43 protein-coding genes and 1 pseudogene (2 of these 44 cut by a window edge) are annotated in these 57671 nt (G+C 43.8%); 19 read left to right on the top strand and 25 right to left on the bottom strand.

The genetic code is table 11. The annotated features are described in order from the left end of the window. The 6 genes from ATB74_RS03655 to ATB74_RS03630 form a co-directional block, all read right to left on the bottom strand. A protein-coding gene (locus tag ATB74_RS03655; RefSeq protein ID WP_061016618.1) for a trypsin-like peptidase domain-containing protein crosses the window boundary here: on the bottom strand, positions 1 to 625 show its 5' portion. 110 nt of this gene lie to the left of the window's left edge; 625 of the gene's 735 nt are visible here — the first part of the coding sequence; the start codon lies at positions 623 to 625; its stop codon lies beyond the left edge, outside the window. Between the two features lie 402 nt (positions 626 to 1027). Further along, positions 1028 to 2071, bottom strand: coding sequence for a GMP reductase (locus ATB74_RS03650; RefSeq protein WP_061016616.1), 1044 nt, complete (start codon positions 2069 to 2071; stop codon positions 1028 to 1030). Between the two features lie 864 nt (positions 2072 to 2935). Continuing rightward, positions 2936 to 3373 carry a PAS domain-containing protein gene (locus tag ATB74_RS03645; RefSeq protein WP_048606084.1) on the bottom strand — a complete coding sequence of 146 codons (438 nt, stop codon included), beginning with the start codon at positions 3371 to 3373 and terminating at the stop codon, positions 2936 to 2938. A 1-nt stretch (position 3374) separates the two neighbouring features. After that, on the bottom strand, positions 3375 to 4379 hold the full coding sequence (locus ATB74_RS03640) for a response regulator (RefSeq protein ID WP_060980458.1): 1005 nt from the start codon (positions 4377 to 4379) through the stop codon (positions 3375 to 3377). 304 nt (positions 4380 to 4683) lie between these two features. Next, on the bottom strand, positions 4684 to 4929 hold the full coding sequence (locus tag ATB74_RS03635) for a hypothetical protein (protein ID WP_017630837.1): 246 nt from the start codon (positions 4927 to 4929) through the stop codon (positions 4684 to 4686). A gap of 200 nt (positions 4930 to 5129) precedes the next feature. Continuing rightward, positions 5130 to 6482 (bottom strand): MATE family efflux transporter, encoded by a 1353-nt coding sequence (locus ATB74_RS03630; RefSeq protein WP_061016615.1) that lies wholly within the window; start codon positions 6480 to 6482, stop codon positions 5130 to 5132. A 100-nt stretch (positions 6483 to 6582) separates the two neighbouring features. On the opposite strand from ATB74_RS03630, the gene ATB74_RS03625 reads away from it, so the two are divergent. Together ATB74_RS03625 and ATB74_RS03620 are read left to right on the top strand one after the other, a co-directional pair. Beyond that, positions 6583 to 7554: a LysR family transcriptional regulator gene (locus ATB74_RS03625; protein ID WP_061016613.1), complete on the top strand. Its 972-nt coding sequence runs from the start codon at positions 6583 to 6585 to the stop codon at positions 7552 to 7554. Positions 7555 to 7687: 133 nt separating this feature from the next. After that, positions 7688 to 8809: an FAD-dependent monooxygenase gene (locus tag ATB74_RS03620; RefSeq protein WP_061016611.1), complete on the top strand. Its 1122-nt coding sequence runs from the start codon at positions 7688 to 7690 to the stop codon at positions 8807 to 8809. A gap of 116 nt (positions 8810 to 8925) precedes the next feature. On the opposite strand, the gene ATB74_RS03615 is transcribed toward ATB74_RS03620, so the two are convergent. Further along, positions 8926 to 10326 carry an alpha-amylase family protein gene (locus ATB74_RS03615; RefSeq protein ID WP_061016610.1) on the bottom strand — a complete coding sequence of 467 codons (1401 nt, stop codon included), beginning with the start codon at positions 10324 to 10326 and terminating at the stop codon, positions 8926 to 8928. Positions 10327 to 10593: 267 nt separating this feature from the next. On the opposite strand from ATB74_RS03615, the gene ATB74_RS03610 reads away from it, so the two are divergent. Continuing rightward, positions 10594 to 11493, top strand: coding sequence for a DMT family transporter (locus ATB74_RS03610; RefSeq protein WP_081090052.1), 900 nt, complete (start codon positions 10594 to 10596; stop codon positions 11491 to 11493). Positions 11494 to 11637: 144 nt separating this feature from the next. On the opposite strand, the gene ATB74_RS03605 is transcribed toward ATB74_RS03610, so the two are convergent. Continuing rightward, on the bottom strand, positions 11638 to 12057 hold the full coding sequence (locus ATB74_RS03605) for a VOC family protein (protein ID WP_061016608.1): 420 nt from the start codon (positions 12055 to 12057) through the stop codon (positions 11638 to 11640). A 398-nt stretch (positions 12058 to 12455) separates the two neighbouring features. Between ATB74_RS03605 and ATB74_RS03600 the strand changes: the two genes are divergently transcribed. Continuing rightward, positions 12456 to 13076, top strand: a complete 621-nt coding sequence (locus ATB74_RS03600; RefSeq protein WP_061016606.1) for a heme-binding beta-barrel domain-containing protein — start codon at positions 12456 to 12458, stop codon at positions 13074 to 13076. Between the two features lie 82 nt (positions 13077 to 13158). On the opposite strand, the gene fecE is transcribed toward ATB74_RS03600, so the two are convergent. From fecE to ATB74_RS03570, 6 genes are all read right to left on the bottom strand, one after another. Then, on the bottom strand, positions 13159 to 13923 hold the full coding sequence (gene fecE / locus ATB74_RS03595) for a Fe(3+) dicitrate ABC transporter ATP-binding protein FecE (RefSeq protein ID WP_061016604.1): 765 nt from the start codon (positions 13921 to 13923) through the stop codon (positions 13159 to 13161). A 2-nt stretch (positions 13924 to 13925) separates the two neighbouring features. Next, complete coding sequence (locus ATB74_RS03590) at positions 13926 to 14897, bottom strand: FecCD family ABC transporter permease (protein ID WP_060980466.1); 972 nt, start codon at positions 14895 to 14897, stop codon at positions 13926 to 13928. Continuing rightward, on the bottom strand, positions 14897 to 15931 hold the full coding sequence (locus tag ATB74_RS03585; RefSeq protein ID WP_061016602.1) for a FecCD family ABC transporter permease: 1035 nt from the start codon (positions 15929 to 15931) through the stop codon (positions 14897 to 14899). The genes ATB74_RS03590 and ATB74_RS03585 overlap by 1 nt, the downstream gene beginning before the upstream one ends. Then, positions 15928 to 16905, bottom strand: coding sequence for a Fe(3+) dicitrate ABC transporter substrate-binding protein (locus tag ATB74_RS03580; protein ID WP_061016600.1), 978 nt, complete (start codon positions 16903 to 16905; stop codon positions 15928 to 15930). Before ATB74_RS03580 ends, ATB74_RS03585 begins: the two co-directional genes overlap by 4 nt. A gap of 87 nt (positions 16906 to 16992) precedes the next feature. Continuing rightward, positions 16993 to 19122: a TonB-dependent receptor family protein gene (locus tag ATB74_RS03575; RefSeq protein ID WP_061016597.1), complete on the bottom strand. Its 2130-nt coding sequence runs from the start codon at positions 19120 to 19122 to the stop codon at positions 16993 to 16995. Between the two features lie 184 nt (positions 19123 to 19306). After that, positions 19307 to 21343 carry a TonB-dependent receptor gene (locus ATB74_RS03570; RefSeq protein WP_061016595.1) on the bottom strand — a complete coding sequence of 679 codons (2037 nt, stop codon included), beginning with the start codon at positions 21341 to 21343 and terminating at the stop codon, positions 19307 to 19309. Positions 21344 to 21582: 239 nt separating this feature from the next. On the opposite strand from ATB74_RS03570, the gene ATB74_RS03565 reads away from it, so the two are divergent. The 5 genes from ATB74_RS03565 to ATB74_RS03545 are packed head-to-tail and all read left to right on the top strand — an operon-like array spanning position 21583 to position 28858. Further along, the gene (locus tag ATB74_RS03565; RefSeq protein ID WP_060980471.1) at positions 21583 to 22794 is read left to right on the top strand and encodes an ATP-grasp domain-containing protein; all 1212 of its coding nucleotides are present in this window, start codon (positions 21583 to 21585) and stop codon (positions 22792 to 22794) included. Continuing rightward, the gene (locus ATB74_RS03560; RefSeq protein ID WP_061016593.1) at positions 22791 to 24602 is read left to right on the top strand and encodes an IucA/IucC family protein; all 1812 of its coding nucleotides are present in this window, start codon (positions 22791 to 22793) and stop codon (positions 24600 to 24602) included. Before ATB74_RS03565 ends, ATB74_RS03560 begins: the two co-directional genes overlap by 4 nt. Positions 24603 to 24608: 6 nt before the next feature. Continuing rightward, positions 24609 to 25826: an MFS transporter gene (locus ATB74_RS03555; RefSeq protein ID WP_061016591.1), complete on the top strand. Its 1218-nt coding sequence runs from the start codon at positions 24609 to 24611 to the stop codon at positions 25824 to 25826. Then, the gene (locus tag ATB74_RS03550) at positions 25798 to 27663 is read left to right on the top strand and encodes an IucA/IucC family protein (RefSeq protein ID WP_061016589.1); all 1866 of its coding nucleotides are present in this window, start codon (positions 25798 to 25800) and stop codon (positions 27661 to 27663) included. Before ATB74_RS03555 ends, ATB74_RS03550 begins: the two co-directional genes overlap by 29 nt. After that, positions 27656 to 28858: a type III PLP-dependent enzyme gene (locus ATB74_RS03545; protein ID WP_061016588.1), complete on the top strand. Its 1203-nt coding sequence runs from the start codon at positions 27656 to 27658 to the stop codon at positions 28856 to 28858. Before ATB74_RS03550 ends, ATB74_RS03545 begins: the two co-directional genes overlap by 8 nt. A 169-nt stretch (positions 28859 to 29027) precedes the next feature. Here the strand turns inward: ATB74_RS03545 and ATB74_RS03540 are convergent. Further along, positions 29028 to 30052 (bottom strand): annotated as a pseudogene (locus tag ATB74_RS03540) (zinc-binding alcohol dehydrogenase family protein). A gap of 166 nt (positions 30053 to 30218) precedes the next feature. Between ATB74_RS03540 and ATB74_RS03535 the strand changes: the two are divergent. Next, on the top strand, positions 30219 to 31151 hold the full coding sequence (locus ATB74_RS03535) for a LysR family transcriptional regulator (protein WP_061016586.1): 933 nt from the start codon (positions 30219 to 30221) through the stop codon (positions 31149 to 31151). 104 nt (positions 31152 to 31255) lie between these two features. Here the strand turns inward: ATB74_RS03535 and ATB74_RS03530 are convergent, their stop codons facing one another. Next, entirely contained in the window at positions 31256 to 31642 is a 387-nt protein-coding gene (locus ATB74_RS03530) for a hypothetical protein (protein WP_052878696.1), read from the bottom strand. Positions 31643 to 31895: 253 nt separating this feature from the next. After that, positions 31896 to 32714 carry a hypothetical protein gene (locus ATB74_RS03525; protein WP_061016584.1) on the bottom strand — a complete coding sequence of 273 codons (819 nt, stop codon included), beginning with the start codon at positions 32712 to 32714 and terminating at the stop codon, positions 31896 to 31898. Positions 32715 to 33136: 422 nt separating this feature from the next. Between ATB74_RS03525 and ATB74_RS03520 the strand changes: the two genes are divergently transcribed. The 4 genes from ATB74_RS03520 (at position 33137) to ATB74_RS03505 (ending at position 37847) form a co-directional block, all read left to right on the top strand. Then, positions 33137 to 33859, top strand: coding sequence for a winged helix-turn-helix domain-containing protein (locus ATB74_RS03520; RefSeq protein ID WP_061016582.1), 723 nt, complete (start codon positions 33137 to 33139; stop codon positions 33857 to 33859). After that, the gene (locus ATB74_RS03515) at positions 33838 to 34320 is read left to right on the top strand and encodes a hypothetical protein (RefSeq protein ID WP_061016580.1); all 483 of its coding nucleotides are present in this window, start codon (positions 33838 to 33840) and stop codon (positions 34318 to 34320) included. The genes ATB74_RS03520 and ATB74_RS03515 overlap by 22 nt, the downstream gene beginning before the upstream one ends. A gap of 169 nt (positions 34321 to 34489) precedes the next feature. Further along, positions 34490 to 36115 (top strand): MFS transporter, encoded by a 1626-nt coding sequence (locus ATB74_RS03510; protein ID WP_061016578.1) that lies wholly within the window; start codon positions 34490 to 34492, stop codon positions 36113 to 36115. 73 nt (positions 36116 to 36188) lie between these two features. Then, complete coding sequence (locus tag ATB74_RS03505; protein WP_061016575.1) at positions 36189 to 37847, top strand: MFS transporter; 1659 nt, start codon at positions 36189 to 36191, stop codon at positions 37845 to 37847. A gap of 600 nt (positions 37848 to 38447) precedes the next feature. Here the strand turns inward: ATB74_RS03505 and ATB74_RS03500 are convergent. Both ATB74_RS03500 and ATB74_RS03495 read right to left on the bottom strand, forming a co-directional pair. Beyond that, the gene (locus ATB74_RS03500; protein WP_061016573.1) at positions 38448 to 40184 is read right to left on the bottom strand and encodes an amidohydrolase; all 1737 of its coding nucleotides are present in this window, start codon (positions 40182 to 40184) and stop codon (positions 38448 to 38450) included. 573 nt (positions 40185 to 40757) lie between these two features. Beyond that, entirely contained in the window at positions 40758 to 42755 is a 1998-nt protein-coding gene (locus ATB74_RS03495; protein ID WP_061016571.1) for an alkyl/aryl-sulfatase, read from the bottom strand. 181 nt (positions 42756 to 42936) lie between these two features. Here ATB74_RS03495 and ATB74_RS03490 point away from each other — a divergent pair, with 181 nt between their 5' ends. Next, on the top strand, positions 42937 to 43839 hold the full coding sequence (locus ATB74_RS03490) for a LysR family transcriptional regulator (RefSeq protein WP_061016569.1): 903 nt from the start codon (positions 42937 to 42939) through the stop codon (positions 43837 to 43839). A 280-nt stretch (positions 43840 to 44119) separates the two neighbouring features. On the opposite strand, the gene ATB74_RS03485 is transcribed toward ATB74_RS03490, so the two are convergent. The 3 genes from ATB74_RS03485 to ATB74_RS03475 form a co-directional block, all read right to left on the bottom strand. Beyond that, on the bottom strand, positions 44120 to 44839 hold the full coding sequence (locus ATB74_RS03485; RefSeq protein ID WP_061016567.1) for a hypothetical protein: 720 nt from the start codon (positions 44837 to 44839) through the stop codon (positions 44120 to 44122). An 87-nt stretch (positions 44840 to 44926) separates the two neighbouring features. After that, positions 44927 to 46372, bottom strand: coding sequence for an arylsulfatase (locus ATB74_RS03480; protein ID WP_061016565.1), 1446 nt, complete (start codon positions 46370 to 46372; stop codon positions 44927 to 44929). A gap of 19 nt (positions 46373 to 46391) precedes the next feature. Next, positions 46392 to 47657: an anaerobic sulfatase maturase gene (locus ATB74_RS03475; RefSeq protein WP_061016563.1), complete on the bottom strand. Its 1266-nt coding sequence runs from the start codon at positions 47655 to 47657 to the stop codon at positions 46392 to 46394. A 165-nt stretch (positions 47658 to 47822) separates the two neighbouring features. Between ATB74_RS03475 and ATB74_RS03470 the strand changes: the two genes are divergently transcribed. The 3 genes from ATB74_RS03470 to ATB74_RS03460 all read left to right on the top strand — a co-directional run bounded on the left by ATB74_RS03470 (position 47823) and on the right by ATB74_RS03460 (position 50931). After that, positions 47823 to 48212: a DUF4345 family protein gene (locus ATB74_RS03470; protein ID WP_061016562.1), complete on the top strand. Its 390-nt coding sequence runs from the start codon at positions 47823 to 47825 to the stop codon at positions 48210 to 48212. A 52-nt stretch (positions 48213 to 48264) separates the two neighbouring features. After that, positions 48265 to 49797 (top strand): cytochrome ubiquinol oxidase subunit I, encoded by a 1533-nt coding sequence (locus ATB74_RS03465; protein ID WP_061016561.1) that lies wholly within the window; start codon positions 48265 to 48267, stop codon positions 49795 to 49797. A 234-nt stretch (positions 49798 to 50031) separates the two neighbouring features. Next, positions 50032 to 50931, top strand: coding sequence for a LysR family transcriptional regulator (locus ATB74_RS03460; protein WP_061016558.1), 900 nt, complete (start codon positions 50032 to 50034; stop codon positions 50929 to 50931). A gap of 203 nt (positions 50932 to 51134) precedes the next feature. Here ATB74_RS03460 and ATB74_RS03455 read toward each other — a convergent pair whose 3' ends face one another. The 3 genes from ATB74_RS03455 to ATB74_RS03445 form a co-directional block, all read right to left on the bottom strand. Then, positions 51135 to 52559, bottom strand: coding sequence for an arylsulfatase (locus ATB74_RS03455; protein ID WP_061016555.1), 1425 nt, complete (start codon positions 52557 to 52559; stop codon positions 51135 to 51137). Positions 52560 to 52779: 220 nt separating this feature from the next. Continuing rightward, positions 52780 to 53973, bottom strand: a complete 1194-nt coding sequence (locus ATB74_RS03450; protein ID WP_061016554.1) for an acetate/propionate family kinase — start codon at positions 53971 to 53973, stop codon at positions 52780 to 52782. A gap of 685 nt (positions 53974 to 54658) precedes the next feature. After that, positions 54659 to 56725 carry a DEAD/DEAH box helicase gene (locus ATB74_RS03445; protein ID WP_081090051.1) on the bottom strand — a complete coding sequence of 689 codons (2067 nt, stop codon included), beginning with the start codon at positions 56723 to 56725 and terminating at the stop codon, positions 54659 to 54661. A gap of 308 nt (positions 56726 to 57033) precedes the next feature. Between ATB74_RS03445 and rnb the strand changes: the two genes are divergently transcribed. Continuing rightward, positions 57034 to 57671: the 5' end (the start) of an exoribonuclease II gene (gene rnb / locus ATB74_RS03440; protein WP_060980483.1), read on the top strand. The gene runs 1369 nt beyond the window's last position; 638 of the gene's 2007 nt are visible here — the first part of the coding sequence; the start codon lies at positions 57034 to 57036; the stop codon falls past the right edge of the window.

Here is a 57671-nt window from a genome sequence, read left to right as displayed (position 1 = left end):
GCTCAAAACCAATACCATGAATAACACCTACAAGCTCACCTGAACTATTTACAGCAGGCCCCCCCGACATTCCTGATTTTTGAGGTGCTGTGTTTAAACTATAATGACATCCAGGATATTCCTCTATCATTACATCCATAATATATACACCTTCACCTTTAACTATTTCTCCATTAAATTCATAGCCATAATTAATTAAACTCTCTCCGCTATAAATCACTCCCATCTTCAACTTATTTTTATTTCGATTATTCGCTTCGATTAGCGCAACGTCACAAACGGGATGATATGCAATCACAGTACTGTAATCATATCTAGCTACGTGAGCGGAAGTTATACTTATAGTGTCGGTGATAGGAATTGCAGACCCATGCCCCCCCAATAGAAAAGGGATAAGGACAGGTAAATAGTTTAAATCAGGTGGGGTATCATCAACCTCTAAAACCCCATTCCCGACATGCATACAACCGTGTAAAAAAACTAAAGTAACAAAAAGCAAAAATACATTACTCGTTTTAAGTATCCAATTAATAAAGTATTTTTTAAAAAACACAGTTACAAAAACTATAATCTTGACTTTTATCAGGAATTTTAAAAAACACAAGGAATTATTAAACCTAGTCATAAATCACCTATTAAATAAAAATCACTATTTATAATAGGTCGTATGATTTTAATATTCCATTATCGATCGGATAATATTATTTTTATGGTTAAAAATCAGAATTAAATTAATATGAAACTTTGCTTATATTAACTTGGATTAATAAACCATATTTAAAATGATTATAATTAATATATTTCAATAACCTACAAAACTTAATTTAGAGTCAATTTACAATAATAGAAATTAGATCAGAATAAATTTAAATTGAGAAAATAGGCAATTAATTACATATTAAATCGCTAATGAAACTCTCCAATTTGATGTTGGAAATGTGTCACCATATTTAGGACGGTACACACCTAAATAAAGAGCCGCTAAAAAGCGGCTCAATTCTTAAAATTCAAACAATCACGTTAAACGTTACTCTTTACCGAATACGTTGTTCTCTTGCTCTTGTACACGGATGAAAGTTGTACGCTTAGTTAGCTCTTTAAGCTTCGCTGCGCCTACGTATGTACAAGTTGAACGTACACCACCAAGGATGTCAGAAATTGTGTTGTGAACAGAACCACGGTATGGAAGTAAAACAGTTTTACCTTCTGCAGCGCGGTACTTAGCAACACCACCAGAGTGCTTGTCCATAGCCGACTGTGAAGACATGCCGTAGAACTTCATGAATTGCTTACCGTCTTGCTCTACTACTTCACCGCCTGACTCAGAGTGACCAGCTAGCATGCCGCCTAGCATTACGAAGTCAGCACCGCCGCCGAACGCTTTAGATACGTCACCCGCACATGAACAGCCACCGTCACCGATGATCATGCCGCCAAGGCCGTGTGCTGCGTCGCCACACTCGATGATTGCAGAAAGTTGAGGGTAACCTACGCCTGTTTTAACACGTGTAGTACAAACAGAACCAGGGCCGATACCAACCTTAACGATGTCTGCGCCAGCTAGGATTAGCTCTTCAACCATGTCACCTGTTACAACGTTACCCGCAGAGATAACTTTGTCCGGGAATTCAGCACGTACTTTTTGTACGTATTCAACTAGGTGCTCTGAGTAGCCGTTAGCGATATCAATACAGATAAATACGAAGTCTTCGCTAAGCGCCATGATTTGCTTAGTTTTCTCAAACTCAGCTTCAGATGTACCTGTTGATACAAATACGTTGTTCAGTGTTTTCTTGTCTGCTGTTTTAGCGAACTCAGCCCACTGCTCTACTGTGTAGTGCTTGTGTACTGCAGTCATAACACCGTGCTCTGCTAGAGCAGCTGCCATTTCAAAGCTTGCTACCGAATCCATGTTAGCTGCAATTACTGGAGTACCAGACCATTGACGACCGCTATGCTTGAATGTAAAATCGCGGGTTAATTCAACTTGAGAACGGCTTTTAAGGGTAGAACGCTTCGGACGGAAGAGTACATCTTTGAAACCTAACTTAAGTTCTTGTTCGATACGCATGGTGTTTTCCTTGATTCATAAAATTATGTGTCTCTCGCGAAATGCGTAGTAAAACCGTTGGCAGACGAGTTTACTTTTCTTCGGACACAAAAAAACCGGAGCGTTGGCAGACGCTCCGGTTTTCAGCATTATAGGTCGTGATTTAGTAACAGCAAGTCTGATATTTCATTTTTTTTTATGCTATCCTCTCAAAGATTCCATATCTGCTAAAACTCCCCTTGCTACACTTCCCAACTAAATTCTTACTAATTAATAACTTAGCTAACCAATCACGCAAACGCTGTCGGTTTATTGCGCAATCGTTTTCCTCCCCTTTTCACACAATATCGCCTTCAATAAGCAAATATGTGAAGAAAGTGCCTTGAATTCAAATAAAAATCACACTTTTCTCCAACAAAAAAATGCCTTTTTTCTTAAATAAATTCGATTTTTTTCCTAATTTTTTCTTTTTTCGACCAAATTAGACAAACTCATGGTGCTGTTGGTTAGCATCAACTAAGAAAAGTAGAGTGATAAAGACTCAATCTAGAGACCAATATTCACTTGGGTTTGATAATTCGACCTTCACACTCCATTAAATACCCCTTTCCAGCCTGTACTTTATAAATCCAACTTCTTTTAACCCGTAGCATTACGATTCCAAAAGCACGTTTCGTCCCAGCCCTTTCGTTCATTTAACCTAGAAGACTCTGCAAAGCGCACAGAAAAAGAGGATTGGTTGACGTTAAAAACTGGGGAAAAGATAAGATTTGAAGAATAGAAAACAAAAAAATGGCTAAGGTGGTTAACCTTAGCCATTTTATTCGCTGATTAAACTGATGCTAATACGCGTATAGGAAAGCGTTGTTTGGCGAATAGAACTATCTAGTTCTTTTGAGAGACTAACGCTTCTGCAGTCGCATCTTGAATTGACAGGAACAATGAGGTCACTTGCCCTGTTGGTGAGCGCATCGGATTTAGCGTCACGTTCTGATACATGAAATCAGCTTGTTGGGTCACAGGCCTAACGTTACGACACTTAAACAGATAAGGCCTTTGTTGCCATGTAATGAAGCTGCGGCAGCCTAAGTCATAGACTGGCTTGGTTTTCAGCCTAAACCACTCTTCTGGGATTTCAGGGAACAGTTCAAAGATAGACTTACCAATCGCATCATGCGATTGCTTACCGCTATGGTGCGTCATGAAACCGTTCCAGACTTGTACCTGAAAATCACGGTTAATAACCACCAGCCCCATATCAACGTTTTGAACCATATCCACCATCCAGTGGAACTGTTCAAATTCAGCAGGAAGATTCAGCATATTAAAACTCCTCCATTAGGTAGGCCAATTTGTTGTCTAGAAGAGGCAGAGACTCATCAACAAACATAAACAGAAGGTCACAACGGATGGAAGTGCCGTCTATGTTGTAGCTGACTTCGAAAGTCATGGTCTTTTTGAACGAGCCACTGGTATTTTCGATGACCGAATCAATCGAGATGTGTTGCCCAAGCAGCACTGGCGAGCTTTGGAAGAAACGAACTTCCGATTGCTCCCCTAACCCATTCAAGAATGAGCCTACTAAAATATTCGATACATCCATCAGCAGCTCTAATTCTTCTAGCTGCTCGCTTTCTGTTGGCACCTTCATGAGCTTCTTAAGATCGCTCACACTGGAATCACTCAGCAAAACTAGCGCTTCACCTGCGATACCTTCTCCGCTGAAGCCTTGGCAAACACCCGACACTTGGTCGTTGTCGGCTAGGTCACGAAGTGCCATGTGCAATTCACTCACTTCGAAGATGTTGACGTTCGGCAGCGGTAGATGAACAAACACATTAAAGTGACGAGCCAGTGCATCAGCTGCACGGCCTATCGCCACGTTCGCGACTTCCATATAGATATCGCGCCTGCGAAGTATCGGCAGCTCTAAAGCGGTTGGAGTAATAATTTGAGGTTGTTTTGGCGGCTCAACATGCTCACGTAAAATCGCTTTTAACGCTTCTTTATCGATCGGCTTTTGCAAAAATGCTTTGGCGCCGAGATCCATCACTCTCTGTTGTGCTTTTGGTTGTATATCACCAGAAACAACCACAACAGGTGTGGTATCGCCTAAACGTTGCATCTCTTCCAATGTGCCATAACCATCTAATTCCGGCATGGTGAGGTCGAGGAACATCAGTTTGAACTGGTTTTGAGCTAACTCTTCAAGTGCATTAAGCCCATGAACAGCAAAAGTTATATCTGCATTTAGAGAACTAGGCAGTGATCGAGCCATCTGCTTCCTTGCTAACGCAGAATCATCACATATAAGAACTGGGAATGACATAAATGCACCACTGACAAATTAAAGCTAATTCGAACGAGTGTAACAGAACATTATGGTATCAGGTACGGGGTGAATGGATTTATGTGCAGATTATTAGTAAGAATGATGAAACAAGTGGGTAAGCTATTATTTCGTATTATTCTTCATGAAAAACAATATGCTACAAAGGCAATAGCCACTCCTTATTATTGAGTAATAGCACTATTTTATTTAATAGTAGCCTTAATAAGCGGGTTTATTAAGGCTTGGTTTACTCATTCATTTTGGCTTTATATACCCATAATAAGAGAGATAGTGTGAAGAGCTAGAACTGATATGTAGGCCATAAAATCAACAATGCGAAGCGGATGATCACGGCAAAAACCAACAACGCGATACCCAGACGGTACCATTTGTATTCCGCAATATTCATTGGGATACGCTTGTAGAACATAGTAATCACGCCTTTCCAATCGCTACTGCGTCTTCCGTACTGCATCATGCTCGTCAAAACAAACAGTGCGCCAAGCACCAACATCCCTTTTTCAGCCCAGAACAATCCAACTTCCATTTGTGTATTCCTTGATAAAACGGTGAGCAACTTAAGTCATTCTAGTCACCTTTTAGCTCGGTTTCTGTAAGACCAAGGTCTAAATTACGAAGTACGCAATTCAGGGCTTATAGGTCATTGTTGGTAATTAATAGTTCTCGGTCAGCAATACAAAGTTTATCGTTCAAGGTTCCATGGTAAAGGCGAGCATCACAAGCAAATCACGTATAAGCATGATTCGACAAATCTGGAGATTGGTTGTTCTTTTGAATAACACGCATCAATTGGATAAGTAGCAAAATACCTGTCACGCCTAAACCAACGCCGATTCCACCCCAGATCCCTGCCAATTCGAATTTTGGCATCAAATACCAAGCTGCAGGTAGACCAAATACCCAGTAACCGATGGCAGTCATCACGGTTGGCATAGAGACAATCTTCATACCTCTTAGCAGGTTAATCGCCAGTAGTTGCCAAGCATCCACAATAAAGCACAACGCCACTACCCAGATAACTGAAGCCAATAGTGAAGTCATTGCACCCGTACCATCGTCTAGCTTGAAAATAGAAGCGATCATCTCAGGCCATATGATAAACACGGCCGACAAGGCGACACTCAACACCGACACCAATATAAAGCTTTGAATCGAGGTTCTCTTGATACCTTCGTAGTTACCCGCACCAAAATCACGGCCAACTAAAATCGCCGCAGCTTGTGAGAAACCAAAATTGAAGTTCCAAGTAAAACTTAAACATTGCAGCAGAATTTGGTGCAGAGCTAACGAAGCGATACTGATCGTACCCGCCATTAAGGTGCCGCCGTAAATTAAGCCATGCTCAAGTAAAGCCGCGAGTCCAATAGGTAACCCCATTAACAATAAAGGGCTCATCAGCTTGATGGAGTACTCTTCGGTATTTAGCCAAGGGGCAAACTGCTTGAATTCGTCACGTTTGAATACCCACACTGTGTATCCAATCATTACGATGAATGCCGCGATAGCCGTGCCTAACCCTAGACCAGTTAAGCCCATGTCTAATTGGAAGGTTAGGAAGTAGCTCACCGGCACATTCAAAATTACGGTGATTATCGACATCACCAGAATAGAACGCACATTACCAAACGCACTGGTTAAGCCACGCAGTACCAACAAGATAAGCGAAGGCAGCATCACCCATTTCAAGGCATGGACATATTCCATCGCTAAAGTGATCACTTCTGGCGGCTGTTTGGCTGCTTCTAATACCAGCGGAGCAAACCAGAAGCCCGCCATTAAAGTCACACTGAGCACGAACGCCAACATGGTTGCGCCTTTCACTGCCAATCTGATTTGTGTATTACCAAACTCTGGGCGAGCGACGCGCTGACCATAAGCAATCGCGATCAAGTTTGCGACACAACCCACAGTGCTGCTCGCAATAATGAAGATGAAAAAGTAGATAGAAGCGCCTAAGCCACCAGCCGCAAGGGCTGACACACTGATACGCGACATCATCCAAACATCAGTAAGGACTAAAGCCATGGAGATCAGCTGTGAAATGATCAAAGGGAATGCAAGAATGAGTATTTTTTTCATGAGCGCCTCAGTTAATTTCGCCCAAAATACGATCGATGAGGCTGGCGTTCAATTGATAAATTTGCGACTCTAACATTCCATAAACTCATGCTAACGAATTATGACCCCATATCCTAGCTTGCCATCATCACATAATGGCTTAAAAGCCTTTGAAGCAGCTGCAAGGCTGATGAGCTTTACTCTGGCTGCCGAAGAGCTGCATGTGACACAAAGTGCGATCAGCCGACAGATCAAACAGCTTGAAGATGAGTTAAACGCATCACTGGTTATTCGTAAGCATCGAGCCATTGAATTAACGGTACAAGGTCATGATTTGTATGTGGCTTTACGAGAAAGCTACGGCAATATCGAATCTGTTATCGCCTCTTGGAGTGAGCCCAAGCAAAAGCGTATCGTGATCAAAGCGACCTTAAGTTTCGCGACGCGAGTATTGATATCCAAAGTGCGAGAATTAAACGAGCGTTATCAAGATTATGAGATCGTCATAGTTCCTGTAATTGAGGAAGACGAATCAATTAATAGTAGTGAATATGACCTACTTATCTTCCACACGCGCTTCAAAAAACGCTATGACAAAGCACCAGATATCACCTTCTTGCGTGAAGAGTTTATGGCGCCGGTCTGTTCTACTAGCTTAATGAATTCTACCAGTTTAATCACCAAAGACACCAACCTCGATTCGATCTTAACCTTACCAAGGCTCCATCCAACCTTAGATCATCACGACTGGAAAGTGTGGTTAGCCGATGTTGAATCGCCACCGACAAAGCCCGTTAGAAATACCAGCTTCTTATCGTTAGATATGGCACTCAGTGCTTGTTTATCCGGTGAAGGGGTGACGGTCACGGATCTATTGTTAGTTCAACAAGATCTCCAACGAGGCTTCTTGTACTGCCCTAAGAATGCCAAGATCCAACACAGTGCTTGGACTTACTTCATTCACCAGCGTAGTCACACGCCTATCATCAATGACCTTATTGAATGGCTTAAAGAAGAGACCACAAAAGAGATCGAGTTACTGAAAGCACTATCTCAACAGAACCACTGGTTTGGTGTCATCCAAGATCATTAGGGGATAGGTGCCTCATTTTTCAAAACCGAATTAACCTTATAATTTATAACGTTTATTTATCGATTCGAATGACCTATCTTACGCCCTATGAACCAGTACACAGATATTGGCATCTTATTCTTAGGAGAAAGTCATGGGACAACAACCTCTAAAAGTCGCAATTATTGGTGCGGGGCTGAATGGTTTGGCACTCGCATTATCACTGCGTAAATTTGGTATTAAAGCTCGAATATATGAGAAGGCAGCACAACCACGTGCTGACGGTACTGGCATAATTATGTGGCCAGAGGGCATGCAAGTACTTGCGGCACTGGTTGGTGTCGATAAAGTCAAAGCTGCATGCAACCAAGTCGATACCATCTCGACATTAACGGCGACAGGGTTGCCTATCAACACACTCCATATGAGTGACTCTCCGAGTAAAGCCAACGCACCAATTGGTTTGTTTCATCGCAGCCGTTTATACCAACTGCTATTAAATGAGCTAGGGGATGATTGTATCGTCACTAACCAAACCTGCACCGTTGTTCAAAACGACGATGAGCCGCAGATTCTTATCAATGGCGAACCCATTGATGCGGATATTATTGTCGGTGCCGACGGCGTGTTCTCTCAAGTGAGAAAGTTTGTCGCGCCTGATGTGTCACTAAGACAACCGAACGTCTATTGCTGCCGTGGTGAGATTGACTTCAAAGCATCAGAAATCAGCGATGATGAGTGTTATGTTTTTGCGGGTGATAAATCTCGTATCGTAACCTACACCTACGATCGAGAAACCCAAGGCAAATACTGGTTTGCTGCGTGTGCCGTTAAGGAAGGTGAAACGCTGTCTAAACAAACCGTGTTAGACCAGTTCTCTCACTATCCGAGCTATTTACTGGATATGATTCGAGATACGCCTGAATCGAAGATCTTGCCTTCTCCACTCACCGATGTTGCCCCATTTGATACTTGGTATCGCGGCAATGCTGTTCTACTGGGAGATTCCTGTTGCGCTGTACTGCCGACCATGGGGATCGGATTCAGCTTGGGTATTGAGAATGCTTACGTGTTGGCACAAAGCATTGCCTCTAACTTTGAAGGTACAGAGCAAGCATTCAAACGCTATCAGCAGCGTGCTCAGCAACGGTCGCATGAACTGCAAAACATCACACACCGACTCAGTGAGTTGACTTACAAAGACGAGTTCAACCCGGTCGAAGTGGCGGAGCTTTACCAACAGTTCGCTATCGCGAATAGCCGCTCGCCTTTCTAAACAATAGGCTCGTAAAAACGCGCCGTTCGCTAAACTACTTGTTTAAAAACAATAAGCCGCAGCACTTGCTGCGGCTTATGCTTTCTACCGGTGGTGTTCGCACTATTAAATAAGCATTAAAGCTTAAACATACGCGCACTGCGTGGTGGTAAGTTGAAGGTGTGATAGCGAGAAGAAATGGTTTCTGTCGCGCTGCTTAATACGTCTTTGTATTGAACATGCCAATTGAACTCATGCTGGTAAGTATCAACCGTCACGCCACGCGTTTCGCCACACTTGTTAATACCAACCACACCTTCTTTGCCACGCTTAAACAGCAAAGTACATTGGTCACTTAAAATCATGGTCATTGTTTTGCCTTGCATCGCGTTATGAAAGCTCAACATGTTTTTCATTATCGAACTGTTCCACACATTACCCCAACGACCATTATCCTTATCTTCAGAATCAGGAAGATCATCACTATAGATCAACGGCGTACCGCCATCTTTGCCAAGGATATAAGCGTAAGCGAGTTGCTCGTCTTGTGGATCCATAATTTGGTAACGGAAGCCGTCATTGGTTGGAATATCATGTGTGATCGCGAAGGTGATCGAACGATTATCATCGAGTGCTTGGCCGTACGCTTTTGGATCATGCAGTTGGTTCAAGCCACCGCCCATTGAGAATGCCGAGCGAATCGATGCAAACAGCGGGAAATCGTACGCTGCATGATTGGTATTGTTTAAGTAAGGTGCAAGGAACGACTCATAGCCGCTGTTCCCTGCTCCACCGCTGGTAATCACTTCACCGAATACATGCATGTTCGCTGTAATTTCAGGCGTGAACACTTGGTCGATTTGGTACTGGCTCATGTGTTTGACGGCATCAATTCGGAAACCTTTGATACCCATATCCTTTAATGCCTTCAGATATAAGCGCTGCTGTGAAACCACCCAATTATTCGGATCAAGGTCAGGTAAACCTACATCACCCTCAGCCCCACACAAGCGCCAATATTGAACATGACCAGGATCGTTCCAATCTGAAATACAGCCCGCGGCATGGAAATCATTTGCGGATACAAAACCTTGCGCTAAATTACCAAACAGAGTCTGGTCAGCATAGTAGCTTGAACGGCTCGCATAATCGTTTAGCACTTCAGTACCAGGGTAATCCAGGTCACTTCGCTTCCAGCTTTCATTCGCCATATGATTCAGAACCACATCGGCATAGACATCAACACCCACACCTTTGAGTGCGGCAATCATTGCGGTCAAATCTTGTTTGTTGCCGAGAGGAGAATCAATGGTTCGAAGGTCTTGAGGCTGGTAACGCGCCCACCATTGGCTGCCGCTCGATTTCATTGCCGGAGCAACCAGTACTTTTTTATAACCGGCTTGCGCAATCTGATTGGCGTTGGCTGTCACATCTGAATACTTCCAATTGAAAGCATGTAAAATGGTGTCTGCATAAGTAGCTGAACTGAAAGAGCAAAGCGCGAGCGTGGATATGAGTAGGGTGTTTATTGGTTTCATAGAACATATCTCTTATTATAAATTCACGAGAATGATATGACTAAGAAAGATAATTAAAACGACCGATAAATCAGAGTTGAATTAGCGTCACCTTCTGTTGATGTTGATTTTATAAAATTGTGTTATAGCCGATATTATGTGGGATAAAAACGAATCGTTAGGAAATGAGAATTAATTGAATCAAGTTGACTAGAACAAGACAAAGACTTTGGTCGGCTCTTCTAAACTAAGTTATGATTCCTGTTCCCTCAACCGATTGATATTTTTATGCCCTCTTTCTCTTTTTCAATGATCCCTGTTGGGGTTCGATTCATGATCCTCTCCGCTTTTGGATTCGCACTGATGTCTGCGTGTGTGAAATACATCAGCAACTACGGCATACCTGTATTCGAAATTGTTGCAGCAAGGGCTTTGGTGTCTTTGATCATCAGTTATATCGACGTTAAGCGAAAAGGCATTTCGATCTGGGGAAATAACAAACCTTTGTTGTTTGTTCGAGGCGCAGTTGGCACAGCAGCCTTAATGTGTGTTTACTACGCTGTGACCACCTTGCCATTAGCAGAAGCGACCATTCTACAATACGTTCACCCTGTATTTACCGCCCTACTTGGCGTGTTATTTCTGAAAGAGCGCGTCCAAAAATCGACCATGATCTGCATTGCGTTCTGCCTAGCGGGACTATTAGTAATGGTACAGCCAAGCATGAACAGTGGCGCGAGCAGCGAGTTACCGCTATTTAGCATAATGGTGGCGTTATGTGGCGCATTTGGTAGCTCAATTGCTTATGTAATTGTGAGAAAGCTTAGCCAAACGGAAGACAGTTCAGTCATCATCTTCTACTTCCCACTGGTTGCTCTACCAATCTCAACCGCCCTTATCTGGAACGACTTTGTGTGGCCAAGTCTATTCCTTACCGTGATGCTCGTGTTAGTCGGTATTTTCACTCAGATAGGCCAATACGGTTTGACCAAAGCGATGCAAACCCAAGCTGCTGGCAAGGCTTCGGCTTACTCATACGTTCAAATCGTATTCTCAGCGCTATTAGGTGTGTGGATCTTCAATGAGATCCCATCAGTTTGGACTTACCTAGGTGGTGGCCTAATCGTAACAGGCGCGCTAATCAATGTGTTTGGTAAACAACTGTTGGTGCCGTTTAAAGCTAAGTAAACACCAGCTAAAAGAGCTCAATATCAGTTAGCCAATCAGCGATCAAATAGATCTAAAAAGGGCATTGCGGATGATTCCACAATGCCCTTGTCTATAAATGTTCTCTAGCGCGTTTTCATGCCACTAACTGGCAGTATTACGTGATTAACTCGTGGCATTTCGTAACTTGGGATCATCACTCAGATACTCAACAAACTCGATTTCAAAGCCCGCCGGATCCACAAAGTAGACGTTTTTTCGATAAGGTTCTTCGACGCCGGGTTTGGCAATTGGGAAACCCGCATCAACAAGCCGTTGAGTGACACTTTCGATATTATTGGTCACATAAGCGAAGTGCGCGAGGCCAACAGAATGCCCAGCCAAATCTCTATTTTCACCTTCGCCGTGATCACTTATTGCTATGTATTGGTACTCATCACCAAAATGCAGCCAGTTACGTGGCTTACCTGACCACTCCCCTTTTCCCTCATCACGGACATACCAATGAGGGAACGCCGCTTTATAGAAAACCAGCATTTCTGGGATGTCTTTTACCACTAAATTCACATGTTCAAGTTGGATCATTCTTCTCTCCTTAAAGTATTCTCGTAAGCAACGTTGCATATCCTAATACCTCAAGTTAAGTTGAGGTAAAGCACTAATTTGCATTTATTTCGAGAACGTCTTTAGAGCCCAAATTGTCGTATTTGCCGCGATACCAACTTTAAGTTTAGACGACCTAATCTAATGTGACTGAACTCAACCTCAAGAGTCAGCAAACCCTTGATGTATGACAGAGATTAGACGAACCAACCACTGCTTCTTGCTCAATATATACACATATTAATATCCCCTTATTGACTGATACATCAAGTTACAATTCGATTTCATATTAGCCAACAACACTGATCTGGGTTAATAAACGAGTCTCACAATAACCTTACTTTCATTGCGGTCAGATAATTAATAAAAAGGAAGTTAAAGTGAAAAAATTATTAGCACTTGGTATAGCAGCAGCAATCTCGGCTCCAGCAATAGCCGATCACAGCACAATCAATGGTATGGATTTTGGTCCATTAGCAAAGTTAGTCGGCACATGGAAATCAGTCGAAACTGGTGGCGTTGATATTTCTCCAGGTCAAGAAGGCACAGAAGTGGGTGCAGGTGGCCCCGCGGTCACACCATTTTATGAAGTGATGACGTTTGAGGTTGCGGCAGATGCAACCAATGCCAGCGATCAATATCTGGTTGCTCTGTACTATAAGCAAGAAGTATTCAGAAAGGCCGACGACTCTAAATTCCACGATCAACGTGGTTACTTCATCTACGACCAAAAAAATCAGATCGTCTACAACTCTTATTGCGTACCACGCACCACATGTGTCACAGCAGAAGGCCCTGCTGGCGATACAATGACGTTAGTTTCCTCTAAACGTGGTATCGCTGAGTCTGAATACATGACGGACAACGCAACCACCACAGGCTTCACGATGAACATTAGCATTTCAGACGATACGCTAACGTACTCTCAAACAACAGGCTTAGAGATCTACGACAACGCATTTGCTCATACAGATTCGAGCACTCTAGTTAAAGTGAAGTAAAACTAAAAAACGCCTTTCGCAGCTCTGTGAAAGGCGTTGTTGATTAAGTCAATCTCAAGAAAATGACAATCAGTATATTCTCCTAAACCGCAACACACATTGGTGTATTTGAAATGGGGTCTCGAAACACGCTCGCTTTGAGATCAAACACGTTACTGAGCATGGTTTCGGTCATCACTTCATCAGGCGAGCCCTCTGCGATTAAGCACCCTTTTTCCAAAACCACTAAATGGTCGCAATAACGGCTGGCTTGGTTCAGATCATGCAACACAACAACCACCGTTTTTCCTTTGGCATTCATCTGTTGCATCAGGTTCATTAATTCCACCTGGTGAGACATATCAAGGTATGTGGTCGGTTCATCCAACATCACTACGTCCGTATCCTGCGCAATTACCATCGCAATCCATGCTCTTTGACGCTGGCCACCAGACAATGACTCAACAGGCTTATCAGCAAACTCGAGTACACCTGTATCTCGCATTGCTTGCTCGACAATCCTTTGATCGTCCTGTCCTAACCTTCCCCAATGGGATACATAAGGCGAACGGCCATATTCGACCAATTTTCTTACCGTAATGCCTTCCGGGCTGACCAAGATTTGCGGAAGAAGTGACAACGAACGAGCGAGCGCTTTATCGCCATAGCTTGATAGCGGTTTGTCTTCAAACAACACCTCTCCAGCTACTGGCTTGTTAATTCTGACTAACGTCTTTAACAAGGTAGATTTACCGCATCCGTTAGGTCCTATCAATGCGGTAATTTTTCCCTTAGGGATAGAAACCGACAGGTTCGGTATGATCGTTTGTTTGCCGTACGCGACGGAAAGATTCTGCGTTTTAAGCATGGTTACCAACCTCGATAACGATAGAGAAGAAAGATGAAATATGGCGCGCCAATTACGGAAGTTAGAACGCCTGCTGGCAATTCAATCGGTGGTTGTAAACCTCTAGCTAACCCATCAGCGCTGGTAACCAGAATTGCCCCTACCAGTGCAGATGCAGGGATTAACAACTTATGATTATGCCCAAACAACAAGCGTGCTAAGTGAGGTGCCAATAAACCCACAAAACTGATCGTTCCAGCAACAGAAACGCTAACACTGGCAAGCAATACAGCGGCCAATAACGCGAGAGCCTGAATCTGTTTTGGCTTAGTACCCAATGTGGTCGCACTTTCCTCGCCAAGTCCCATCACATCTAATCGCCAAGCAAGCCATAATGCCATAGGCAACAACAAGAGCAGTACACTCCAAATAAACGGGACTTGCTGCCAATTTCTGCCCCAAAGACTGCCTGTTAGCCACACCATAGCCGTGTTGATCTCTATCGGATTGGTGACCAACAAGAAGTCGATACAACTGGCCAGAAACGTACTCACCGCAATACCAATCAGCGCCAATTTGGCGGGTGTTGGCCTTGACCACCAGGCCAATACAGCTATCAGTCCAGCAGCCAATACCCCACCTAACATCGCCACCATAGGAAGCGCACTGACTGGTGCATTGGGAAACCAAACTAAACTCGCTGTCGCAGCAAGTCCTGCCCCAGCACTAATACCCATAAGATCAGGCGATGCTAACGGATTACGTATCACGCCTTGCACTAATACCCCTGAAAGCCCTAACCCTGCGCCCACGCTTATCGCGAGCAACATACGTGGTAGCCGATACTGATGGATAACAAAATCGTCACTGGAAAACGCGACCAAATGTTCGATGACTTGAGGAATAGAAAGTGACGCTGCACCGACAAACAAACCTGCAGATGCCACTAATATGAGAATTCCGGATAACAAAACTATCTTAGTGTGATGATGCATTAAGACCTCCTCGTCGCAATCAAAATAAAACAAGGTGTCCCTAGCAAAGCAGTAATAACACCAACGGGTGTTTCAGTCGGGAAAGCAATCGCTCGCGACAGCGCATCTGACCAAGACACTAATGCTGCGCCTGCCAATGCTGAAATAGGAATCAGTAAATGGTAATTGTGCCCAACCATAGGTCGAACCAAATGAGGCACTAACAATCCAACAAAGCCAATGGGCCCCGCGATAGCGACGCTTGCTCCAGCAAGCAACACGATCGTCAGTCCACTCACGAGGCGAGTAAGCCTGATATTGCTGCCCAACCCCACTGCAACTTCTTCGCCAAGTGCCAGTAAGTTGAGGTTACGAGCAAGGCTCATTGCCAGCACCAAACCAATCACTACAGGCGGCCAAAGCTGTTGCCATTGCCCATCATCCACACTAGACAGTGAGCCCGTAAGCCAATGCAAGACGCTATAAGCCATATCGTCAGCAAGAATCAGCGCCGCACGTGTCAGTCCGAGCAATAACGCCGTAATGGCGATACCCGCGAGAACCAAACGTAACGGATGAGAACGTGCGGAGAAAAAGCCGCCCAGAAGCATCACAGCACCGCCACTTAGCAACGCACCAAGAACCGCATTGAGGATTGGGTTTAGCTCACTGAGCACAGGTATACCTATCGCAGCTAACGCCATGAAACAGGCTGCGCCTGCGTTAATACCAAGAATCGACGGAGACGCCAGTGGGTTGCGCGTTAATCCCTGCATCAATAACCCAGCGACGGCCAAACTCGCACCAATCAATAGCCCCGCATAAGCTCTTGGTGCTCTTAATGTCGCCAATATTTGATGAGTCATGCTGCTTTCATCAAACGCAAACCAGTAGTCAATCAAGTCACTCAATGCTAATGAGAAATTAGACCACCCGGTCATAGAGGCCGCGTAACCAGACAGTGCCAAACACGACACGAATGCCGTAAATAACGTGACTCGCCACGACAGTATTGGCCAGAATCGCTTACTTTTAGAGAACGACATCGTACTCATGATCGGTCCAAGATCTGCTCAAGATTTTTCGCCATTTGTTCTGCCGCTAACATGCCTCGATTCAATGACCAAAGCGCCGGTGACACTTCTACAACTTGCTGTTTTTTTGCAGAGGTTAGTACATTGAATAACGGATTTTTCTGCCAATCATCAACAATATTTGGATGGGAGTAAGCGCCAAGGAGTAACCAATCCGGGTTGGTTTTCAACAACAACTCAAAGCTGGTTGGCAAATATGCCTTCTCTGTTGGTTTCACTATTGGGCTCGCAATGCCTAATGTGGTCAGCACGCCTCCTGCGTAAGACGCTGGGCTATGTAACCACATACCTTTATCCGACACGACAGCAAACTGGACGGTATGTTTGAGCGAGAAATGACTTTTGAATTCGGCCATGGCGTGTTGATGTTGTTGAATTCGTTGTTCCATTGACGATTGCTTGTCGAGAGCGATGCCAATCTTGAGCGCAGACTCCAAATTCTCTTGATACGTCTCGCCGCGGCTTTTCAGCAGCAGAGTTGGTGCGATGCGTTGTAGATCTTGATAGACAGTACGATGACGCTCTGCATCTGCAATGATCAGGTCGGGCTTTAATACCGCAATGGCTTCTAGGCTAGGCTGAGAACGCATGCCAACCGATTCCCATGGTTGAACCAATTCACGCACCGCCGGAATCACTCGCGAAGCATCATTGTCATCAGCAACACCAACAGGAGAAACACCCACCGCAGCTAACGCATCTACAAATGAGAACTCCAACACCACAATACGTTGCGGAGTAGTCGCTATCTCAAACTGACCCTGCTCATCTTGTATGACCCTGGTTTGTGCTGAACTGGATAATGAGAACAAGCTTAAAACCAGCAAAGCTAAGGTTACTGCTACCCTGTTGAATAAAAACGGCCTATTAAATGACAGCAGTCCGTTCGACAGCTGAAATTGATTCGAAAACAAAAGGCGAGAGCTGTTTTCCATATTTAATTTTCCTTAAACGCTAGAACCGTGAAAGCCGCCAAGAGTATTGGCGACTTTTATTCGTTATTACTTTCAATAAATTACGTATTAGAACTGATAATTCAGATCCAAAGTGTAAGAACGTCCCGGTGCTGGATAACGACCGACCGGGCTGGTATCAATACCGCGGAAGTAATAGTCCTCATCAAACAAGTTGTTCACCGCAAGGTTCATGCGCAGCTTACTGTTTTCATCCTTATACAAATCCGAACCTAGGTTGAAGTTCCAGACCATATAGGCAGGTACTTTACCTGTCGCGCCCGTTGAATCTTCGGCACTTGTGTTCGCATTGTCAGAGTAAGACTCGCTGAAGTAGTAACCAGACAAAGTCGTATCTACCTTGCTAAAGGCGTAAGTCGCATCCCAACTAAATTGATGTTTAGACGTATAAGGAAGTTGATTACCTTTGTTTGCACCCTCTTCCTCTATCGTCGCATCCAAATAGTTATAACCAGCGCCGAGGCTTAGAGCTTGCATCGCTTGAGGAATATAACGACCAGAGAGCTCAACACCTTGATGAAGGGTTTTACCAATGTTATCGAAAGTTTGGGTAGCACTTTGCCATTGCAGCTGATCTTCAAAATCAATGCGGTAAAGTGCAATGTTAAAGCTGGTTGAATCTTGGTTGTAGCGAGCACCCAACTCGTAGTTCCACGCTAGCTCACTGCCCTCTTCACCTTTACCACGGATGTAAGCGATTTGTGGTGCACGCAAAGATTTCTGTGCATTGGTGTAACCAACCCATTGCTCAGTCAGATGATATGCCACGGTTAAGCCCGGCAGCCATTCCGTCACTTTATTGTCTGTGCTCTGTGCTGTACCCAGATCATCAAACGTCATATCAATCGATTCGTAACGAATACCCGGCGTGACTTTCAATACGTCATTGAACAAGCCGATTTCATTGCTGATGTAACCAGCAAAAGCGTCAGTATCTAAGTGCCAGTCACGTGGGGTTGTTGTAGCACCACCAGCAATTGGCGTTTGAGTCAGCTTGTAATCAATGTCTTCGTTAACGTAGCGTGCACCCACAATGACGTTTTGCGTTACGGTATTTCCGTCAAAGTACATCGCGAGTTTAGGTTCAACACCATAAACAGCAAATTCACGTGGTGACGTACGAATATCGGTTGATGGTAATGCAGGATCCGCCCAGTGGCCGCCAGCGCTATTAAAGCCCCATTGGAAGAAACGCTCAGAACGGTGGCCAAACGTCAGTATTTCCAATTCAGCACTATCTGCAAGATTCAAGTCATGCAGATACTTCAGGCTCCAACGCGTTGAAGTTCCCTGATATTCATCGTATGGACGCTTCGACTGAGTACGATCTTTTTCGTAATCATCCGGCGATAAAGCACCGGGCATTTGGGTGTCAGCATCATAACGCTGCACGAAGGCTTGTAGCTCTTGAGTATCACTCAATAACCATTGCAATTTCGCCTGGAAGTTTTTTACATCTGTGTCGGAGTGTTCACGGAAGCTTTCACCTTTTAAGAAGTTACCTTCCACTTGAAGTGCTAGCGTATCGGTTAACCAACCACCTGTGCGCAGGTAAAAATCATTGAGCGGCGTATCGCCATCCTCGAATACAGTAAAGCGATTACTGATTTCCGTTTGCCACTCATGTGGAATAGGCTTAGTCACCAAGTTGATCACACCACCGACGTTGTTTGGTCCGTACTGAACCGCCGCACCGCCTCGCACAATATCAATACGATCAAGCATCGACAGCGTTGCTGGGAAAATTGATTGTCCTGTGTGACCATACGGCGCCAGTGTGAGAGGAACACCATCCATGAGGAATTGAGCGTGCCCACTGCGACTCGCTTTCAAACCACGCACCGAGATGTTAGGCAAAACACCGGTGCCTGTTTCATCTTGAACCTTAATGCCCGGTACACTTTGGAAGGCCGAATCAATCGAAAGTGCGCCAGTCTTTTTAATTTGTTCATTAGTCAGAACGGTACGAGCTCCCGGATACTCTTTCACATCCTCAAGTTCTGAATTACCGATCAAGCTGCCCGTCACGACAATCGTTTCCATGGTCGTCGTTTGCGGATCAGACGCGGCAAATGCGCCCATGGAAGTCACTGAAGCGATGGCCATTGCAAGGGCACTTAGACGCAACTTTTGATGTGATTGAGTACAGGGTTTACCATCCAAATTCTGGTAAGGCATGAAAATCTCCTAAATAGGCAAGTTAGGATCAAAGGCCGTGTTTACGATTCGGCGCTTTGATCCTATGGGCTCAACGGCCTCAAAATGAGGCCAACTGTTCACTCATTCGTAGCGAACAAATCAATCGGTTTTAGAGTAGAAAGAGCTCTTAGAAATGAACTAACTCTTAAAACTGAACTAGCTTTTAAAACTGATAGCCGTAGCTGAGCATGAATTCGGCTGGTGCTCCGTAGCCAATCTGGTTAGTACCAGACGTGCCGTTGGTTGCACCCAGAATGTATTCCTCATTAAGTACGTTGTAAGCGTTCGCTTGAACTTTGTGACGACCCGCGGTGTACGCTGCCATCAAGTCAACCGTGGTGTAGTCACCTAGCGCTACCGCTTCATCATTACCCGCGTAACGGTCGCCTACGTATTTCACGCCACCACCTAAACGCCAGTTGTCATCTAACTGATAAGTGCTCCAAAGCGAAAACAGGTGATCAGACACATCGTTTGGCTTTTTGCCTGTATCTTTGTTCTCCGCGTCTAAATAGCTGTAGCCCACCGAAATGTCCCACTGCTCTGTAAACTGACCTCGAGCTTCTAGCTCAATACCTTGGTGACGAGCTTCGATCTTGTAAACAACATCCCCGTCTATATTGGTTTCAGGTTGTTCTTGATCGATTTGGAAGACCGCGGCATTCAGCATCAAAGCGTTATCTAATAGGTAAGCTTTTGCGCCAATTTCTTTTAGATCGGTATGGAAGAATTCTGCTAATTTAGGGTTGATGTATATACCTGAGTAAGGCAATTGCCATGAACGAGCTAAGCTTGCGTACACTGACATATCATTGTTGAGACGGTAGACCAAACCACCACGGTAGCTCACTTTGTCATCGTCTAGATTCTCTTTTGCTGAGCCCGCTTTTTTCTGTTCAAGCTCCATCGAGTCGTAACGCACATTACCGATCACTGAAAGATCACCAAAGGTGTAAACGTCTTGAATGTAGACACCGGTGGTCGTTGTCGTGTTATCACGGAAAGGTTTGAAACCCGGATTCGGTGTTGGACCTGCTACAGGGTTATAGATGTCTTTCGGAGGTAAGGTTTTATCGCTTGCGAGCGTTAAATCGATATTGATCTGATTATAATCCGCGCCGATCATCATTTGATTGGAATCGGTTTCCCAAACTAGCTCAGATTGAAGAGTCGTCGTGGTACGAGGGTCGTAACCGAAGTTATTTACAGTCTGAGATACTTCATTCCCAGTTACCGTTCCTTGGCGCGTACCCTTTTGCTCAAGCTCGATATGGTTGTATGCTGCGCGGTTTGTCCATACCCATTCACTATTCAAAAGCCATTCATAATTAACGCCAACACGAATGCTGTCTGACTCTTGATAGTCGTTCGTGCCACCATAAAACGTGCTTTCAGAGACGTCGACAGGCTTACCATTCTTTGATGGAACACCACGATATGGCACCAGTTCTTGGTGAGAATATTCAACATCGAGATCAATAATGTGTCCATCAGAAGGCATCACTCGAATTGTTGGGGCAATAAAGAAATCATTCGAGTCGACGTGGTCTACATAGGAATCAGACTGTCGACTTTCCACGTTGATACGACCACTGACTTTGTCAGTAAACGCCATCGAGCTGTCAACCTGACCAACAAACAGATTGTTGCTGCCAACACTGCCATTAACGTGAGTAAAGTTGTCTCCGTTAGCACGCTTGGTGACCAAGTTAATGATACCACCCGCAGAACCACGGCCATAAAGTGCGCCCGCAGGGCCTTTTACCACTTCGACTCGTTCAATATTCGCTAAACTTCGGTACGATTGAAGGGTTCCATCATCACGCATCCCGTCACGATACATGTCGTTGAGAGCATCAAAACCACGAATCACAAATTGGTCTCGGCTTCCCTCCCCCAAAGTGTTGTTAACCCCGGCAACACCGTCAAGTGCGTCCACCAAACGTACAGCACCACGGTCTTGCATTTCCGTCTTAGTGACTACTGATACTGCCTGTGGTACATCCAACCATTCAACATCCGTTTTAGTACCCGATTGCGGCATATGCTCCGCGTAACCTTCGTACTGATGCCCAATAACTTGCAGAGTTTCATCTACCGCGACGTCTTCTGCTGCCATTACATTTGACATAGTGGTCATTGCGGTTAATGCACCTCCAATTGCCAAAGCGAGCGGGGACAAGGCCAATCTAATGTTCATTTTCTAATTCCGTTTTAGTTTATAAAATTACAACAGTGCGAATGAAAACAAATATCATTTGTGTTTGCAATATAAATTTTATGATCTATATTTGTTTCCCTTATGCAACAAGCGTAGTGACACAATAGTCAATAAAAACAAAGTGATAACAAAACACTCTTTCCTTAAACCTTGAAAGAGACCGCTTGGAAGTCATGTGTGAGTAGGTAACAACAACGTTAGAAAATTAGGAAAAGCCCATGAAATCTACGATTATTATCGTGAGTCATGTCGTGAATGACGCAGTCACTCATGGCTTCGTACCGACAGCAAAAGCGATGGGTCTCCACGTCGTTTTAGTCACTGATCAAAAACTCAACCACTTAAAACTGGCGAATGAAGATGACCGCTTTAATCCAGATGAAATTCTAGAGTGCGATGTGTTCAACCCTCTTGAACTCATCGAAATCATCACAGAGCAAGATCTAGAACCTCATGCTGTTTTCAGCAACAGCGACCACCTACAAACCTCAACCGCAATCTGTGCACAGTTCTTTGGCCTACCTGCTAAAGATTGGAATGTGACGCTCAAGGCGAAAAACAAATACTTAACTCGTCAGGTTCTCAACGAAAAATCGTTACCTAATACTCAAAGTGTTTTGTTAAGTCGAGAGAGCGCTCCTGTATTCGATTTCGATTTTCCTGTCGTTGCGAAGCCCAAAGAGGGTGTGGCTAGTTTAGACGTGCAGCGCTGCGATTCTGCGGCTGAGCTGGATAACTATTGCGATATGTTTTGGCAAAAGCACCCTACGACTCCCATTTTAGTTGAGGCGTTTTTACAAGGTCCGCTTATCACTGTCGAAACCATTGGCGACGGGGAAAATTTGATCGCACTTGGTGGGTTCGATGTAGAACTCTCTGCGCCACCTTACTTCATCGAAACTGCTGCGAGTTGGAATGGTATTAACAGCGTTCACTACCGTGATGAATGTATACGTCAGCTTCAAGAGTTCGGGGTGGGGTTTGGTGTCTGTCATAGCGAGTTCATCATCACAGATTCGGGGCCGGTAATGGTCGAGATCAACTATCGAAGTATTGGTGATGGCCGGGAATTTTTGCTTGATAACCTCAGTGGCGGGAATTGGTTCAGTTCCATCTTAAACCTTCACTTGGGTTACAAAATCGATCCCACATTTCGTATTGATGGCAATGCCCATGTGCACTATGTAGTGGCCCAACAAAGCGGTTTGATTGAAGGATCATCAACCTCTTTCATCCACCAAGAGGGCGATATTGTCATTCAACAGCAAGTGCTTAAAAAGGTTGGCGAGACGTTCCAACAAAGTTATTCCAACAAGGATTACTTAGCGAGAATTTCGGTCGTTTCTCCTTCAGGCCAAACTCTAGAACCCGCACTACAACAGGCAATCTCTCGCTTCAATCTAACATCAAAAAACGAGGTAACAGCATGAATGAAAACGCGTTATACCTCACTCAACGGTTAGTCGATACTTGCTTACGTGAAGATTTGTTCGGATTAGTTTCTCAAAGCCAATTTAAATCTCAGCTCCCGAGTTCACTCAAGCTATCTTCTTATCCTCGCAATCAAATTTGGGCCATTTTTTCAGGTTCAGACTTTACGCTCTACCTGCCAGTTACTCCGAGCTATTACATGCAGCGTTGGGTATACGGTCAACCAGATGGTTCGAAAGGTGATGGTTGGCTCATCGAGAGAAATGGTGTCGTTGAAACCCAGCAGCACTATCAAGATTGGATCGAATTATTGAAAGCAGGCGCTCACGAAAGCTCGCATTCGTTATTAGATGGTTATTTGCAAGAACTCGAATGCGCAGAAAAACATAAGGGATTGTGTGATAGCGCCTTCAGTCAGCAATCCGAATCACTCATGCTGCCGATTTCTCAACTAGAGCGTTGGGAGCAAAAGCTATTGCGTGCCGATCAAATCGCATCCTATCTTGACCACCCTTACTACCCGACAGCACGTGCTAAGTTCGGCTTAAGCGATCACGATCTAGAACAATTTGCGCCAGAATTTGCACAAAGCTTTGAACTTCGTTGGCTCGCAATCGAAAAGTCTCTGGTTACATTGACCAGTCCACAACCTGAATGTTGGCCAACGATGGTGCAAGTGGGTCTGCCCGCCGACTTTACTCTTAGCCATGAGTTATTCCCCGCACATCCATTGACACTAAGGAGTCTTGATGGACTTCCTGACGGTATTATCAAAGCTCCGCTTGCCTATCTAGAGGTGACTCCAACTTTATCAGTACGTACTGTGGTCGTGAATCAAGCACCACAGATCCACATCAAGGTGCCGCTGATCATGCGATCTTTAGGTACTAAAAACATTCGCCTAATCAAACCATCCACACTCTATGATGGGCATTGGTTTGAACGTTTATTGACGCACTTAGAGCAAACAGATCAAGATTTACACGGCACGCTTTTCCATTGTAATGAGAAGCATGGCGGCCATGTTGGAGACGATAAAACCTTTGCTTACATTGTGCGTGAATACCCGCGGAGCTACTTCCAAGACAAAGCACTGGTGCCTGTGGCTGCCCTTGCTAGTCCAATGCCTGACGGACGTTTGTTCTTGGAACATCTCGCCGAACAGTATTATCAGCAAGATACGCTGACTTGGTTTAAAGATTACGTTGATCTGCTATGCAAAGTGCACCTTACATTGTGGATTCGTTACGGTATCGCTTTAGAGTCTAACCAACAGAACGCCATCATCGCATTCGATGAGCAAGGCAAGATGACCTTAGCCATGAAAGACAACGATGCAGCGCGTATTTGGCCAGAGCGTTTCCAAACGTTTGAGCAACAATCGCCCGTAAAATGCGATCATCTTTTAGACCAGCGCATCACAGTAGACAGCGAGCTTGCTCTTGGTCAGATGTTTACCACCATTACTTTGCAGTTAGACATTGCCGCGATTGTGGAAGCAATGGCGACGAAAGGAATCGCCACATCAGCTTATCTGTATGAAATGGTCGCCAATAGCCTCTCACAACAGCTTAGCCAATTGGGCAAACAAGGACACAACACCAAGCTCGCAAACGAGATGTTGTTTGAGTCACCCAGCCTATATGCTAAGTATCTATTGAGCTCGGGGAGCTTGTTGTCTAAAGAGGCGTCTGGCGCAAGCGATATCAATAAGTTCTATGGCTTGTCGGCACCAAACTTTTTATTGCTAACCAGCGAAGAAGCACAACACGCTTACCTTGAAAACATCAAGCAGAGCGTGAGTTAGCCCATCATGACCAAACTCATCTATTGCGTGCTTTTAAGCCACTTTATCGCCGCGTTTGCAGCTTTAGGAATGCCGTTGTTTTTGCCAATGGTATTGCCGACATTGGATGCAAACATTACTTCGGACTGGGCGGGGGTACTGTTCATTTTACCCACCTTTTGCACTGCCGTTGCGGCGCGTTTTTGGGGGCAGTTTGCTGATAAATATGGCAGACGTCGCTCTCTATTACGTGCTCAACTCGGGCTTGCAGCAGGCTTCGCGCTGTGCGGTTTAGCCGATAATCTCTCAATGTTTGTGTTTGGTCTTATCATTCAAGGAACCTTTGGTGGCACCATGGCCGCCTCAAACAGCTACTTATCCAGTCAAATCAACGATGCGAAAGCACTCGGTAAATCACTCAATAAAACTCAGCTTTCTGCCCGTCTGGCGCTAATTATTGCTCCAATTGGGCTTGGCTGGAGTTTATCAGAAACAAACCCGTTGAACGCGTATCTGTGGCTGTCTGCTTTGCCGCTATTCGCGCTATTGATCACCTTAACATTACCCATTGATGACTTAACGAAATCTAAGGGGATTGTAAAAGATCAGGCATCGAATAAAGCTCAATGCAGCCAAGTCAATTCGTTAAATACGCTTTATTGGGTGTTTGGCGCGCAGTTCAGTTTTGCTTTCGCCATGGTCGTCACGTTCCCTTATTTCTCACCTTATGTGCAGCAATATGGCGTGACCAGCCAAGCGTGGATTGGATTTTTGTATGCCCTCCCACATGGTGTTTATCTCCTCTTTGCAGGGAAAGTTCATCTGTTCTCAGAATGGATTGATCGCCACCAGCTTGAACGCAATCAAGCGCAACGTACTTTATGGCTGGGCTTTGGTTTGCTTTCACTCAGTGCCGTAATGCACCTCACTCCTTATCAAGAAGTGTTGATTATTGCTCGTGTTGTTTTCGGACTTGGCATGGTTTGCTGTTATCACGGCTTGCATCAAGCGTTAGCAAACCAAATTGATCGACGACAAAGCGGCAAAGTATTTTCGCGCTTTGATGCTATGTCTAAATGGGGGGGCGTTGCGGCTGGGTTAAGCGCGTCTTTCATATCAAGCCTGGGCTGGCTTGAGGTTCCTTTCATACTTTCTATGTTGGTCAGTGGCATTACAGCTATCGCGCTGATCATCCATTCAAAATTTGGACATCAACATGTTACAGACTCAATTATCTCAAAGTGAATATTTCGCTGAAGACCAAGTTCTTCAAAATCATAAAAAAGTACTGCTAAACCGAGAAAAAGCCCAACTCAATACCATCATGGGTGTGGTGAACTGTTACTTACGTGAATACGCGATACCCAATGAACAGGTTGATTGGTGCTACAGTTCTGCCTCTCTGCCTCAAACTTTGAAAAGAAACTACAACGCTCACCAGCGCGTGGCCATTCACCTACCTCACCAAAGTCAGCCTCAGAAAAATGGCTTGATGGTTTTACCTGTTGAGTACACCAGCAAACTGGGAAAAGTGAAGCTCTGCGATACACCTTGGGCCAAAATGCCCGGCTCAGCTTGGTGTAAGCTGGACGCGACGCAAACCCTGACGCTTCTACTCAGTTACCTAAAACAAGTGCTGACGATTCCATTCAATCACGAGTTGATCGAGCAAATGGAAAACAGTTTGTTGATCACCGAGCAGTTCCTAAACTCAGACAGATCACCTCAGCATCACAATGCGTTTATCGCATCAGAGCAATCGTTACTTTGGGGACATACTTTTCACCCAACGCCAAAGAGTCGATCAGGTGTCAGTATCGATGATCTGCTAGCGTGCTCCCCTGAGGTTGGAGCGAAAGTTCCTTTGTATTGGTTTAAGGTGGATACTGCGTTGCTCGACGTCTTGAGTTCAGATGACCGAACCTCACCAACGACCATGCTTGAACAACTTGCACCTGACGAAGACAAACCAGCAACTACCATGCTTTACCCTTGTCACCCTTGGGAAAGTTACACACTTTTGCAAAACCCAGTGGTCAAAACGGCCATTGAACGAGGCAAAATCATCCCGCTTGGATTAGGTGGTGAAACACTCTTACCCACCTCATCAGTGCGCACTCTGTATCACCCAGATATGGATTGGTTTGCTAAGTTCTCTATCAATGTACGTTTAACCAACTGTGTACGTAAGAACGCATGGTATGAGCTCGATAGTGCCGTTCAATTAACCTCAATTCTGCACCCCATCAAAGAGAGTGAGCAGTTACGTAATCCTGTCTTCAAGGTAATGACAGAACCTTACGCAACCACATTGAATCTAGAATCTGTGGCTGAACAAGAACATGCTGATGTTATTAAGGCTCGAGAGTCATTTGGTATTTTATATCGAGAGAATTTCACTTTAAGCGAAACCGATATTTTGCAGCCAACGTTAGCGGGTGCGCTCTTTGCTTACGACACAGACGGGAACAGTTGCATTGCCACTCAACTCAAACAAAAAGCCCAAACAACACAAAGCCAATATGAAAATGTCGCCACTCTATGGTTTGAGCGCTATCTGCATTGTTTGATTCCAGGCGTCTTTAACTACTACTTCAAGCATGGAGTTGCATTTGAACCTCATTTACAAAATACGTTGATTGGATTTGAAAAAGACATGCCATGCTGTGTATGGATTCGAGACTTAGAAGGCACTAAGCTGCTACCCGAGTTTTGGCCATCAGCGACTCTTCAGCAACTTTCAGAGCGTGCTCGTCAATCGGTGTACTACAGCCGTGAGCAAGGTTGGAACCGTATCGGCTATTGCACCTTCATTAACAATATCAGTGAAGCGATTTTCTTTATTGCTGAGGGGGACTCAGCACTTGAAAATACGTTATGGGGAACTTTAAAAGACGCCATCGTCCGCTGGCAGTCGATCAATGGTCAGCAACCCGAACTAATGGTATTGCTTAACGATGGTCATTTCCCTAGCAAAAACAACTTCACAACACGTTTGATGAAAAATGCCGATAAAGAGTCTGGGTACACTCAAGTAGCAGCACCTTGGCCTACTCATAAAAGAGGAGCTCACCATGCTTAATTCGCCTCAACTTCCTGAGAACATCCACCAAGAAATACACCAATTGGCCAAGCAACAAACTCAACCATTATGTGCTTATCTTTATGATCTCGATGCATTGGAGCAGCACATTAAGCAGATGCGCCATGTATTGCCAAAAAACGTAGAGCTCTTTTACGCCGCGAAAGCGAACCCTTCAGCGCCAATACTGCGTACTTTAGCCCCTTATGTTGATGGTTTCGAAGCGGCATCAGGCGGAGAGCTTACACACCTTCACCAGCAACAACTCAATCAACCACTGATCTTTGGTGGCCCAGGGAAAATGCCAAGTGAACTAGAGCAAGCAATTGAACTCGATGTTGATGCGATTCATGTAGAGAGCCTCACTGAGTTACAACGCATTGGTACTTTAACTCAGAAGTTGAATCGACCGGCTTCGATCTTCTTACGTATGAACATAGACATTGGTGACATCACGCTTAGCAAGTTAGCCATGGGGGGGAAACCCACACCATTTGGACTCGACGAGGGTGAACTCAATAACGCCTTGATGTATCTGCGCGACTTTCCTTTGATAAAGCTAAAGGGCTTCCACTTCCACTTAATGTCACATCAACTTGAAGTCGATCGCCACCTCGCCTTGATGCAACGTTATTTCCAAGTCGTCAAAGAGTGGCAAAAGGCATTCTCACTCGATGAGCTGAGCATCAATCTAGGTGGCGGTATGGGAATCAATTACCAAAACCCGAAGCAACACTTTCCTTGGATGGAGTTCTGCGACAAATTGGAGTTCTTGATTGCTAAAGAACATATACAAGACTGGAAGCTACGTTTTGAATGTGGTCGCTACATCTCCGCACCGTGCGGTTATTACGTGATGGAGGTACTGGATATTAAGCAAAACCTTGGTGAGAACTTCGTGATTGCTCGTGGTGGAACACATCATTTCCGTACGCCAGCTGCACAAAACCATGACCATCCTTTTGCTATCGTGAAAAGTAGTCAACAACCCACCATTTCACATCCGATAAACCATGCTAAAGCCACGTTGGTTGGACAGCTTTGTACTCCAAAAGATGTTCTGGCACGAAATCAACATATCGAGCAAATCGATATCGGTGACTATGTGGTGTTCACCCTAGCAGGCGCTTATGCTTGGAACATCTCACATCAAAACTTCTTAATGCATGAACCTCCGGTGTTTCATTATTTCTAAGCACTCCGTCGTGCTCTATGGTTTCTAACTGACGGTTTGATTTGAAACTCCATGGAGCTAGCTAAGACCACAAAATAAAAAAGGCGTTAGCAAACTCAAGTCTACTAACGCCTTTCTTATGTTTATCGTAGCCCTTTTTCCAAACAACTACAGACTCAAACATCAAAGACTAGTATTTGATGGCTGTTTTACCAATCGAGGCACTGCTTTCAATACGTTGGTGAGCATCTTTCAGTGTATCCACACCAAAGCCATTTAGGGTCGTGGTAAGCGTCGTTTTAATACGACCAGCATCAATCAGGTTCGCAGCTTGGAATAGGATGTCTTGCTGCTTCTGGATATCGTCGGTGTTAAACAGTGAACGCGTGAACATCAGTTCCCAAATAAAGCCCGCAGATTTACCTTGCAGCGCTGATAAGTCAATTCCGCCATCGAATTCTACAATCGAACGATCATGCCTTGTGGTGCGATCAACTCAACCATCGCGTCCCAGTGCCCTTTTGTATCAGCAACATTGAAGATGTAGTCAACATGTTGAATGCCTTGCTCTCGCACTGACTCGACAAGATTACGGTGGTTCACCACATAATCCGCTCCCATATCCCTTACCCACTGTTCCGTTTCAGGTCTTGAAGCTGTTGCGATAACTTTTAGGTTGGTCAGCTGCTTAGCCAGTTGAATAGTGATCGAACCTACACCGCCCGCTCCACCAATAATCAGAATAGACTTTTTCTCTTCAGGACGAACACGTAGGCGGTCAAACAATGCTTCCCATGCCGTAAGTGTTGCTAGTGGCATAACCGCTGCAGCTTCATCAGAAAGACTCTTAGGCGCTTTAGCGGTAATACGGTAGTCCACAGCTTGGTATTCTGCGTTAGCCCCTATACGTGTTACGTCACCCGCATAGTACACACGGTCACCGACTTCGAAGCCTTCAACGTCTGTGCCTTTGCCAACAACTTCACCAACTGCGTCATAGCCCAGTACTTTTGGCTGCTCAAGTGTTTTGTCTTTGGCATTACGAATGCGAATTTTGGCGTCAGCAGGGTTGATAGAAGTCGCGCTCACTTTTACCAGCAAGTCATTATTTTTTAGTTCTGGCAGACTCGTTTCAAACTCAAATAGGCTTTCTTGTTCTGCAATCGCTAGTGACTGAGTAAATCCGATTGCTTTCATTGTTAATGGTAATGACATGATACTTCTCCTTAAATTCGATAATTGAATCTTAGAGACTTCTCGCTTTAGATAAACAGCCTAATATTTGAATTATTATCAAATAATTTTTGATAATGAGATGTGTATGCGCAGGCAAAATACTAAGATTAGCAATTAGAAAATGCCTAATTTATGGGGAAACGAAATGCTTCTTGAAGACCTACAAGTGATTTTAAAGGTAGCGGAGTTTCGCAGTATCACTGGAGCAGCCACCAACCTTGATATGCGCACTGCCACCGCAAGCGCGGCCGTGAAACGTGTTGAAGCGGCACTGGGAGCAGAGTTATTTGTAAGAACCACGCGCCACCTAAGACTTTCTTCAGCAGGCGAGCGTTATTTACCTGAGTGCGAACAAGCCTTGAAATTGTTAGAGCAAGCGAAGCTCAACATGCGCGACGAACTCGGTATTCTTGACGGTGAAATTCGTATAGCGCTTTCATCGGACCTAGGGCGCAACCTAGTTACACCTTGGCTTGATGAGTTCTTACTTGAATATCCCAAGGCGACGCTTCGTACTAGCATCAGCGATAGCAATATCGATTTCTACCGAGATTCCGTCGATATGGCGCTACGTTACGGATCCCCGACCGATGCCAACATGTATGGTTTTAAGATATGCGACGTGCCGAGGGTATTGTGTGCGGCTCCTGAATACTTGGCTGAAATGGGATCACCAAAACACCCGAGAGACTTAGCTCAGTACAATGGTTTGCTTTACCAACTCCATGACATGTTGCAAGACGAGTGGGTATTTAACGACGGCACCCAAGACCACAAAATGAAGCTAAAAGGAAATCGCGCTTCGAACGACGCAGACCTTGTTAGACAGTGGTGTATCGCAGGTAAAGGAGTGGCAATAAAATCTTGTCTAGACATGTCGCGTCATCTGCTTTCAGGTGAAGTGGTTAAAGTCATGCCTGAGTTTAAGCCGACACCTACCGAGCTGTGGTTAGTGTGTCCAAGTCGTCAGTCCATCACCCCGACTGTGCGACTACTGAGAGATTTATTCAGAGAGAAGACCGCAGAGATCCTTTCGCAACTGAGCGAGCAAGGCATTATAGATACTCAAAAGTCTTAGCGACCTAGAGATAAAAAAGGCGTTAGTGAACTTTTAAGCCACTAACGCCTTTAATCATTTGAACATCACACCATATTGATGGATGTATCGTCTAATACGAGTGCTTAGTTTGACTCGTCTTCAACATCACAGTCAGCACAGCACTGAAGAGCAATCTCATGTTCGAAGGTGATGGTGTCTTTACCTTCTTCTACTAGCTCTGCGATTTCGTCTGCCACTTCTTTTTCATCATCCGCTTCGATTCCGCTTGCCAGCTCTTCCTCTGAATAGCCGAAGAAGTTAAGCAGTAAGTACTCGCGAGCTTCATCTTTCGTACAAACCACGTCTGCTGAAAGATCTGGTGTAACCTCGCCTTGTGCAAGTGTCGCTGTCACTTGTGCGATAGCATCATCTTTCATCGCAGGCGTTAACCAACCAAGATCAGTACTTACTGTCGTTTTTTTACAGTCGAAGCAAGGCAGTTGGTGAAAGTAGTATTGAAAGGTAGTCATAGGTAAATTCTTCTTTAAATGTTGTATAGCGAGATTATGCGCGTTTTGTAGCAAAATACTATCTCAATCAACGTTGGACGTTAATTCTTGCTTATTATTTGCACTGAGAGTGAGGCAAGATGATGATATGACCTCGGAGTTGCAATATACCTATCTAGAATTTACTTACGAAAAATTAAATGCTCTAGCGATTAAAGTCGCAAGAGCATTTTCTTAGTGTATTTGAAATACTGAAGGGAGGAGATCAACCAAGTTAGAAGTAGTAACTGTAGGTAAACTTCAGCTCAGTTCCCTGTCTGTTGTGACCAAAGCTTTGCTCTGCATCATCGAAGAATTCAGTGTAGGTAACTTTACCCCAGTGCTTACGGTTGTCAGCAAGTGGCCCTTGGAAAGCGAGATCAAGTTGTAGTTGGTTTATTGTTCCAACACTGCCACCGAAATCAAGGGAGCTGTATTGAGGGTTTATTTGTACATGAGTGCCGTTTTCATGCAAATAAATCGAGTTCAAGAAATTAAATTGAACTCCATAGGTATAGTCATCGGTAAGACCTAAGCGGCTAAAGTCGCTATTGTTTTGCCCTACTGCACCTGCCAAAATCGGAAAAGATAACCAATTATCAAAAGGGGTATTTACACGAATCAATCCGCCGATTGCGAACAAGCGGTCTGATATAGCATCAGTAAAACTGGTTTCTATATAATCTAGTGACACACCAACCATTGGCGCATGTTGCCAATCAGTTCGACTGACTTCGAAATAGCGAGCTCTAACTTGAGATAAGTTAAAATCTTCACTTCCCACTTTTCCGTTATCTTGACCTTGTATCGTTAGCTGTCCTAAGAACAAATTTTCATTACTCTTCTGTCCGGACATCTGGCCTTGAATTTGTACAAAGTCATTGTCTTGCTCTCTAAAGCTTTGTTTGCCATATGTAATGTTGAGCACGGAAGAAACTTTTGTGTGATCACCAGGGTCAGGGGCATCTTCAGGTGTGATGTGATCATCTGATACTGCAAAAGAGGAGAAAAGAATAAGGGCGCTACTGAGTGTTATTTTTTTATAGTTAGCCATGGTCAAAAACCTATAGTACGTTATTGGGCTCTTAGCCTAAGTAGGCCAAGTTCCAAAACACTCTAGAGAAATTAAACCCAGCGAGATAACAAAATAAAAAAACAAAAAATAAAAAAAAGTATGTCCTTATTATTCTTAGTGTCTAAGTATGGGATAACGTTAATCTTATCACTTTTTCGAATAGATAATTTCTATCCTGACCATAACTAAAATTGAAGGCTTTGATACATAAAGCTATATGTATATTTAACAGACGTAATATCGAACATATTTATTTACACATTGATACTTTCACTTGTGCTTAGTTTCTCATTTTTTAAAATTCGATTTTTGATGCGATGCATTTATTGCTGTGGATCAAAATGAGAAACAACGAATCCCAGTTAGCATATTTAGAGACGTTATGTAAATGAGAACACTCAATGGTCAAACTATACTTGGAGCCACCCATATACAAAGTCGGTGAACTCTATTACTCACCAACTTCTGCCGTAATCGACAACCAAGGAGAACGAAGTCGCCTACGAGCCAGAGAAGCTAACCTGCTCCATGAGTTAATCAAAACATTTCCTGAAGTACTCTCCCGCTCATCGATTGAAGAAACACTATGGAAAGACTCATATGCTACGAACGCGACCATCAATCAAACAGTCAAAGCGCTCAGGTTTTCTCTCGAAGATGTAGAGAGAACCCTGATCAGAACGATTCCAAAACAAGGCTATGTGCTCGCTGTTGCCCCGCAGCTTGAGGAAAGTATCGCTCAACAGACACCTGACGAATCTAACACTAGTGAATCTCAAGCAGACAAACAACAGACGACAGAGAAGGCCAAGGTTGACGAAGAGAACACGGAACAGCAAAAGGCCAGTATTCCACAAAACATCATTCCTTCGGTCTCCGCCCTTCTAGTTGTTGCGATAGCCACTTTCGCCCTAGCGGCTTCTGGAGTTTTTACTGCATCAAACGAACGTATCAGCCACCAATATGGAAATCACTGGATACTGTTCAATGCAACAAAACAAGAGCTCAAATCACTACCGCTTAAGGGCGAAGGCCCTGCAATGTATGTCATTAAGCACGAGTCTTCCTACAGAACCTGTACCGAGGTAAAAGGAGTATTAGAATGCAAAAAAATCGAATTTTAATCTTTTTTTCTCTGACTGTTATCATATTGATTTCTGCCGTACTAGGTACCTACGTTTACCAATACTTGAATAACCCCTTGCGTCTCAATGAAGGAGCATGGCAAGGCAAAGGTTCTATCTATATTGATAATGCAAAAATCGATAGCAACGCACTGATGCTAATTGAGAATAATAAAGTTCGACTTTCAATAAACAATCAATACAACGAATTTAACTTCACCTATGATGTCACTTTAATACTAAGACGCTTCGAACATGTGAGTTCTGACTTCGATGTAGAGAAGAGAGTGGTTCGTGGATTAGATGCCTTTATTGAAAATACTAATATTGATATACCAACAGGCGGTAATCTGATTCGAGTACACGCTTGGCACCTAGATGAAGGTCGAATATTTATTGACGTAGAACAAAGTACAGGCTTAGGTGTTTCTTATATTTTAAATATTAAATCAGATAGTTAGTCGGGATTTACTTTTTTTTACACCTCAATTTACAAATACAATTTTTTTTCTTCTAAAGATACTTTTTTTGGTTGGAGAGTAAGTGCACTCACAGGGTTAAATGGTGATGAAGATTATTTCATAACTATAACGACTTGAGCTTTCGCTCTTCAACTTAAAGGTATCTACAATGACGGTATCCGCATCTACACTCCCTACTCCGGAAGAAAAATCAGGGTTAGCCAAATGGTTTCCTTTGATTGTCCTTCTTGCAGCTCAGTTCTCAACGATGGCTGACAACTCTGGGTTAGCTATCTCTACTGAGGCACTTATTGCACTTCACGGTGCAAGTATGCCACAAATTCAAATGGCCAATGCAATGTACCCGCTTATTGCTGGCGCAGGCATGATCGCTGGTGGTCTCATCGGTCTGATTATTGGTTGGAAACGCCAGATGGTCATCGGGGCAGGTATGCTTGCTGTTGGTTCATTTGCTGCAGCATTCGCTCCAAACATGGAAGTCTTAAACTATGGTGCTCGTGTGGGTTCAGGTTTAGGCGCTTGTTTACTTATCCCAGCGGTACTCGCAAACGTTGCAGGTATCTATAAAGGCAAAGATCAAGCGATCGCATTCTCTGCGATTGCAGCCCTAGTAGGTCTAGCAAGTGCTGTTACTCCTTTGCTATTTGGTTTTATTTTGGATGTCGCTAGTTTCCAGGTCGCTTTTTGTGGTCTAGGTATCTACTGTCTATTCGTAATGTTCGGTAGCATGAAATTGCCAACCCTTGAGTCAAGCCCTTTTAAAGGTAAGCTAGATACTTTGGGTATCGTACTTGCGGGTATTGGCCTTCTTTGTTTTGTGACTGGTTTACTTAAAATTTCTGAATGGGGTTTAATCAAACCTCTAACTGACTTCAGTATTCTGGGTATCTCTCCAGCGATTCCAACAGTACTAGTAGGTGCAGCACTTCTTAAAATACTTATGGTTTGGGAACGTCGTTTTGAAGAACAAGGCGGTACCCCACTACTTCCTTCTTCTTATGTTAAGAATCCACAAGTTGTTGTTGGCCTAGTGCTTTGTGCGACGATTTTCCTACTGTTCGGTGCAACTGGATTTATCAATGTTTCTTACATGCAGCTCGTTGCCGGTATGAGTGCATTTTCTTCTGGTATGGCTCTATGTGCCTTCGCACTTGGTATGATGATTGGTTCGCTTGGCGCTCCTGCGAAGCTATCTCACCTAACCTGCCAACGTATCTGCCAGCTTGGCTTTGTTATTGCAGCTACGGGCACAGCTCTAATGTTCTTGGGCTTCACCGCTGATGGTATTACTTTCTGGCAATACATTTCTTTAACTATCTTTGGTACAGGTGCTGGCCTGTTGGCTTCTCAAGCATCTATCGTTGTGACCTCAGCACTAAGTGAACGTGAAGCTCAGCAATCTGGGGGGATTCAAGCAACGTCTCGTAATGTTGGACAAGCATTTGGAGTGGCTATTCTAGGTTCAGTAATGCTGTTCTCTTTGACTGGTGCAATTAAATCAAATGTCGCTGAACATGAAGCATTATCAGCACAGACGAAACAAATCATTATTGAGCAACCTTCATTACCATTTGTATCAAATGCCATGGCTATTGACCTTATGGAAAATTTGATTGCAGACAAAGAAGAGCAACGAATTGTGATTGAGGTAATGGCGGAGTCTCGCTTACAGTCAGTTCATTACGCGCTATTTACTTTGATTGGATTGATGCTTGGTGGATTGGCACTGTGTTCTAAACTTCCCCAACGCTCATTGATGAAGAGCGAAGAGTAACGTTTCAAGCCTCGGCACTGCCGGGGCTTTATTCGTTTCACAACACCCAATTTCCACCACCTAGTGAGTTTTTATGGATAAGACGAATGACAGTAAAACAACTTGGTTACTCATCGCGCTCTGCTTAGCTCAGTTTACGCTATCTGCCGATGTGGCTAACCTTTCTATTTCCACTTCGGCTCTAGTTAATGTCTTCCAAACCGACATTTCCAACATCCAACTTCTAAGCAGTGTTCAGCCTCTTGTTGGCGCTGCATTCATGCTCTCGGCCAGTATTTTCGGTTTAATTATCGGTTGGCGAAGATTGCTCATTCTTGGTACAAGCCTTGGTTTTATATCCACGATGGGATTTATCGCCATTGATGACATAACCACCATTTCCCTTGTCGTCCGTCCACTTACAGGTATTGCTTCAGCTTTAATACTTCCAGCCGTTCTCGCGCTTGTGGTCGCGCACTTCCCAGGCAAAAATCGTGCTATAGGCTTCGGACTAATGGCGGCAGCAACGGGACTCGCAGCAGCTATTATCCCGCTACTAAGTGGCTGGCTACACGATAATACAGATTGGTATTGGCCTTTTATTATTATCGCAACTTGTTACCTGTCTAGCTTAGTGACTGCAATTTTTGGCATACGTCCAATTCATACTAACAGACCAACCAAGTTTGATTTTGTCGGTGCATTGCTTGGCGCAGTGAGCACTGTCGCTATTTTTCTAGGGCTAATTAAAATGCCTTATTGGGGTGTTCTTACTATTTTAAATGGTGCAGATTTCCCGAGCTGGTTGAGTTTCGTTCTTCCTATGAGCCCTGCGTTATTTCTATTAGGCGTTGGTGGTTTCCTATTTACACTGTTTGTAGTGCAACAAATTCGGTTTGAAAAACAACACGGCTTTGCTTTATTGCCATTAAGCTGGTTTAAAAATAGTGCTTCTAGAATAGGATTCATCATCCTTTCATTAATGTACATTGCGTTGGGGGGCAGCAGCTTTGTCATTGTCACTTATTTGCAAGTAGCAATATCACTCTCTTCAGCTCACTCTGGCAGTATCATTCTTCTATTCTCGGCCTGCATGATTGTTTTCTCAGTGGCAACCCCAATCATTTTTAAAACACAATCACCCAAAAAGCTCTGTCAGTTCGCCTTCACAACGATGTTTATCGCAGGTTTAACGCTCATCCTATCTAGCCAAAATCAGCAAATATTGATGTCATTTTATTTTGGGATGGCGTTACTAGGCGCTGCAATGGGCATATTGGCTTCCCAATGCCCAGTTATCATTACGAGCGCTTTGGGAGAAAGAGACGCAGAACAGTCAGGCGGCTTGCAAGCTACGGTTCGAAACATCGGCTTGGTGTTGGGTATCAGCTTGTTTGGTGGCTTAAATCAGGGGGCAATGGACCACACTATTCGTTCTAACAATGAGATCATTACTTATTATCCGAGCGCCTTTGTCTCTGATTTAAAGCAATTGTCTCATGTTCCTTATATTGACGACAGCAGGGTAAAAAACCTTATTGAGCGCTATCAACTCGATAAGCATCAAACTAACTATCTACTCAAAGAAAATGCTAAAGCACGGGCTTTTGGGTTTAACTTGGCGATGATAATTTTGGTGTTCATTGCACTTCTGGGAGGGTATGTCAGCTCCCGAATAGACAATCCTCAACAAAGGCTTATTCCCGAGTCTGGAGAAGCTAGGCGCTCTAAGAGTCCCTTAGTAGAAGGTTAACCATAATGCGTTGGCCTTCTTCACACTATTCAGTGATTCCGGAAAACAAATACAAAACCTGATATTTTTAGTTAGCCACTTCTTTCCTATTTTTTCCACCAAACTAGCACTACCAAACCTATCATACTGAATCGCGATAATGGCATATCATTATCGCGGTCACTGTCGCTCCCGACTATCACCAACACTATACATGACAACGCCTACTCGAAAATATTCCGGTCTCACTTTCGTGGTCAACAAATTCCGTACACTTCCAGGCCTTTTTCGAGAGCCTAACTTAATCGCTATCTAGCGTGACCTCTACCGACTTAAGTTTTAGAAATAATTCACTTCAGCCGTAACCATCGTTAGTGAGTTATAGGTTATAGGTTATAGGTTATAGGTTATAGGTAGCAATTATGGGGATACTTGATCTCTGAACACTTACTCCAGAATATATTGAATCTAGTCAGCTCGCGGGCATAGAGAAACAACGCTCGCAGCGCTCTTGAATATGCCAACTACCCTATTGGGTTCTGATGAATTATGACTTTCTACATATACAAAAAAAGAGCACTTACGTGCTCTTTGAGTTGGTGTGAAAGTCTATTTTTATGATTAAGCCATTTCTGGTTCTTTCACTGACGTTGTTGCATTCTGGTGTACGGTGACATCACCACCTAGCATTGTTGCATGCACACGAATGTCTTTAATTTCTAGCTTAGGCACCTCTAGAGGATTGGCATCCAGAACTGCAAAATCAGCTAGCTTTCCTGCACATATAGAGCCCTTGCTGTCTTCATGCCCCATAAGGTAAGCAGCCCCTAGTGTAACCGCATGAAGAGCTTGTTCCGCAGTTAAACACTCCTCTTCACCGTATACATTGCCAGAGAAAATACACTTACGGTTCATAGCGCCCCACATCATAAACAACGGATTAACCTGAGTTACGCCATCGTCACAGTGAATAGAGAACGGAATACCTTTCTTTGCAGAAGTTTGGAATGGGTTCAATCGTTTAACGAACTCAGGCCCTACAGTTTGTGTAGCGTGTACATCTCCCCAGACTGGAATGTGAGTACCAAACAGGTTGTGACAAACACCTAATTCAACCATTCTATCCATTTGATCGTCTGTCACCATTTGGTTGTGCTCTAGACAGTGACGAGCCTCTGGCATTGGCGTATCTTTCTGCATACGCTCAATAAGATTCAGTAACGTTTCTGTTGTTCCGTTGCCATTACAGTGGAAAGAGATGTTGTAACCTGCTTTATGAAACGGTAATACCGATTCGTAGATTTCTTCAACATCACGCGTTAGTGAAGTACTTGGTTTACCATTGTAGTAGCTTTGACCTTCTAATAAATTAGCCGTAAAGCCCTGAATAGAGCCGTCTGTGTTCACATACTTGACGCTACCAATGCAAAGTCTGTCGGTATCGTCTTGCTTCATCGTATGTACATCTTCCAAGTTAAACGGACCAATCAAAGGGTAAGCCGTAATACGCAATTTAAACGCAGGGTTTTTGCTCAATGCTTGATACAGTGGGTATGGATTTGAAGGCAAACCCATTCCGCAATCTGATACGGTCGTTACACCCAGCGAATGCGCAATATTCGCGTAATCTACTAACGTCTTTCCGATAACCGCAGGGTCTGAACCATAGTTAAATGCACCAACATTGAGTGCACGGTAGATGTCTTTCATTTCCGCAATATCACCCGTTAAGCGACCATTTTCACGCAATACAAATTCAGGGTTGTCGTCCAAGCTAAAACCCGACTTTTCAAGTGCTAATGTATTTAGCCCTGCAAGGTGACAGCTTGCGTGCATGAAGAATACTGGAGAGTCATCAATCACTGAATCTAAGAAATCACGGTTCACAACAGTGCCATCTGTCATCAATAATGGATCTAGCCCCCACAGATTGATCCACTCTCCCGTTTTTCCTGCCTTGTCGTGTTCTTGTTTAAGCTCTTTTAGGTGCGCTTTTAATGTTTCACCCGTTGCACAACCCTTTAGTAACTTACCTTCTACACCGAGACGGTCGTATTGTCCGCCATATTCGAACATACCAGTAAACAGTGCAGCAAGCAGTGGATGCATATGCGCTTCAATGAAGCCTGGAACAATTGTTTTACCTTCGAACTGCGAATCTAAACGATATTCTAAGTTCTTATCGGTTAAAAATGTTTCAGCCTGATCTTTGGTACCTGTGAATAGTATCTTTCCATCTTGTACAACGGTAGCCGCTGCCTTTGGAAGCTCTTCATTCATAGTAATAAAGTTGCCCGTGTAAAGTACGGTTTCTGCGTTGTATTGAATACCAGGCTTAAGAGCTGTTTTAATTGTCATAGTTAAACTCCAAATGTGTAGGGTTCATTGTAATTTTTGTTCCTCTTCAACTTGCCTTAACCTGCATTTCGTTTCGAGAATTTTAAAATGAAATAAAATGATGAAATAAAATAGCGATATAAAAAAAGATAAAGATGATGATTTATATGGATTTTTAACTATAAGGAATGCCAATGCTGATCAAAAAATGCTTGGACTTCAAAACTACCGATGGGGTACTCATGCTCCATCTCCGGTGCAAAAACAAAGGTAGATAACTCTAGGAAAACAAAAAAACTTAATAGTGATCCAATTATTGCGACAACGAACAACTTAAGATAAAAACTCATCACTGCATTCCTTATTTATTAGTAATGCAGCCTTTATAAGGCTTTTTTAGCCACCGTTTATTGACAATCCACGCTATAAAACAATTTCTCACCTTTTGTCATTTTAATTGGTTTTACTCGATATCATGAATAGAGATATTTAGTAAAAAAGCGAACCATATAGGTTCGCTTTTGAATAGTATTTCACTCAATTAAAACTAATCTTTACAAGCTATCACAGCACCATAAACATCTACTTATAGAGCTACTTGTTCATTGGCATTGGCATTGGCATTGGCACAATATCAAAGTCTGGTGTGAACTTGTCGATTGATGTTGCCATCTTCTGGAACGACTCTACGTCTCCTTTGATACCTGCTTGGCCAGATTCAAATAGAGCCTGCAGCGTTGTCTCTCCAGATATAATTCGAGTCATGTCTGCTTTGTGTAGGTATAAACTAGTGTCCGCTTTTTCTATTGAATCTGTTTGAATAGCCGTTAAGTTACCGTTGCTTACTTCCGCGTAGAAGTTCTCTTTCACATCTGGGTGAACAATGGTTAGGCTGAAATCAAGGCCAAGTTCAATCGCTTTAGGACCGTTCATCGATACAGACAGGAAGTCTAAGAAACCTGTCGTTGGTGTATTGGCAATGATATCAACTGATGCCATCTTAATTGTCTCACCAATAATGCCAGTACGAAGCTCATACGCACCTTGTAGGTACGAGTTACGCCATGCCATTGTCTCAGACTGGTAACCTTGCTGCTCCCATGTATCTGCTAGCATTTCACGAACAGGTTCATTGCTATGGTCACATTGAAGAACATCATTCAACAGTTGTGATGCCTCTTGGTAACGGCCCGCTTCGAAGTGCGCCTTACCGGCTTGGGTTAATGTCTCAGCACCTGCAGCTTCAACATAAACACAAGACTTGTCGATCGTTTGCAGCGGATTGATCGTTGTTGGGTTTAAGTCTAAGTAACCTAAATATAGGTTCATGATTGCGCGAGCGTTATGGCTATATGAGCCATGGTAACCACGTGAATACCAAGTTTGCTGCTGAACTTCTGGAATGATCTTCTCGATTTCACGTCCCATATCGTTAACTGTTACACCTTGGTTTGCAAGACGCATTGTCTGGTTATGTAGGAAACCGTAGTTATCACGTTGAAGTGTTAGGTACTCAGAAATCTCAGTACCGTTGTCATTCCATACTGGCGCACTGTGTGCTTGGTGTAGAACTTCGGCTTCATCAGCAAAGCGCATTTTCATTTCATGTAGGTACTTAGACCATACCAAAGCATCACGTATCTTAGCGCCACGGAACGTGTAGATATTATGTTGGCCGTCGTACGTTAGCTCTGCCGTGTGCAGCGCTTTGTACTCTGGGATCCAGTGGATGTGCTCAGAGGGTGCTTCCGCATCAGGCATGTTGATGAACAAAATATCAAGGCCATCAACATTGTGCCACTCTTCACGTTCATTGATCTCAACAGTATGAGGAACTAACGTTACCGCACCGTGCGAGTGAGAAAGACCCAGTGCGTTATCAACAATACCTGTCTCAGATGCTGGTAGTGTCGAACCGTATTGATATTGCGCTCGTCGACTCATTGCATTCCCGCCAACCATCGCTTCAGCAGCAATCGCTTCCATGAAACCATCTGGGGCGATGATTGGGCCGTCAAATGACTCATCAATAATTCCGCGAGATCCACCAAAATGATCTTGGTGTGAGTGCGAGTATATGACACCGGTAATTTTATGTTCACCGTTGACTTTTGGTAAGTTCGCTTTTGCAAATTCCCATGCCGCCGCACCCGCTGCTTCTGTTAACAGAGGGTCATGAATTAAGTAACCATTATCAGTGCGGTAGATAGTCATGTTAGTGATGTCTGCACCACGTACTTGCCAGATACCATCACGAACTTTGTATAAACCATTGGCTTCATAGTTAACCATACCTTGGCGGAACAAAGACGGGTTAACCGTATTTGGAATCTCATCTACAGACATATCTGCGTAATGTGGAAATTCGTCACGAACAATTGCAGCATCACCAGTGAGTTCAGCGATCAAACCACGAGTTTGACGATCAAATGCCGTTGTATCGTTCCAAGGTAGGTTCTCAGCAAACGCTTTATTAGCTTCAATCGTATGCGGCGTTGCTGGCTTTCCTTGGTAGTTGTTAATCGAGTCATAATCAGCCAGTGCAATATGTGGAACAAGTCCAATAGCGATAGCCAGTACTGTTTTATTCATAACGTTTCCTCGGGAGTACAAGTAGATAATAAGTGAGAAGCTCTGCCAAACCTTCTAGCGAATTTTTCGTCTTCAAGGTGAGCATCCTGTTGATGAAGAAACTCTATCAACTTGCCGAGATAATCAAAATTAACTAAAGTATATCTCTGAGATAAATTTTACTTATCTAAAGGGAGGTGTGATGGACTTTTCAAAGTTTGATCTTAACTTGTTTAAGGTCTTCATTAAGGTGATGGAAACGGGTAGCTACGCACAAGCAAGTGAAGCATTAGATGTGTCTCCACCTGCCATTAGCTTGGCTATGAGCCGTTTACAGAAGGCGTTACAACAAGAACTGTTCACCCGCAGTAATGGAAAGGTACAGCCAACCTCCGCAGCATTGGCACTATACGAGAATGTACGCGGTGAGTTACTCACCTTTGAGGCAGTACTCAGTTCATTCGATGATTTTGACCCTCTATCTTCTACCAAGCAGTTTTTCATCGCACTACCGGAGGAGTTCCATACTCAATTTTTACAAAAATCACCCAATGAAGAGAACCAGAATATTACCTACTCATTGTGTGAACAGATCTATGATGAAGAGTTAGGGATTGCGGAGCTTAGAAATAGGAAGCTCGACTTAATCGTTGATAGCTACTTACTCGCAGACAAAAGCCTGGATCACGAGCTACTTTTTGAAGATGAGATAGTACTGATTGTGGCAAATTCCCACCCTCACAGTTGCATTGGAATCAACCTTGATGACTATCAGACCCTGCCGCAATCAGTGCTAAATTTACGTCGTAATAATAAATTGGCACTGGACCTGTTTTTCGAGAAAGAAATAAACATCAAACGCCACATTGTCAATCAAGCCAGTTCAATGCTAGCAAACATGTTAGTTGTCAGTGAAACCAATCTATTCTGCCATGTGACCAAAAGCCTCGCTATGCAGTACAAAGATAAACTCGGTCTTACCATTATCGCGCCTCCTATCCGCCTCAAATCCATTCCATTCTACTTACAGTGGCACAAGGCAAACTCTTCCTCCTCTGCACATCAATGGCTAAGAAAAAAAATAAAGTTTCTCATTGAGAAGTAAATTTAGCATTGAAGCTCTTACGTTTTGAGTCTCTATTGCACACATAAACAAAAAAGCGAGCCACTTGGGCTCGCCTCTGAACAATCAGTATTATCGCTAAGATTACAGAAGTTCGATTTGCTGTAAAGCAATCACGAGCCCTCTATATGTTGGCTAAATATAACCAAAAGCGCTTATCGTACATTCCACGCGATACTCCAAATAATACGAGGTTATCTCCCTGATAATTCCAATGGATATCCGACTAGCGTTGATACCTTGAATTAAAAAACAAATGGCGCTAATCAAAACGATAATAGAAACCAAGGATCACATCATAACTTGCGTCATTTTCCATATCTTTAAGCATTAGGTAAGGCTCTAAACCTGATTCCCCCATGTATCCAACATAAAACTCGTGGCTCACAAGATAGTTATCTGACACTAAATGACCGGCTTTAACGACATCTCTCGTTATATCATTTTGAGCGTAATTTAGACCGGTGCGGTACACCAAATTGAGGTTTTTAATAGGTTGATAAACAAACTTCGCTCGCGCACGGTACATGCCGATAATGGTCTCGTTGACCACGTCTTGCGTTGCCATTAAATCAAAGGTGGTCATAAAGTTTGGTAGAACAAGATAGTTAAGAGTTGCGCCACCCCAAATTGCGCCAGCCTCCGTCTTAAAATCATCTGAAATGCCCAACTGCTTCGCAATAGCAGCGTAGTTGTCACCCATAGATTCATACGCTAGACCGAAATCAAACTCTGCGCTCATTTTCTCAGACAAAGGCATACGATACTTACCATAAGCCGTTGCTAGGTTGTACTCCAACCCTGCGGTCTCTTTGTTGCCTTCAACACTAAAGATACTAGCGACAGAATCCGTCACTTTCACTTCAGTCTCTAACTTGTAAATGTCTCGGTTAACGCCACTTTCAAGTCGAATGTAATCCGCTGCTGCCGCTTGAAAAGAAAGTCCTAGTGCTGCGCACATCAAGGTTTTTGTTAGTTTCATCTGCTTTATTCTTAATATTTGAATGTCATCATGGACATGACCGCTATCCACTAGCGGTCATGGAAGTTAAAAAGGTGGTCAGCATCGTTACTTCTTGGCGTTATAGCCTTTGAAGTCAGCGCCAGTTGGGATGTTCGGGTACTGGTGCATTGAGCGAGCAGTTTCAGCGATGATCTTGCCAATAGGCTGTACTAGCCATGAGTGTTGGTAACCTTCATTGGCCCAGATTTCGTATTGTTCACCCGGATCACGCTCAAGATCGTAAATCAAAGGAAAGGTAAGCGTTTCAAATCGGCCATGGGTCTCATAGGCAACTTTGAAATGCATCTTGTAGTTGTTCCATTTCACCGCAAACAGCTCATCGTTCACGTACGTCAGCACATAGTTACGATTAGATTTATCACTGCTACCTAAAATGAAGTCACTCTGGTCAATCGAGTCGATAGGACGATCGGTTGGGATTTTGTCTTCATTACCAGTCAAATGCGCTAAGGTACTGAACCAATCCAGATCAGACATGATTTCATCAGTCACTTGCCCTACCGGTACTTTGTTGCCGTAACGCACCACAGCTGGAGTACGCATCCCCCCTTCAAAAGCGGTACTTAAACCGCCTCGCCATGGGCCATTGCTGCCTAAAGGCTCTTCACCTGGTTTCAAGATATTTCCGTCAACAATGTTGCCTGAGCCGTTGTCTCCCGCGATGATGACGATGGTGTTATCAAGCTGCCCACTTTGCTTCAAAGCAGCCATCAAACGTCCGATATTATGATCGAGCTCAAGTTGGGTATCAGCATACGTCCCCTGCTTAGACTTTCCTTTAAACTCATCAGACACCGTGTATGGAGAGTGGAATGTAGTAAAGCCAACATAAGTATAAAAAGGTTTGTCTTGGCTGACGCTTTGGTTGATGAACTCGATGGTTTTATCCACCAGCTCTGCATCCATACCTTTTTTGGTGTCTAGGTTGAACTCTTTTACTTTCTCCGGAGTACCGCCTCTTGCGCCATGCCAGATGTATGGAACCTCAGCAACGCTAGGGTCGAAGTCTTTGCTGCTTGTATAGCCCGCCTCATCAGAACCACCTCGGTAGCCATACCAATCGTCATAACCTTGGTCGATAGGCAGACGTCCATCAACCGAACCAATATGCCATTTGCCATATAAAGCGGTTTTGTAACCGTCATCACTGAGCATTTCTGCAATGGTGTATTCCCAAGGAGCCAACCCATCTGCCGCACCTTTTAGAATGGGAACCTTATATGTGCCTGAACGAATCGGAAGGCGTCCTGTGTGCATCGCCGAACGGCTAGGGGTACATTGGTTTTGAACGTTGTAGTTAAGAAAACGTATTCCCTCCTCAGCCACTTTATCGATCTCTGGTGTTGGGATTTGACCACCTTGGCTAGAAATATCCCCCCAGCCCCAGTTATCCACCATTAAAAACAGGACATTGGGCTTTTCAGCAGCTTGGGCGGAATGAGCGACACCAAGCGCCCCCGCAACAGAGAGTGCGACTAATTTTTTATGCATAGAGTTCTACCTTTCTAATTTAAGATTTATTTGTTTTAAATTGTCCGTGTTTCACAGGAAGCGCGTTAATTCGTAGAAGATGAGCAAATTTTTCATCAATATGATGGAAGAATTGATACCACCCTTCACATAAGTAGTTGTGACCACTCTCGCCTGATGATGACGAAATAATGCGATTTTTGGGGCACTCACCAAAACATGCAAATTGATAAGGGCATGCACGGCACTGAGCCGTTAAAGACTGACTTTTGGCATAACCAAAGGCTTGCTGAACCGCACCAAACGCCATCTCATCCAATGACGATTGATGGATATTTCCTGCCAAATAGTCGGGATAAACAAAGTGGTCACAGCGATATACATCACCGTTTGGCTCAATTGCTAAGCCTTTGCCACAAAGCGCACCTAACGTACACAATGAATTTTGCTCTCCCATCCAAGTGGCGAAAAGCGCCTCGAAATACTGAACATGGACGCGGCCTACATCATGTCGATACCACTCATCAAATACCGTTTTGAGGAAAATTCCCCAGTCTTTGGCTTCAACAGACCAAGGTTCGACAATCGAGTCTGGGTGAGATGGTGATAAGCGAGGGTCCCCTTGAATACAGTGACTTGCTTGTGGGGAATGTGTACGAAACGTTTTTGGTTCCACAATCGGAATAAACTGAATCAGTGGCGATTGAACTACGTCACGTAGAAAGCGATAGACTTCCAGCGGATTTTGACTCGTCAGGCGATTCACACAGGTTAGAGTACAAAATGAAACTTGATGTTTTTTAAGGAGTTCAATTGCTCCCATGACTTGCTGCCAAGTACCTCGGCCAGCACGGTTGGTACGGTAAGTGTTGTGAAGCATCTCATCACCATCAATACTGATGCCAACAAGAAACTGGTGTTTTTCTAAAAATAAACACCACTCATCATTAAGTAGCGTGCCATTAGTTTGTAAGTCGTTAAGAACTTCTACACCGTCAGGACAATACTTTTTCTGCAATCGAACAACATTACGGAAGTAGTCCAAACCCAGCATTGTTGGCTCACCGCCCTGCCATGAAAAATTAACTTGAGAAGCATTATGAGCTGCAAAATATTGCTTGATGTACGCTTCTAGGCTTTCCTCATTCATTCGTTCGCAATCACCTGGGCGGTCGGCTAACAGATCCTCTTTACTAAGGTAATAACAGTATTTGCAATCGAGATTGCACTTTGATCCAATAGGTTTCGCCATAACATGCATGGTTTTTTTTACTTTTTTATTAAAACACTGAGTAGTTAAAAGCATATTTTCGCCTTAGCTATATTTCTACAGCCCAATATATTTCTTGAAGAAAGAAGTACGAATAGATATATCTTGGCTGAAATAACGCATGTATATAAGGAAAAACTGATTTTCCCCTCAGGCAAATCACCTCTGATAATATTCCATTAAATTCGTTGGAGTATATTTATGAAAAAAACGCTCTTAATAGCAGGAATAGTCGTTACGTATGTAGGAATGGGAATGCTGGTCTGCCCGTTTGAATTTTTTGACTTTAATTCAGACGTACCTTTCACGTACTCAGTAGATAGAGCTAGTGAGTTTAGAGGAGTAGGCGCATTCATCTTGCTTTGCGGCCTATTTATCACTATTGGAGCCATACTTAACAAACAATTAAACAATATATATTTATTGTCCCTAGCAATTTACGCCAGTTTTTCGTCAGGTCGAATTACAAGTTTAATTATTGATGGTACTCCAAACCAAACCATCTCCCTTATTTTAGGCATCGAAGTCTTTATCTTTATAGCATGCTTAATTAGCTTTTTTAAACACCAAACAACCAATAAATCTATTTAATTACTTTCTAATTAAATAAGACCCCAATAATTATCTCTTATAGGTATTGAAGATGGACTATATTGATCTTGTCGATAATGCTCGTTTAGAATTTGCATTTAGTATGACGTCCCACCATGTGTGGGTACCCATTTACCTAGGTGCAGCTTTGATCGCAGCAATCCTTGAAACGCTTTATGTAACAACAGGCCGTATCGACTACAAAACATCCTCTATGTACATCAGTAAAATGCTGTTGCCGACTTTTATCGTAATTATATTTTTGGGTATTGCCACTCCCCCCTTTTCTGATGATTGGACAGTATGGTGGAGTTACGTCAAGGTACTTGACCCTGAAGATCTCACAGGTCGCATTCCTTCGACTTTAATTGTTGTCACTCTGATTGCGTTTATTACCAGCCAAGCAGGGTGGAAGCGACTACCACCTAAAATTCATGTTATTGCAACTTGGATCTTACCTTTAATGCCTGCAATAGCGGAATCTTCTGCTATTGCAGTTAATGGTTGGATGCACGCACCTCATACCACATCATCATTTGATTTGGACACCTTGATGTATGTTCGTGACAGCTTCTCCGCTTACTTCTTCCAACCAATGACTGCCTTACGCTTTGCACATAACTTTGCCGCCACTTACATTGTCGGTATCGCTGCCGTCCTGAGTATGAGTTGCTACTTTCTACTGCGTAACAAGCATGCGTTCTTCGTACAAAAAACGGTACTTATCGCCTCTGTCAGCGGTTTGCTCCTTTCTCTGTTTTTAGCCGTAGCCGGGGATGAACAAGGTAGAGCAGTAGCTGAAACTCAACCGATGAAGCTGGCACAACTTGAAGCACTTTGGGAGACAGATGCAGATCCACACTTGGTACTCTTTGCTATTCCTGATATGGAAGAGATGACCAACAAATACGAGATTTCAGTACCTTACATTCTTGGCTTTCTACTTGGTAGCGACACTGATAACCCGATAAAAGGGATCAAACAGCTACTTAACGAAAACGAGCAACGTGTACGCAACGGTATGATCGCGTACCAAGCGATGCTCGATTACCAACAAGACCGAACCAATCAAGAAGCAGAGCAACGTTTACTTGCTCATCATAAAGATCTTGGCTTTGCCTACCTATTGGGTAAATACACTAACGATATCTTGTTAGCGAGTGATACCGATATTCAAAACGCCGCCAAAGACACTATGACGAACGTAACTTTCTTGTTCTTTAGTTTCCGCATTATGGTAGGTTTGGGAATATTACTTACTGGCGTATTTGCTTACTGGTCAGTGAAAAGTTATAAAAACTCGCTTGATACCGCTTCACCTTGGATGATTAAATTTTCGATACTTGCTCTTCCAATGGCATTGGTTGCCTACTTAGTTGGCTGGGCACTTTCAGAAGTTGGACGTCAACCCTGGATCATCTATGAAGTTCTTCCAACCTTTACTGGTGGGGGCGACTATCAAAACGGGGAATCTGCTGGCTTCCCGATCACTACGCTCATCATGATCACTACGGTATTGTTCTCAAGCCTTAGTCTTTATATTGCGTGGCTTATTCGCCGCGGCCCTCAACTCGATAGCAAGTAAGGATTTATTATGATTTGGTATATTGCATTCTACGCAACACTCGTCCTCTCTGTCTTGCTGATCGCAAAGATGGATAAGCGCCAGAAAGACGCGGATTAATAATAAAAATAAGGCCAAGCGCGCACCTCATCGCTTGGTCTTACTGATCAAGGCTACATATATTGATATGCGATAAGCTCCAAGATTAAGGATAGCAGTACAATACCAATCATAGATTTCTCGTCTTGAGACAACATGCTAAGTACCAATTTTGATCTAAACCTGATTAGAGTCTTTCTCACCATCGCAGAAACTCAAAACATCAGTGTTGCTGCGAAACGGTTAGGGAAAACACCCAGTGCCTTATCAAAAAGCTTACAAAAGCTACGCGATGAAACTGGCGATCAACTGTTTATCCGCAAATCCTCCGGCCTCTCACCAACACCGTATGCGGTAATGCTAGAACGAAAGCTCAAAGCGGTACGAAGTGATATTCAAATAGCCTTTGCCAATGAGAAATTTGAGCCTAAAAATTTTCAGGGTGAGATCGTGATTGCTATCAATGCGGCTCTACAAGACATTTTTCAACCACACTTAATGCAAATGTTGGCATCTCACGCCCCTAAAGCAACCTTCAGTTTCATTAATCGCCAAGCGTCAACTTATCAAGACTTACTTGCCGAAAAAGTGCACGTTGCAGTTGGTTTTTGGAGTGATATTTGCTCAAAAGAAATCAAACAAAAGGTGATCGGTGAGAACCGATTCTCTTTGTACGCAAGAAAAGCTCACCCTGCGACCACCCTTGAAGAAGCGTTACGTTCCCCATTAGCCATACTACGTGTCAATGGCTGGAACTCGGAATACATTAACTTCTCTCAGCACTTAACGCGTGAAGGTCTTGCCCATCATATTCAATATAAGTTTGAAGATCTTAACGCTTTCTTAAGCTGCATAGAAAATACCGATTGTGTAACTCCACTTCCATACTTTCCGAAATTAGAAGAGTTTAAGCACTTCGCTCTTGATAAGTTCGAATGCGACATCAAACTCGTTGCTTGCCACCCATCAAGTCACCGCGATGCAGCACTTAATCAATGGTTAGTCAAAACCATTGAGCAAGCATACAAAAAATACGATAACCACAAGCATAAATAAGCGACTCGTTCAGAGACATCAACCATTTACCTTACCCAACCTAACCATCGCATGTAACTAATTTTAAAACAATTAGTTACATGCGACATTCATACTCCTCTATAGTTACCCCCAAAGACTTCCATTCGTTCCACGATGAAACACTCTATCGTAAACCTCAGACAGAAAAGGGAGCAAGCTCCCTTAAATCAACTGGTTATTCGCTATTCGTAGCCCTTGAATTCTTCACCTGGCTGAATGTTTCGATATTGATGCATGCTGCTCTTCAAATCTGCAATTCTTTTCATAACCGGATCAAATATCCACGTATGTGAGTAACCCTCGTTACCTAGTAATTCATAGGCTTCTTTAGGGTCGTTTTTAATATCAAAGACTTGTGGGAAAGTGAACTTCTCTATTCGAGAGTGTGTCGACTCTGCCGTCATAAAGTGCATTTTGAAGTTTCGCCACTTAACAGCAAACAACTCATCACCGACAAAAACAATAAAGTGATCACGATTAGATTCTGGCTTACCAAGGAAGAAGTCCTTCTGGTCAACACCATCAATTGGTCGATCGCTTGGTACAAGACTTTCAGCCCCGGCAAAGCTTGCAATCGTTGTGTACATGTCAATATCACCAACGATCTCATCAGAGACACGGCCAGCTTCAATTTTGCCAGGGAATCGAATCATAGCCGGAGTTCGCAACCCTCCTTCATAAGCCGTACTTAAACCACCTCGCCATGGGCCATTTGAACCGCCTCCACCACTTTCACCTGCGGCAAGTGCAGATCCCTGCGGGAAGTTACCAGCACCATTGTCTCCACTCAAAATAACAAGGGTATTCTCTTCAACACCAGCTTTTCTTATTGCTTCTAAAATTAGGCCTATGTTGTGGTCAACCTCCATCTGAGTATCAGCATAGATGCCCGCTTTAGATTTGTTCTTAAAGTCATCATGTACTGTCAATGGGGGATGGAAATGTGTGAAACCCACGTAGGTAAAAAATGGCTTACCTGACTTCGCCTTCTCTTGAATATGGGCAATAGATCGTTCAGTGATCTCTCTATCTAATATCACCTTAGCTGGGATATCAAAAAGCTTAACCTTCTTAGCGGGCTTTCCTTTTACCCCCTCCCAAATATAAGGCGTTTCAGCCACTTCAGGATCCCATTGCGGGGTTGAGGTATAAGAAGCTGCGTTGGTCCCTTCATTTGTTCCCCAGAAGTAGTCATAACCTTGATAGTTCGGGAGCTTTTCAATACTTGCACCTACGTGCCACTTGCCAAATAAAGCCGTGCTGTAGCCAGCGTCAGAAAGAAGCTCCGGTAGCGTATATTCCCATTGTGCAAGGCCGTCAGGTTCCCCTGGAGCAGGCACTTTTTGATTACCCGTCCGGATCGGCAATCGACCTGTATGCAGCGCAGAGCGAGTTGGAGTACATTGATTCTGCACATTAAAGTTGGTTAGTCTAAGACCTTCTTGAGCAAAGTCATCTATGTTTGGCGTCTGTATTGTACTTCCCTGCACACTTAAATCACCCCATCCCCAGTTATCAACTAGTAGATAAACAATATTCGGCTTTTCCGCTGCCATAGTGGCGTTAGATAGCGATATCGCACTTGCTAACAAAACTTGTTTAAGCATTTTCCCTCTCCATTTAAGTCCATTTAAATCAGAAGTTTGGGCAATATCCAATTACCTATAAACGCCCTTATTTATATATACACGCAATATCATAAACTGGCCACTTTCGATGCACTGGTTGATCGCTGCAACATCACCACGGTTGCCATACCTAAATCATAGCAACAAAAAAGCGAGCCACTTGGGCTCGCTTTTCGTTATCTGATTTTCTTAGAATCTATTACAGAAGTTCTACCGACTGCTGTGCAATCACAAACTCTTCGTTAGTTGGGATAACCATAGCTACTGCGTCTAGCATTTCAGACTTACCGATGATGCCTTCAGCACCAAAGCGAGCAGATTCGTTACCTGCTACATCTTCAACGAAACCAAGAATCTTAAGGTTGCTTAGGATCTCACGACGAATTGGTAGAGAGTTCTCACCGATACCGCCAGTGAAGATAATGCCGTCTAAAGAGTCTAACGTTGCAAGGTAAGAAGCAATGTATTTTGATACGCGGTAAGTAAACACCTCAAATGCTAACTTAGCACCTTCATGGCCCTCTTCCATCGCCTCTAAAATGCCACGAGCATCGCTCGTAAGACCAGACACGCCTAGGAAGCCAGACTCCTTGTTTAGAGAGTTGAAGACTTGCTCTTGCGACCAACCTTTCTTAAGTAGGTACTCGATGATGCCCGGGTCTAAGTCACCACAACGTGTACCCATCATAAGGCCAGAAAGCGGTGTGAAGCCCATTGATGTATCAACACTGTTACCGTCTTTGATAGCACATACAGACGCACCGTTACCTAGGTGAACAGAGATGAAACTCGCTTCTTCAACTGGCTTGTTTACCATCTTCGCAGCTTCACGACTAACAAAGTAGTGGCTCGTACCGTGGAAGCCGTAACGACGAACACCAAAGTCTGTGTATAGTTCTTTTGCGATTGCACCAGTAAATGCACGTTGTGGCATTGTTTGGTGGAAAGCTGTATCAAATACAGCAAATTGAGGTAGAGAAGGGAAAGCTTCAATCGCAGCACGGATGCCAATAGCACCTGCAGGGTTATGAAGTGGAGCTAGGTCAGATAGGCTTTCAATTTCGTTCGTTACTTCTTCAGTAATACGAACGGTTTGAGTGAACTTCTCACCGCCGTGAACGATACGGTGACCGATAGCAACGATATCAGCAGTGAAGCCTAGATCTTCCATCAGGCCAACAAGTTTGCCAATGGCAATTTTGTGGTGGTTACCCTCACCTTGAATGGCAATTTCAGTTTTCTCGCCTTGATATTTCCAGCTCATGCGAGCATCTTCAAGACCAAAACACTCCCCTAGGCCACTCAATACTGCTTCACCAGAAACAGAATCAATGACAGCAAATTTTAGGGATGAACTACCCGAGTTAATAACCAGAACAAACGAATTAGACATTGGATATGGATCCTGTTTCAGTACGAATTGGATGAAGTATTTACTTCAATTTTAGTTAAGCCCATTATTCAATAATTTTTGAATCTTTCAACTTTTGTTTTGAAAAAATCACTAAATGAACACAATTAAGTTGATCTTAGTCATCAAACCATTTATTTCGAGAGCGAAATTAAAAAATAGTTGAATAAGAAAGTTAGCGAACAGGTGACGCAAACGAGTGCTCACGTTATTTTGAACTTGATTGAGTTAATTAGAGCGACTCGAACAAATGCAGGCAATCCGCCTAGAAAACAACCGCCCTTCCCTTTCGTCTGCTTATCATTACCGATAACTTTTTACTCGATTTCTCAGTGCTTACATCAAAAATATCACAGGTGTGTTGAGAATAATGAACGACAGAGCCGATCTTCTTTTGATTGCCTTCGAGCACAACTCTACGAATAGATGCTCTGTAACGTCGCTGAGATAGCCTTCACTCTTTGTTTTAATATCTTGTAGCACGTTCTCGTCGTATAGACTTAGAACGGGATACAGCTAAGTTTAGGCGTGAAGCTTAGTTGAAGTATGCTGACTACATATATCGAGCAACCAAAGCTTCAGTTCAAATAGCAGGTACAAAAAAGCCGAGCATTACGCTCGGCTTTTAAATTCAGTGTCTAGACTAAGCGTCTAAGCGACGGGTTGATTAACCTTCGTTGCGCTCTGGACGACGACCACGGTTACCACCGCCATTGCCGTTACCATGGCCACGTTCGCCACGGAAGTTACCACGGTGATCGCCACCACGGTTACGGTCGAAACGACGCTCGCCATCACGGCCGCCTTCACGGTTGCCATCGCGGTTTCCGTCACGGTTGCCACGGTATCCACCACGACCGCCTTCACGGTTGCCACCTTCGCGGTTACCATCACGGTTACCACGGTAGCCGCCACCATCACGACCGCCACGACCGCCGCCACGGTTGCCATCACGACCGCCGCCGCCACGACGAGGCTCACGGAAGTCGTTGAAATCAACAACTACAGCGCCAGCTTCTTTTTGACGAATGCGAAGTTTGCTTAGCTTACCAGCAGTTTCAGAGTTCATTGCTTTTGGCAGTTGAACGTAAGTAGAACCTTGGTCAAGCTTGATAGCACCGATAGAGCCTTTAGTTAGGCCTAATTCGTTTGCTAGTGCGCCAACGATGTCTTTAACCTGAACGCCTTGCTCACGGCCAACTTGTAGTTGGTAAGTATCCCAATCTTGAGTATTGAAGTTGCGACCACCACCGTCACGGCCGTTGTCACGATCTTCACGACGCTCTTTACGACGGTTCTTATCGCGCTCAATAGCAGCGATCATTGGGTCTTCGCCAACGTAGAATAGTGGGCTCTTACCTTGCTGACGCTTAAGAAGCATTGCAGCTAGAGTAGCAGCATCAACTTCTAGAGACTCTTGAAGAGTAGAGATAAGACCTGCAAAGTTTTCTAGTGCTTTGCTTTCTTTCTCAGTTTCAAGTTCAGCGCCAAGCTTAGCAACACGTGCAGCAGCAACTTGGTCACGTAGAGGAAGTTGGATTTCTTCCATAGATGACTTAGTTACGCGCTCGATTGTGCGAAGCATGCGAATTTGGTTAGTGCGAACTAGTAGGATCGCTTTACCTTTACGTCCAGCACGGCCAGTACGACCAATACGGTGGATGTAAGATTCAACATCGAATGGGATGTCGTAGTTGAATACGTGAGTGATACGTGGAACATCAAGACCACGAGCTACAACGTCAGTTGCAACTAGGATGTCGATAACACCTTGTTTGATATGATCAACAGTACGCTCACGTAGAGACTGAGGAATATCACCGTGCAGTGCAGCAGCTTTGAAGCCACGTGCAGATAGCCAATCAGCTAGACGCTCAGTGTCTTGACGAGTACGTACGAATACGATTGACGCGTCAGTTTCTTCAGTTTCTAGAAGACGAGACATTGCTTCGTCTTTTTCTACGCCTTTAACAACCCAGAAGTTCTGCGCTACTTTATCAACTGTGTGGTTAGTACCAGCAACGTCAACTTTAGCCGGGTTACGTAGGTAACGGTCAACAATAGTCTTAACCATTGGAGGCATAGTTGCAGAGAAAAGTACACGTTGTGCAGATTCTGGAGCTTGCTCTAGGATCCAAGTAACGTCATCTACGAAGCCCATTTTTAGCATTTCATCTGCTTCATCAAGAACAAATGTGTGTGCTTCATCTAGGTGTAGACGGTCACGAGTTAGTAAGTCTTTAACACGACCTGGAGTACCAACAACAATATGAGCACCGCGGCTTAGAGCACGCATTTGGTCAACAATTGAAGCACCACCGTAGATTTCAATAACCTTAAGACCTTTGATATCACGGCCAAGGTTTTTGATTTCCGCAGCAACTTGAATCGCTAGCTCACGTGTAGGAGCCATGATGATTGCTTGTGGTTTGTGTTGGTTTAGGTTGATTTTGTTAAGTAAAGGCAGAGAGAATGCTGCTGTTTTACCAGTACCAGTCTGTGCTTTACCTAGTGCGTCACGGCCTTCAAGAAGAAGAGGAATAGCTGCTGCTTGGATTGGAGTCGGAGAAACGAAACCCATGCTATCAAGAGCTGAAAGAATGTTATCGTTTAGGGCTAATTCATTAAATTGAATTACAGATTCGGACATTGGGATCCCACTATATATAAGTAAACAAAAGGTCCCGGGAGCTCTATCAATTCCAATACTGATCCAATCAGATACTGATTCCATTCAGAGTTACGAAGCAGTAATAAAACACTTCAAGCCATTAGGGACGTCTAAGGGAGGCGGATTATTCCCTAAATGCATAAAAAAAGCCAGAAAAAATTGAAATACATCACATATTTTTCGGTTTTCCATCAATACTGGCTATCATATCGTCAAAACTTGATGAATATCTCGTCAGGACGATAGAGTTCGACCAAATTGATAGAATTAAATAAGAGGGCAATTAATTTACGCTCACTTCGGCTTTAAGTAGTAATCGAGCCTCGCAATGATTATAGTGTGCTCAATTGTTCTCGTTAGATAAAAGTCAAATGTTTCAAGATAATCCTCTACTCGCTCAACTCAAGCAGCAAATCCAAGAAACCCTCCCTAAGAAGGAAGGTACTATCAAAGCCACTGAAAAAGGTTTTGGTTTTCTCGAAGTTGATAGCAAAACAAGCTTCTTTATCCCACCTCCGTACATGAAGAAATGTGTGCACGGTGACAAGGTGATTGCCATCATTCGCACAGAGAAAGAGCGCGAAGTAGCAGAGCCTGAGGAATTGGTTGAACAAGGTCTTACTCGCTTTATTGCGCGAGTTAAGCTGTTCAAAGGCCGATTGAACGTTGTTCCTGATCACCCGCAGCTAAAAAAGCTGCAACTTAAGGCGAAAGCAAAGAAGGGCCTAAACCCTGAAACGCTTAAAGAAGGTGACTGGGTTGTTGCTCATATCGTTCAACACCCATTAAAAGGTGACAACGGCTTCTTGGCTCAGATCTCGGAGAAAATCACAGACGCTGACGACAAGATTGCACCTTGGTGGGTAACGCTGGCACAAAACGACCTACCAAACAGCGAGCCTGAAGGCATCGACAACTGGCTAATCAACGATGACGCCGCTCTTGAACGTGTAGACATGACGCACGTCCCTTTCGTGACTATCGATGGCGAAAGCACAAAAGACATGGA

The organism is Vibrio splendidus, assembly GCF_001557875.1.
Lineage (GTDB): Bacteria > Pseudomonadota > Gammaproteobacteria > Enterobacterales > Vibrionaceae > Vibrio > Vibrio splendidus_F.
Note: the sequence above shows the minus strand (reverse complement) of the source record. Positions and strands in the feature narration are given on the sequence as shown.

Coding starts and splice junctions, on each gene's coding strand:
- ATB74_RS03480 (WP_061016565.1), bottom strand. CDS start 46,372: ATGCATAAAAAATTAGTCGCACTCTCTGTTGCGGGGGCGCTTGGTGTC.
- ATB74_RS03460 (WP_061016558.1), top strand. CDS start 50,032: ATGCTAAGTACCAATTTTGATCTAAACCTGATTAGAGTCTTTCTCACC.
- ATB74_RS03470 (WP_061016562.1), top strand. CDS start 47,823: ATGAAAAAAACGCTCTTAATAGCAGGAATAGTCGTTACGTATGTAGGA.
- ATB74_RS03530 (WP_052878696.1), bottom strand. CDS start 31,642: ATGACTACCTTTCAATACTACTTTCACCAACTGCCTTGCTTCGACTGT.
- ATB74_RS03455 (WP_061016555.1), bottom strand. CDS start 52,559: ATGCTTAAACAAGTTTTGTTAGCAAGTGCGATATCGCTATCTAACGCC.
- ATB74_RS03465 (WP_061016561.1), top strand. CDS start 48,265: ATGGACTATATTGATCTTGTCGATAATGCTCGTTTAGAATTTGCATTT.
- ATB74_RS03585 (WP_061016602.1), bottom strand. CDS start 15,931: ATGAGTACGATGTCGTTCTCTAAAAGTAAGCGATTCTGGCCAATACTG.
- ATB74_RS03510 (WP_061016578.1), top strand. CDS start 34,490: ATGACGGTATCCGCATCTACACTCCCTACTCCGGAAGAAAAATCAGGG.
- ATB74_RS03590 (WP_060980466.1), bottom strand. CDS start 14,897: ATGCATCATCACACTAAGATAGTTTTGTTATCCGGAATTCTCATATTA.
- ATB74_RS03475 (WP_061016563.1), bottom strand. CDS start 47,657: ATGCTTTTAACTACTCAGTGTTTTAATAAAAAAGTAAAAAAAACCATG.
- ATB74_RS03545 (WP_061016588.1), top strand. CDS start 27,656: ATGCTTAATTCGCCTCAACTTCCTGAGAACATCCACCAAGAAATACAC.
- ATB74_RS03505 (WP_061016575.1), top strand. CDS start 36,189: ATGGATAAGACGAATGACAGTAAAACAACTTGGTTACTCATCGCGCTC.
- fecE (WP_061016604.1), bottom strand. CDS start 13,923: ATGCTTAAAACGCAGAATCTTTCCGTCGCGTACGGCAAACAAACGATC.
- ATB74_RS03635 (WP_017630837.1), bottom strand. CDS start 4,929: ATGGAAGTTGGATTGTTCTGGGCTGAAAAAGGGATGTTGGTGCTTGGC.
- ATB74_RS03620 (WP_061016611.1), top strand. CDS start 7,688: ATGGGACAACAACCTCTAAAAGTCGCAATTATTGGTGCGGGGCTGAAT.
- ATB74_RS03445 (WP_081090051.1), bottom strand. CDS start 56,725: ATGGAATCAGTATCTGATTGGATCAGTATTGGAATTGATAGAGCTCCC.
- ATB74_RS03625 (WP_061016613.1), top strand. CDS start 6,583: ATGACCCCATATCCTAGCTTGCCATCATCACATAATGGCTTAAAAGCC.
- ATB74_RS03515 (WP_061016580.1), top strand. CDS start 33,838: ATGCAAAAAAATCGAATTTTAATCTTTTTTTCTCTGACTGTTATCATA.
- ATB74_RS03555 (WP_061016591.1), top strand. CDS start 24,609: ATGACCAAACTCATCTATTGCGTGCTTTTAAGCCACTTTATCGCCGCG.
- ATB74_RS03640 (WP_060980458.1), bottom strand. CDS start 4,379: ATGTCATTCCCAGTTCTTATATGTGATGATTCTGCGTTAGCAAGGAAG.
- ATB74_RS03525 (WP_061016584.1), bottom strand. CDS start 32,714: ATGGCTAACTATAAAAAAATAACACTCAGTAGCGCCCTTATTCTTTTC.
- ATB74_RS03485 (WP_061016567.1), bottom strand. CDS start 44,839: ATGAAACTAACAAAAACCTTGATGTGCGCAGCACTAGGACTTTCTTTT.
- ATB74_RS03570 (WP_061016595.1), bottom strand. CDS start 21,343: ATGAACATTAGATTGGCCTTGTCCCCGCTCGCTTTGGCAATTGGAGGT.
- ATB74_RS03565 (WP_060980471.1), top strand. CDS start 21,583: ATGAAATCTACGATTATTATCGTGAGTCATGTCGTGAATGACGCAGTC.
- ATB74_RS03645 (WP_048606084.1), bottom strand. CDS start 3,373: ATGCTGAATCTTCCTGCTGAATTTGAACAGTTCCACTGGATGGTGGAT.
- ATB74_RS03495 (WP_061016571.1), bottom strand. CDS start 42,755: ATGAATAAAACAGTACTGGCTATCGCTATTGGACTTGTTCCACATATT.
- ATB74_RS03490 (WP_061016569.1), top strand. CDS start 42,937: ATGGACTTTTCAAAGTTTGATCTTAACTTGTTTAAGGTCTTCATTAAG.
- ATB74_RS03610 (WP_081090052.1), top strand. CDS start 10,594: ATGCCCTCTTTCTCTTTTTCAATGATCCCTGTTGGGGTTCGATTCATG.
- ATB74_RS03630 (WP_061016615.1), bottom strand. CDS start 6,482: ATGAAAAAAATACTCATTCTTGCATTCCCTTTGATCATTTCACAGCTG.
- ATB74_RS03520 (WP_061016582.1), top strand. CDS start 33,137: ATGGTCAAACTATACTTGGAGCCACCCATATACAAAGTCGGTGAACTC.
- ATB74_RS03500 (WP_061016573.1), bottom strand. CDS start 40,184: ATGACAATTAAAACAGCTCTTAAGCCTGGTATTCAATACAACGCAGAA.
- ATB74_RS03615 (WP_061016610.1), bottom strand. CDS start 10,326: ATGAAACCAATAAACACCCTACTCATATCCACGCTCGCGCTTTGCTCT.
- ATB74_RS03450 (WP_061016554.1), bottom strand. CDS start 53,973: ATGTCTAATTCGTTTGTTCTGGTTATTAACTCGGGTAGTTCATCCCTA.
- ATB74_RS03650 (WP_061016616.1), bottom strand. CDS start 2,071: ATGCGTATCGAACAAGAACTTAAGTTAGGTTTCAAAGATGTACTCTTC.
- ATB74_RS03575 (WP_061016597.1), bottom strand. CDS start 19,122: ATGCCTTACCAGAATTTGGATGGTAAACCCTGTACTCAATCACATCAA.
- ATB74_RS03580 (WP_061016600.1), bottom strand. CDS start 16,905: ATGGAAAACAGCTCTCGCCTTTTGTTTTCGAATCAATTTCAGCTGTCG.
- ATB74_RS03605 (WP_061016608.1), bottom strand. CDS start 12,057: ATGATCCAACTTGAACATGTGAATTTAGTGGTAAAAGACATCCCAGAA.
- ATB74_RS03560 (WP_061016593.1), top strand. CDS start 22,791: ATGAATGAAAACGCGTTATACCTCACTCAACGGTTAGTCGATACTTGC.
- ATB74_RS03535 (WP_061016586.1), top strand. CDS start 30,219: ATGCTTCTTGAAGACCTACAAGTGATTTTAAAGGTAGCGGAGTTTCGC.
- ATB74_RS03550 (WP_061016589.1), top strand. CDS start 25,798: ATGTTACAGACTCAATTATCTCAAAGTGAATATTTCGCTGAAGACCAA.